Raw genomic sequence first — 57,671 nt, forward strand, 5'->3', positions numbered from 1 at the left:
GCCGCCAAGGCCGCACCGGCTCCGGCCGCCAAGGCCGCACCGGCACCCGCAGCACCCCCCGCTCCGGCGCCGAAGGCACCGGCGGCTGCTGCGCCGTCCGCGCCCGCTGCTCGCGCGGCGACGCCCACCCCCGCCCCGGCGCAGCCGCGCCGTGACGGTGGCCAGGGCGGCCCCGGCTCGTCGGGGCCGCGTCCGGCTCCCCGTCCGGGGCAGCCGCGACCCGGCAACAACCCGTTCGCCTCGAGCCAGGGCATGGGCCAGAGCCGTGGCCCGCGTCCCAGCGACGCCGGCCCGCGCCCGGGCAACAACCCGTTCAGCTCGAGCCAGGGTATGCCGCGTCCGCAGCAGCGCCCGGGCGGCCCGCGCCCCGCGGGTCCCGGCGGCGCTCCGCGACCCGGTGGCCCCGGTGCCGGCCGACCCGGTGCGCCCGGTGGCGCGCCGCGTCCCGGCGGTCCCCGTCCGAGCCCCGGCATGATGCCGGAGCGCAGCACGGTCGGCCGTCCCGGCCAGCGTCCTGCTCCGGGCCGTGGTGGTCCCGGCGGCGCCGGTGGCGGCCGCGGCGGCTTCGGTGGCGGCCCTGGTGGCGGTCGCGGCGGCGGCGGTGGCCGTGGCGGTTTCGGTGGCGGCCCGCGTGGTGGCGGTCCCGGTGGCCGTGGCGGCACGCAGGGTGCCTTCGGCCGCGGTGGCGGCCGTCCCGTGCGTGGACGCAAGTCCAAGCGCGCGAAGCGCCAGGAGTTCGAGCAGATGCAGGCGCCGTCGATCGGTGGCGTCACCGTCCCGCGCGGCGACGGCTCGACCGTCATTCGCGTGCGTCGCGGGTCGTCGCTGACCGACTTCGCGGACAAGATCAACGCCAACCCGGCATCGCTGGTCACCGTGCTGTTCCACCTCGGTGAGATGGCCACGGCGACGCAGTCGCTCGACGAGGACACCTTCAAGCTTCTCGGCGCCGAGCTCGGCTACGACGTCCAGGTCGTCTCGCCCGAGGAGGAGGAGCGCGAGCTCTTCGAGTCGTTCAACATCGACCTCGACGCGAGCATCGAGTCCGAGGACGAAGAGGACCTCGAGGCGCGTCCGCCGGTCGTGACCGTCATGGGCCACGTCGACCACGGCAAGACGCGACTGCTCGACGCGATCCGCAACGCCGACGTGGCTGCAGGCGAGGCGGGTGGCATCACCCAGCACATCGGTGCCTACCAGGTCCGCAAGGAGCACGAGGGCATCGAGCGGGCGATCACCTTCATCGACACCCCGGGTCACGAGGCGTTCACCGCCATGCGTGCCCGTGGTGCCAAGGTGACCGACATCGCGATCCTCGTCATCGCCGCCGACGACGGTGTCATGCCGCAGACCATCGAGGCGCTCAACCACGCCCAGGCTGCGGACGTGCCGATCGTCGTCGCCGTCAACAAGATCGACGTCGAGGGCGCCAACCCCGCGAAGATCCGCCAGCAGCTCACCGAGTACAACCTCGTGGCCGAGGAGTACGGCGGCGACACGATGTTCGTCGACGTCTCGGCCAAACAGGGCATCAACATCGACGGCCTGCTCGAGGCGGTCCTGCTGACGGCCGACGCGGCGCTCGACCTGCGCGCCAACCCCGACCGTGACGCCAAGGGTGTCGCGATCGAGGCCAACCTCGACCGTGGCCGCGGTGCCACCGCGACCGTGCTCGTGCAGACGGGCACGCTCCAGGTGGGCGACGCGATCGTCACCGGCTCGGCCTACGGCCGTGTCCGGGCGATGCTCGACGAGCACGGCCAGCATGTCGACGAGGCGGGCCCGTCCCGTCCCGTCCAGGTGCTCGGCCTGTCGTCCGTGCCTCGCGCCGGCGACACGTTCGTGGTCGCGCCCGATGACCGCACGGCTCGCCAGATCGCCGAGAAGCGTGAGGCGGCCGACCGTCAGGCCTCGCTGGCCAAGGCCCGCAAGCGGATCTCCCTGGAGGACCTCAACGAGGCGCTCGCGGCCGGCAAGGTCGAGACCCTCAACCTCATCCTCAAGGGTGACGTGTCGGGTTCGGTCGAAGCCCTCGAGGATGCACTGCTCAAGATCGACGTCGGCGACGAGGTCGACCTGCGCATCATCGACCGCGGTGTCGGCGCCATCACGATGAACAACATCAACCTCGCGATGGCCTCCAACGCGATCATCATCGGCTACAACGTGCGAGCCGAGGGTCAGAACGCCGACTACGCCGAGCGCGAGGGTGTCGAGATCCGCTACTACTCGGTGATCTACCAGGCCATCGAGGAGGTCGAGGCGGCTCTCAAGGGCATGCTCAAGCCCGAGTACGAAGAGGTCGAGCTCGGCACGGCCGAGATCCGCGAGATCTTCCGCTCGAGCAAGTTCGGCAACATCGCAGGGTCGATCGTCCGCAGCGGCGAGATCAAGCGTGGCTCGAAAGCTCGGATCACCCGCAACGGCGTGGTCGTCTCCGAGAACGTCGAGATCGCCGGCCTGCGCCGGTTCAAGGACGACGTCACCGAGGTCCGCGAGGGCTACGAGTGTGGTATCAACCTCGGGTCGTTCAACGACCTGCAGCTCGGTGACCTCATCGCCACCTACGAGATGCGTGAGAAGCCGCGGGCCTGAGGCCCCGACGCACAGCGCGTCTCAACCGACGGCGCCGGCTCCCGGTCAGGGAGCCGGCGCCGTCCGCCCGTTAGGGTTGAAGAGCTCGAGCTGCCCGCCGTGGCATGCCCGGGCGCCCGTCACCATCAGGAAGAGGTAGCCATGGCTGACCCCGCCCGCGCCCGCAAGATCGCCGACCGGATCAAGGTCATCGTCGCCGAGTACCTCGAGTTCCGGCTGAAGGACGAGCGTCTCGGTTTCGTCACCATCACCGACTGCCGCGTCACCGGGGACCTCCAGCACGCCACCGTGTTCTACACCGTGTTCGGCTCCGACGAGGAGCGGCAGGCCACCGCCGACGTGCTGGAGCTCAACAAGGGCCGGATCCGCTCCGCGGTCGGCAAGGGCATCGGCATCCGGCTCACGCCGTCGCTGGAGTTCATCGCCGACGCGATCCCCGAGGGCGCGGCGCACCTCGAGGACGTCATGGCCAAGGCTCGGGCCCGCGACGCGGAGCTCGCCCGAGCCTCCGCAGGCGCGACCCATGCCGGCGATGCCGACCCGTACCGCAAGCCGGCCGACCACGACGAGTCCGACCTGCTCGACGGGGACCCCGACGACCTCGACGTGCGATGAGCGACGAGCTCGGGGGCCTGCTCGTCGTCGACAAGCCAGCAGGGTGGACCAGCCACGACGTCGTCGCACGCGCACGCCGGCTGTGCGGCACGCGCCGCGTCGGCCACGCCGGCACGCTCGACCCGATGGCGACTGGGGTGCTCGTCCTCGGCGTCGACCGCGGCACCAAGCTGCTCACCTTCCTCGTCGGCTGTGACAAGTCGTATGCCGCGACCATCCGACTCGGCATGGCGACCCTCACCGACGACGCCGAGGGCGAGACCGTCGAGGCGCTCGGCGTCGACGACATCCCCGCACTCGAGGCGGCGCTGCCGGCGGCCGTGGCCCGCCTCACCGGCGAGATCCAGCAGGTGCCGAGCGCGGTGAGTGCCATCAAGATCGACGGTGTGCGCAGCTACGCCCGGGTGCGCCAGGGTGACGCCGTCGAGCTGGCCGCGCGGCCGGTGACCGTCAGCCGCTTCGCCGTCCTGTCGGTGCGTCCGCGCCAGGCCACCGTCGAGGTCGGTCCGGAGCTCGATGTCGTCGACGTCGATGTCGAGGTGGACGTCTCGTCCGGCACCTACGTCCGGGCACTCGCCCGCGACCTCGGTGCGGCGCTCGGCGTCGGAGGCCATCTCACGGCTCTGCGGCGCACCCGCGTCGGGACGTTCGGCCTCGACTCGGCGGTGACCCTCGACGCGCTCGCGGCCACGGTCGAGCGGGACGGTCGAGACGGCATACCGCTCATCCCCATCGCGCAGGCTGCTCGCGCTCAGCTGCCCGTCCACGAAGTCTCCGTCGAGGAGGCCGTGCGGCTCGGGCACGGACAGCGCATCGCGAGCACCATCGGCGGGGCCGCCGCGGTCGCCGCGATCGACCCGGGCGGTCGCCTCGTCGCGGTGCTCGACGAGACCACCCCGATGGCCCGTTCCAAGGTGGTCTTCGCCACCTCCGACGGCTCGCGCTGACGGGCGTGCGCGGCGGTTCCGGAGCGGCCACTACAGTGGTCGCCGTGCACCGCTGGTACGGACTCGACGACATCCCGGGCGACCTCGGGCCCACCGTCGTCACCCTCGGAAACTTCGACGGGGTCCACCGAGGCCATCGCGAGGTGCTCACGCGCGTCGTCCGCGAGGCCGCGGACCGGGGCGCGACGCCTGTGGCGGTGACGTTCGAGCCGCATCCCATCGCCGTGCTCTACCCGGACCGCGCGCCGGCCGCCGTCATGTCGCTCCAGCAGCGGCTCGACGCGCTCGAGGTCGTCGGCCTCGGGGCGGTCCTCGTGCTCGAGTTCACGCACGAGTTCGCCCAGCAGACGCCCGAGGAGTTCGTCAAGGCCACCTTCGTCGACGCCCTCGGCGCCGCGGCCGTCGTCGTCGGCAAGGACACGCGGTTCGGCGTGCGCAACTCCGGTGACGTCGAGACCCTTCGCGACCTCGGCACCCGCCACGGCTTCGATGTCGTCGCCCTCGACGACATCGGGGAGGGCGAGGCGCACGGCGCCCGCTGGAGCTCGACCCAGCTGCGAGCCGAGCTGCTCGCGGGCAATGTCACCCACGCCTCGCAGATCCTCGGGCGCCCACACCGTGTCACCGGCACCGTCGTGCACGGCGACCACCGCGGGCGCGAGCTCGGCTTCCCGACCGCGAACCTCTCCCAGGACCACGAGGGCCTCGTGCCCGCTGACGGCGTGTATGCCGGCTGGCTCGTCCGTCTCGACCTCGACCCGGGTGCCCACGACCGGACGCTGCCCGCTGCGGTCTCCGTCGGCACGAACCCGACCTTCGACGGGCACCAGCGGCGCGTGGAGGCCTACGTCCTCGACCGCACCGACCTCGAGCTCTACGGCGAGCGCGTCGCCGTCGAGTTCGTCTCGCACCTGCGTCCGACCCTGAGGTTCGACTCGGTCGACGCGCTCATCGGCCAGATGACGCAGGACGTGGACCGGTGCCGGGCGATCCTGTCCGCGATCGTCCCGTCGTAGCCGCGAGCCGGCCCCGCGGCTGGCAGTGGCACCGCAACACACCCGGAAACCGGCAGCGCGCCATGGTTGCAACACGGTCTGATTGACGCTCCGGCGCAGAGCGCCGGCTCCACCCGGGTGTGTTGCGCGGACGTCCACGCCGGCACGCACGTCACGGTGCGGTGTCGAACGCCTCCCAACGCGTGACTGGACCGCGCTAACTTGACATCATCCCGCCATGGCGGGTGCCCGCAGACGCCGATGACGGGCTCCGCAGCGACGAAGGAGTCCCCATGCCCCTGCAGTCCCTTGCCGACCAGGATGTCAGGCAGGACGTCCTCGACCACCGGGCCTCGAGCGTGGGTGCGCTCTTCCGGTCCCGGGTCGAGGCGACCCCCGACAAGCCGGCATACCTCTACTTCAAGGACGGCGGCAGTGAGCTGACGACACTGACGTGGCGGCAGACGCACGACATCGTCACGGAGTGGGCTGCCGGGCTGGTCAGCCTCGGCGTCGAGCTGGAGGACCGCGTCGCGATCGCGTCGACGACCAGGGTCGAGTGGATCCTGGCCGACCTCGCCATCATCTGCGCGGGCGGCGCGACCACGACGGTGTACCCGACGACGATCGCCGAGGACGTGGCGTACATCCTGTCCGACTCCGGCAGCGGGATCGTCTTCGCCGAGGACGACGAGCAGGTCGCCAAGCTCGAGCACGTCCGCTCGGAGATCCCGGGGGTGCGCCAGGTCATCACGATGACCGGGTCGGGCAGCGAGGACGGCTGGGTCATCACGACCGACGAGCTCGCGGCCAAGGGTCGCGAGCTGCTGGCTCAGACCCCGGACGCCGTCGACAGCCGCATCGACCAGCTCGGGCCCGAGCACCTCGCGGTGGTCATCTACACCTCCGGCACCACCGGCCGGCCCAAGGGCGTGCGCCTCGTCCAGGACAGCGTCGTCTACGAGGGCGCCGTCATCGACGCGATCGGGACGCTGACCAAGGACGACCTGCAGTTCCTCTGGCTGCCGCTGTCCCATGTCTTCGGCAAGATGCTCGTCGCGACCGGCCTTCAGATCGGCTTCCCCACCGCCGTGGACGGCCGGGTCGACAAGATCGTCGAGAACATGGCGGTCATCCGGCCGACCTTCATGGCCGGACCTCCGCGCATCTTCGAGAAGGCTCACGGCCGGATCATGCTGATGTTCGCAGGCGAGCAGGGCGTGAAGAAGAAGCTCATCGACTGGGCGCTCGGCGTCGGCGGTCAGATGCGCGACGTCCGGACCCGTGGCGAGCAGCCGTCGACAGTGCTGTCGGTGCAGCACCAGCTCGCGACGAGGCTCGTGCTGTCCAAGGTGCAGGAGCGGTTCGGCGGGAGGGTTCGGTTCATGATCAGCGGCTCGGCACCGCTCAACGCCGACGTCGCGCGCTGGTTCGGCGCCGTGGGCCTGCTCGTCCTCGAGGGCTACGGCCTCACCGAGAGCTCGTCGGGCACGACGGTGAACAAGCCCGAGTCGGGGGCGTACCTCTACGGCTCCGTCGGCTGGCCGCTGCCCGGCACGGAGGTGAAGATCGCGCAGGAGGACGGCGAGATCCTCATCAAGGGTCCGGGCGTGATGCGCGGCTACCACAACAACGCCGAAGCCACGGCGCAGGTGCTCACCGACGACGGATGGTTCCACACCGGCGACATCGGCCGCGTCGACGAGCGGGGCTTCCTCTACGTCACGGACCGCAAGAAGGACGTCTTCAAGACCTCGGGCGGCAAGTTCATCGCGCCGGCCGAGATCGAGGCGAAGTTCAAGGGCCTGTGCCCCTTCGTGAGCCAGTTCCTCGTGCACGGCGCCGGCCACAACTACGCCACAGCCCTGGTCACGCTCGACCCCGACGCGATGACCGCATGGGCCGCGAAGGCGGGTCTGGCGGGCACGTCGTACGCCGAGATCGTGACCTCCGACCAGGCCCGGGCTCTCGTGCAGGGCTACGTCGACCAGCTCAACGACGGGCTCAACCGCTGGGAGACGATCAAGAAGTTCACCATCCTCGACAAGGACCTGACCATCGAGGAGGGGGACCTGACGCCGAGCATGAAGCTGCGGCGCAAGGCGGTCACCGAGAAGCACCAGGTCGAGCTCGAGGCGATGTACTCCGACTGAGTTCTTTGGCTCGCTCCGCTCGCTGGTGCACGCTGGCGCTCGCTTCGCTCGTCAGTCCAGGCGTGACGCGCGCCGAACTCGGGGACCCTTATCATGGTCCGATGCCCGGAGAGTCCCTGTTCAACGCCCTCGAGCCCCTGCTGGAGCGGGTCAACAAGCCCATCCAGTACGTCGGTGGTGAGCTCAACTCCACGGTCAAGGACTGGCACGTCGGCGGCTTCGGCCCCGGCGGGGAGGAGCTGACCACCCGCTGGGCGCTGATGTACCCCGACGCCTACGAGGTCGGCGTGCCCAACCAGGGCGTCATGATCCTCTATGAGGTCATCAACGAGCGGGCAGACGCCCTCGCCGAGCGGACGTATGCCGTGTGGCCCGACATGGAGGCGCAGCTGAGGTCGGCGGCCCTTCCACAGTTCACCGTGGACGGTCATCGCTCGGTGCGCGACTTCGACGTCTTCGGCGTGTCGTTCTCGACCGAGCTGGGCTACACCAACCTGCTGACCGCGCTCGACCTGGCGGGCATCCCCCTGCACGCCGCCGACCGCGCCGAAGATGACCCGCTCGTCATGGCGGGCGGCCACGCGGCGTTCAACCCAGAGCCGATCGCGCAGTTCATCGACTGCGCCGTGGTCGGCGACGGCGAGCAGGCGGTGCTCGCCGTGACGGACATCGTGGGGGAGTGGAAGGCGGCGGGCCGTCCCGGTGGGCGGCGCGAGCTGCTGCTGCGCCTGGCTCGCACCGGTGGCGTGTACGTCCCCGCGTTCTACGACGTGTCCTACCTGCCCGACGGCCGCATCAAGCGCGTCGCTCCGGCGACGAACGCTCACGGGGTGCCCTGGCGCGTGTCGAAGCACACGGTCATGGACCTCGACGCCTGGCCCTACCCGAAGCAGCCGCTCGTGCCTCTGGCGGAGTCGGTGCACGAGCGGATGTCGGTCGAGATCTTCCGTGGCTGCACCCGGGGGTGCCGGTTCTGCCAGGCGGGCATGATCACCCGTCCGGTGCGTGAGCGGTCGATCACCGGCATCGGCGAGATGGTCGAGCGTGGCCTCGCCGCGACCGGGTTCGAGGAGGTCGGCCTGCTCTCCCTCAGCTCGGCCGACCACAGCGAGATCGCGGACATCACCAAGGGCCTCGCGGACCGCTACGAGGGCACCCAGACCGGGCTGTCACTGCCGTCCACCCGGGTCGACGCCTTCAACATCGACCTCGCCAACGAGCTGACCCGCAACGGCCGGCGGTCCGGGCTCACGTTCGCCCCGGAGGGCGGCTCCGAGCGCATCCGCAAGGTCATCAACAAGATGGTCAGCGAGGACGACCTCATCAAGACTGTCGCCGCGGCGTACGGTGCCGGCTGGCGGCAGGTCAAGCTCTACTTCATGTGCGGCCTGCCCACCGAGACCGACGATGACGTGCTGCAGATCGCCGAGCTCGCCAAGAAGGTCATCGAGACGGGACGCCAGGTGTCCGGCCGCCGCGACATCCGCTGCACCGTGTCGATCGGCGGGTTCGTGCCCAAGCCGCACACGCCCTTCCAGTGGGCGGCTCAGCTCGGCGCCGAGGACACCGACGCGCGGCTCCTCAAGCTGCGCGAGGCGATCCGCGCCGACCGGCGCTACGGCTCGTCGATCGGCTTCCGTTACCACGACGGCCAGCCCGGCATCGTCGAGGGGCTGCTCTCTCGCGGCGACCGCCGGGTGGGCCGCGTCATCGAGCAGGTCTGGCGCGACGGCGGCCGCTTCGACGGCTGGTCGGAGCACTTCTCCTACGACCGCTGGATGCGGGCCGCTGAGACCGCCCTTGCCGACGAGCCGGTCGACGTGGCGTGGTACACCACGCGGGAGCGGGCCCAGTCCGAGGTGCTGCCCTGGGACCACCTCGACTCGGGCCTGGACAAGGACTGGCTGTGGGAGGACTGGCAGGACGCCATCGACGAGACCGAGGTCGACGACTGCCGGTGGACGCCGTGCTTCGACTGTGGCGTGTGTCCCCAGATGAGCACTGAGATCGAGATCGGCCCGACGGGCAAGAAGCTGCTCCCGCTCACGGTGCTGGGCTCAGGGCGCCAGGAGCTGCTCGAGCACGCCCACTGAGCTGTCGGCTCGTCCATCCGTCGTAAGGACATACGTATGCCGCCCGGCCGGGTAGGAAGGCCGAGCGGCATACGGGTATGGGCGTCGCTCAGCAGGCACTGCCTGCGGCGGGGCCGGTGCTGCTGTAGCTGCGGCAGAGGACCAGCTGGCCGTTCTGCGTGACGACCAGCTGTGCGCCGGTCGCCTCGAGGCTGGTGAGCACGACGGTCCACTGGGTGTTGCCGACGCCGCCGCACCCGACCTGCTGGGCGGTCGGGGTCGGAGGAGCGGTGATGGTCGCGGTGATCGGCGGCACCGTCGCGCGGCCGTTCTTGTCCGTCGCGAGCTGGACGAGCGGCGAGACGCCGGCCTGAGCCTGGACCGGGTTCTGGCCGGGGACGACCTTGCCCGAGGGGTTCTGGCAGTTGTAGTTGGCCTGGCCGGTCGCGGTGACCTGCCCGAAGGCCGGGATGTTGCCGAGTCCGCTGAAGTTGCCGCCCGAGACGGTCACGGACGGGCCGTTGAAGGCGGCAGTGGGCTGCGACTTGACGTTGACGGCCGCCGATGCCGAGTTGGCGCCGAGCACGATCGCGGCGATACACGCGACGATCGCGATGAGGAGGGACCTGGTGCCCTTCATGTGCTTCCTACTTTCCTGGATGGTGCTGTCCCGACCCCCGACTCGGGTCCGCCGTGCGTGGTCGGATCGACCGCGTCGACGGCTCAGAGGCGTGACGCGTCCCCCTCGATACGCGCCGCGCAGAAGTGGCGGCAAATGCCGGAAAGGTGAGCGGCCAACCCGGGGCAATCGCGGCGGACTGCCTCGGATCGACCATTCGCCCTAGGTGGTTCCGTTGGTTTCGTGCCCGAGGTGGTGGTCCGGTCCAGCCGTGCTGGGGCGGACCACCACCTCGCGGCGTTGAGGGAGGTCAGGTCACGGACTGGTGATCGTGCCTCCGTTGTCGATCGAGAGCGTGAAGTTCTCGTCGCCACACACTCCGGTGATGCCGAGATGCGTGGCGTCACCGCTGTAGCTGACGAGCCACCTGTACTTCGATGCGTTCGCGCTGAGGATCGAGAACGAGTTGTTGTTGGTCACCGCAGAGCTTGCGGCGTTGAGTGGGACGCCGGACTCGGTGTACACGGCTGCAGCGCCGCCCGGGTCGCACGTCGCGTTGTTCGGGCCGAAGAGCTTGAACGTGACGGTGCCCGTCGGGTCGCCGCCCGCCGATGCGGTCACGTGGATCGAGTCCTGCGGACGCAGCGACTGCGCCGTGGTCGCCGAGGCCGGGGCCTTGTTGACCGTGCTGGACTCGTTGTTGTCACCGCAGTGGCCCGAGATCGGGTCGTTGTTGGCGTCGCCGCTGTAGCTCGCGATCCAGTAGTACGTCCCCACAGCCGTCGGCTTGTAGTCCTTCGACGTGTAGGCGCCGTTGCCGCTCACCGTCACGGTGTCCGTGAAGACCGCGGGCAGGGTGCACGTGGCGTTGTCGAACAGCTTGAACGTGATCGTCCCGGTCGGGTTGAAGCCGCCCGACAGGGTCGCGGTGTCGTGGATGTTCGAGTCGATGATCACCGAGTCGGTTGCGACCGTGACGATGGCCGGGCTGGCCTTGTTCACGACGCTCGCCTCGTTGGCGTCTCGGCAGCTGCCGGAAGCCGCGGCATTGTTCCCGTCACCGCTGTAGCTCGCGACCCAGTAGTACGTGCCGGCCGCAGTCGTCGTGTAGCTGGCGCTTGTCGGGTACGTCCCGTTGCCGTTCACGGACACGGTGTTGGTGAACACCTGGTTCGTGCACTGGTCGTCGCTGTAGAGCCGGAAGGTGATCGTCCCGGTCGGGCCGACTCCGCCGGACAGCGTCGCCGAGTCGCTGATCGCGGCACCGACGGTCACCGGACCGGACGCGTGCGTCACGATCGCCGGGCCGGCCTGGATCACGGTGCTGACCTCGTTCAGGTCGCCACAGTGACCGGTTGCCGGCTCGTTCTTGGCGTCGCCTCCGTAGGAAGCGATCCAGTAGTACGTGCCGGTGTTGGCGGGCGTGTAGGTGACTGGCCCGTAGTCCCCGTTGCCGGAGACCGGCCTCGAGTCGGTGAAGATCTCGGAGCCGGCGGTGCACGCGTCAGTCGGGTACAGCTTGAACGTGATCGTGCCCGACGCGTCGGTGGTCGCGCCCGAGAGGGTCGCGGTGTCACTGATCGCCTGGCCGACCGTGACCGAGTCGGTCGCGTGCGTGACGATGCTCGGCGAGAACTTCTTCACGCCGAAGCACTCGCCGGTGCTGGAGTCTCCGGAGCCCGAGTAGTTGGGCGTGTCAGGCGTGTAGACGGCCCGGAAGCACCACGTGCCGACGATGTTGGCGACGACGGCATCCGAGTCAGCGGTGGACGTGGGGCTTACCCCAGGCGTCAGCGTCTTGTTGCTGCCGGCTGGGGTGCCTCCGCTGCTGCAGTCGCCGCCGTTGTTGGCGACCTGCGTGGGGTTGCAGACGAAGAAGTCGACCGTCCCCGTGGGCGAGCCACCGAATGCCGTTCCGGTCACGACCGCGTGGTCCGTGACGCTGGTGCCGACCGGCACCGGAGCGGTGATCGGGGTGCCGCCTGCCCGTGGAGTCGTGACCGTCGTGGTCGACGCCGGCCCGATCGTGACGTCCTCAGCGCCCACGGTGCAGTTCGCGTTGTGCGAGGCGCCCGTGGTGTTCGGCGAGTCACCGGTGTACGACGCCTTCCAGTGGTAGGTCCCAGCAGTCGTCGGCGTGTACGACGCTGGGCCGTAGTTCGACTTGTCGCCGCTCACGGTGACCGACTGGGTTGCCGCAGTGATCTGGCTTCCACAGCCGCTGGCGGACGGGCCGAACAGCGTGAACGTGATCGTTCCGGCTGCCGCCGTCCGGCTGGCCGGGGCGGGGGCCGTGATCTCGATGATGGCGGGAGTCGGCTGCGGGGCCGTGCCGGTCAGCGAGGCGGTGTCGGTGATCGGGCTGCCGAGAACGACGTTCGCGCCGGCGGTCGTCGTGAGGACCGGCGTGACCGGGTTCACGGTGAAGCACTCCGACGCGCGCGAGTCACTCGACCCACCGATGCCGGTGGCGGGATCGCCGCTGAAGGTCGCCCTCCAGCAGTACCGTCCGGCCGCGGTCACCCAGGCGCTCGGTGACACGACGGTGACGGGATAGGCAGCCCCGCTCAGAGGGGTGCTACCGATGCTCGTTCCGCCCGAGCCGCAGAGCCCCGGCGAGTCCACCTTGCACAGGGAGAACGCGACAGAGCCGCCCGGAGTGGCCGTGCCGCCGGTGATGTCGACGACGGCCGAGTCCTTGACCTGGACGACACCAGCTGTCGTGATGGACACGCCACCTGCAGGCACGGTCGTCGTCCCGTCAGCGAGCTTCGGGGTCGTGACTGTGGTTGAGGTGCAGCTGCCGAGGGTGACGCCACTCGTCAGGATGGTGTCCTTGTAGTCAGCCGTGTCCGAGTTGCCGGTCACGGTGCTCGGGATGATGTTCGCGAACGACAGGCACGAGTGGACGCCGCCGTTGATCGTCTGCGTGATGTTGATCGCGGCCTCGCCACGGAAACCATCCGCGCTGTATGCCGCCTTGCCATACGTTGTCGGGATCTGCACCGCCGGACCGAGGGTCAGGTTCGACCCGGAGCCACTCCAGACCCGAAGGAACAGGTCCTTGCTGCTGCCTGACTGGTCCCACAGGATCAGGAAGTCGCCGGACGCACGGTTCTTCCACGGGTTACACGTGGAGATGAGGGTCGCGTCTGACACGCTTCCGTCGAACTTGCAGGCTGTGGGCGCAGCGTTCTTCATGAACTCGAACGAGATGAACCCGCTGCCGTTGTTCGCGTCCCGTTCCCACGCGAAGTAGATCCAGTCGTCCTGGGTGGTGTCCTTGCCGCTGTTGAGCCAGGCCTGGCGGAGGTCCACCTGAGAATTCGGGTTCGTCGTGTCGAGCATCGGCAGCGCGGCGTTGTGGATGACGCCGATCTTCGTCGTGTTCGAGTTCTTCGGCCCGAGCTCCTTGACGTTGCCGAAGAGGTCAGGAAGGTTGATCTGGTTGAGCGAGTTGTCGGGCACGTTCCCGTCGATGTTCATGTTCGTCGGTGGGGTGGTGCTTGCCACGGCGACCGGTGCCGCCAGGATGGCGGCCGGCAGCGCAAGTGCTCCGATGACGGCAAGCACTCGTGCGCGCTTCCGGCGACGCGTCGTCAGGACCTTTCGCGGTTCTGGCCGCCCTGGTGGCGCGCTGAGTGGTCGGTTCATGAGTTCTCCAAGGTGTGGCGGAGGAACCCGCTCCCTTTCGGCGCGGGTGAGCGCTCACGACCGCGCGGTCGCATGGTGCATCCCCATGACCCCCGAGATCCCCACTCACCACAGGCGCCGCACCCACGGCTGCCCGTTTTCATGATTACCCGCCTAAGACGGTATGCAGGGTCGCGCGGATACGCGGCGAAACGCGCGAAGGCGCCCGTTATGAGCGACAAGTCCCGGGACAATTACCGAAATGCATCGCAATCCTGCGGTAAGGCCGGAATAGTGCTCTCCGAGCACCCGTCGGGCGCTGCATGTGCCGCCCACGTCGCGCTCCGCACGATAAGCGGCTCTGGCGGGGTTATGAGGCGTTTCGCTCGCATCGTGACGATGTGACCGGCCGGGTCGGCGCAGACCCCGCAGATCGCGTCAAACGCCCTGGGGCGCAACGGATCAGGACATCTCAAGCCAAAGATGTATATATGCCTATCAATGGCGATAGAAACATATCTGTCGGTCATTGGAGAAATGAGGCAAGACGGTCCGATTGAACAGCCGGAAAGTGTGTGAGTATTTCGGATTCTCCTGAGGGATGCAAGCCCCTTGCCTAATATCGAGGAAGGGTGTCGTCCGCCGGTCCCGGGTAGGTCTTTTCAAGACCGTGTCAGCGGGTGGCCTGTCAGGGTCCGGCTGGGCGCACGCCTTGTGGCGGCGGCGACGCCGTGGGGTGACGTGGGGCAGGCGAGGCGTGCCACCACACTGCATCAGGTCTCGGGGACTGACTGGCGATGATGCGCGGCGTTGGGGGGTGGCGCGATCGCGAAACATCTGGCTCGGTTCCCCAAAGGGGCAAGCAGATATGGGTACTCCCAAGAAGAGTCCGCGAAGGCGGACGCTCAAATCCATCACAGCCGCGATCGCGGTCGGTGCGGCCATGTTCCTCGCGGGCAACGTGCCGCCGGCTTTCGCAGTCCACGACAACACGTTCCAGCTCGACGGCGACGTCCTCGCCTCCACGACGACCACCGTCGGGGGCACCACGCAGACGGTCGACTGGGACAGCATCTTCACCGCGGCGGGCGCCAACAAGAACCCACTTCCGACGGGCTTCACGGCGGCGGTCTTCGACAACGACTTCACCACGAACGCCAACGGGTCGTTCAACACCAGCGACGCGACGACGTTCACGCAGGGCAGCAAGGACACCCTGCCGATCAGCGGCTGGTCGTGCACGTTCTCCTCGAACGTCAACAGCAAGATCGACGTGATGAACTCCTACACGACGGCCTACACCGCGCCGAACGGCGACCAGATCCTCTACTTCGCCCTCGAGCGCAATGCCAACACCGGTGACGCCAACGTCGCGTTCTGGTTCCTCCAGGACAAGAACGTCGGCTGTAACGACAACGGCGGGACCGCCGCGTTCACGGGCCAGCACGTCGACGGTGACCTGCTCATCGTCTCCGCCTTCACCAACGGTGGTGTCGTGAGCAACATCGACGCCTACCGGTGGAACGGCGGGGCCAACGGATCGCTGAACCCGACTCCGGTGGCTTCGGCCCACGGCGCCGACTGCAAGACCACCGGTGCCGGTGACAACGCGTGCGCGACCGTCAACACCGGGACGATCACCACGCCGTGGAGCACCTCGAACAAGCAGGACGGCGTCGGGCACTCGCTGCGCTCTACCGAGTTCTTCGAGGGCGGCCTGAACCTCACCAAGACGGGTCTCGGCGGCAAGTGCTTCAACACGTTCATGGCTGACACCCGGTCGTCGCAGTCGCTGACGGCGACGCTGTTCGACTTCTCGCTCGGCACCCTGGGTGAGTGCACGTCGAGCATCGTCACGACTCCGAGCATCAGCGCGCCGGTCACCATCCCGGCTTCGGGCACGATCTCGGGAGTCACTGACAGTGCGCTGCTCAAGGTCGATGGGATCTCTACGTTCAATGGGACGATCACGTGGAGCATCTGTGGTCCACTTGGTCTCGCCACCACGTCGAACTGCTTCAGTGGCGGCAGCCAGGTCGGATCGCCTACTACAGTCACGGCACAAGGCACGTACGTCTCGCCGCCGATCCAGGTCACCTCGGCAGGGCGCTACTGCTGGCGTGCCGAATTCTCCGGCGACGTGAATGCGGGCGTGCCGGGCTCAGCCGATCCGGGCATCGACCCCGCCACCGGCCTGCCGAGCACCAGCACGTCTGAGTGCTTCGTGGTGAACCCGCGTCAGACGACCCTCTCCACACAGGCGGGGGCCAGCCCGGTCGACTTCGGTCAGCCGGTGACTGACACGGCGACGCTCGGCAACACGGCCAACCGTCCGGGGTCCGGGGGAATCGGCTCCGATGGCTCCATCAACCCGACGACCCCAGGCGGCCCCGCCGGCGGCAAGATCACGTTCACCCTGTTCAAGGCGGACTGCTCGACGCTGGCAACGGGGACGGGAACCAACCCGCAGGACTTCACGGCTATCAGCGGTGACGGCACCTACGGTCCGGTCAGCTTCACTCCGGACGCACCGGGGACGTACCACTGGGTCGCGGTGTACAGCGGCGACAGCCCCAACACCCTGAAGTCGGACCACAACCTCACCTGCAACGACACCAATGAGGACGTGGTTGTCCGCCAGATCCCGACCGCGATCTCCACTGCGCAGCGGGCGTACCCGAACGACTCGGCGACCATCTCGTCGACCATCGCGGGTAACAACCTGCCGGGCACGGGCACTGTGGTGTTCAGCCTGTACAACAGCCTGGCCAACTGCCAGGCCGGTGGTACCACGGGCCGGCTCTACACGGAGACCCAGAACAATGTCGGCGGTCAGAACTCGGTGACGGTCAGCACGTCCAACACCAACGTGGCGGTCAACACCAACACGACGGTGTTCTGGAAGGTCACCTACGCACCTGGCGACCAGGCCCACACCGGCCGGCAGAGCAACTGCACGGAGAACACCGTGTTCGCGTTCAACAACGACAGCGGTCCGGGCACGCTCTTCCCGTGACCCGCGTCGCGTGACGAACTGATGCACTGACAGCGAGGGCCCCGGTCACCGACCGGGGCCCTCGTTTGCGTCGTGCGTCAAACCGGATAGCCCACGTGGGCCAGCGCCTGGCGCACCAGGACGCCATGCGATCCGGACATCTCGCCCGTGCGGGAGATGACGGCAGCTTCCTCGGGCGTCACCCAGGAGAGGTCGAGGGCGTCCTGCTGCGGGCGGCAGTCGCCCATCACCGCGACGACGAAGGCGAGCGAGACTGCGTGCTGCCGCGGGTCATGGAACGGCGTCACACCTGGCGTCGGGAAGAACTCTGCGACAGTGAACGGCTGTGGTGACAAGGGGATTCGCGGTAGTGCGACGGGTCCGAGGTCGTTCTCGATGTGCCGGGCCAGGGCGTCGCGGATCTTCTCGGTGTAGAGGACGCGGCCGCCGACGACCTCCTGGCCGATGCCGCCGTCGCTGTCGGCCCGCAGGAGCAGCCCGATGTGCGTCACGACGCCCTTGTCGTCGACCCGGACCGGGATCGCGTGCACGTAGAGGATGGGCAGCCGGTCGCGTGCGCTCTCGAGGTCGTCGCGGCTCAGCCATGCACTCGACGTCTCCGTTTCGCTCATGGCCCTCATCCTGCCAAACCCGGCGACATCCGCCGGCGCTCTGGGGCACCGTCCAGGTCAGGGCGGGGCAAGGTGTGGACCGAAGGGTCAGGGCCGCGCCGACCGCAGCCACGACCAGAGCACCGCGCCGGTGCGTTCCAGCTGTCCGCGGTCGACGACCGAGGGCACGTCCCGCGAGGAGTGGTAAGCGGCATACGGCACGCTCCCGAGCCGGGCCGCCGGGATGCCGACGGCCTCGAAGGACACGTGGTCGCTGGCTCGATTGGTGCACGAGCGGGTCGCGACGGGACCCGCTGCGCCCCGGATGGCCTGTGCCAGAGCGGGAGTGCCCCGCCCGCCGGAGCACACCGGCACCCGAGCGGTCCGCACCCCGACCCGGTCGAGCGCCACCATGCCGCGAGTCGCGCGGCGCTCCTCCGGGTCGAGGGTCGAGACGTAGTGGCGGGAGCCGAAGGCATAGAGCGTGCCATTTCCGCCCCGGGCCTCCTCGGCGCCGAAGGCGACGAACCGCACCGGAAGGGCAGCTGGCTGCTCTCGAGCCATGCGTGCCACCTCGGCCATGACCATGAGCCCCGACGCGTTGTCCTCGGCGCCGGGCGACTGGGGCACCGTGTCGAGGTGGGCACCCACCACCACGTGCGGTCGTCTGGAGTCGAACCCCGGCGGGTCGGCGAGGAGGTTGACCGCAGTACCGGCGGGCACGCGCACACCCCATGACACGCCGGCAGGCACCCGGAACTGCTGGAGCGTCACGTGGTACCCGGCAGCCCGCAGCCGCGCCGCCACGTATGCCGCTGCCTCGTCGTGGGCACGGCTCGCCGCGTCGCGAGGCCCGAGGCTCGCCAGGTCCCGGATGCCGGCGACGACGTGGTCCGCGTCGAAGGGTGCCGCGACCTGCGCCGTGCGCGACGGCGTCGGATGTGACGGACCGCCGGGCGGTGAAGGCGGCGCGGTCGATCTCGGGAGTGGCAAGGAGGACGGGCCGGCGTTGCTCGTCGCCCGCGACGGTGACGCGGCCTGGGCCGAGCTCTGCGGGGGCGCTGGGTCGAGCGACTGCGTGCAGCCCACGACAGCGACGACCATGGCCAGCGCGGCAGACACCGCGGTCACCAAGCGACCCGTCCGAGCCCTCCGAGCCATCACCCACGCTAACCCGGCCGTCCCACCGAACAGTCGAGTGAGCTTCCCGTCACACCCGTCACTGGGAGCAGTGGGGCGGGTGAGACCGGTGGGACCTGGCGCTCACTCGACCAGAAGGGTCGTGCGGGGCTAGTGGGCCGGGTGGGGCTGGTAAGGCCAGTGGGGCTGGATGCTCGCTCGACCACTGGGGTTCGTGCGGGGGCGGTGGTGGGGCTGGTGGGACGGGGCGCTCACTCGACCGGCCGGGTGGGGCTGGTGAAGCCAGTGGGGATGGGCGCTCACTCGACTGGGGGTTGGGGTGCGGCGAAGACCTTGCCGGGGTTCATGACACCGAGCGGGTCGAAGACCGCCTTGAGGCGGCGCTGGCGGGCCACCTCGGCGGTTCCGAGCTCGAGCTCGAGCCAGGGCACCTTGACGGTGCCGATGCCGTGCTCACCGGTGATCGTCCCGCCGAGCGAGAGGCCGAGCCGGATGACGTCGTCGAACGCCGCCCAAGCGCGGGCCGATGCGCCAGGGTCGTCTCGTGGGTAGACGATCGACGGGTGCAGGTTGCCGTCACCGCCATGACCGCTCACCGGAATGAGCACTGAGCGACGCTCAGCCACAGACTGAACGCCGCGGACGAACTCAGCCAGCCTTGCGATCGGCACGCACACGTCCTCGGCCAGCCGGGCGCCCATCGCCTCGAAGGCGGTGCTCATGACGCGCCGCCCGGCGAGCAGCGCGTCCGACTCCTGCGCGTCGTCCGCGACCGCGATCTCGATGGCCCCCGCAGCCCCGAGGAGAGCCGCATACCGGGCGACGTCCTCGGCCACATGTTCAGGGCGGTCCGACTGGACGAGCAGCACAGCCTCGCAGTCAGCGGGAAAGCCGAAGTCGCCGAAGGACTGGATCGCGTGCACGCTCGTGCGGTCGATGATCTCGAGGAGACACGGCCGATGGCGGTCGCTACGCAGTGCCACGATGCCGGCCACCGCCGCGTCGAGCGAGTCGAACACGGCGAGTGCCGTCAGCGCGGGGTCGGGTGCCGGCTCGAGCCGGACCACCACCGAGGTGACCACCCCGAGCGTGCCCTCCGACCCGACGAACAGCCCCGTCAGGTCATAGCCGGCCACACCCTTGACGGTGCGATGGCCGGTGCGCATCACCTCCCCGCCGGGCAGCACGACCTGCAGCGCCTTGACCCAGTCGGAGGTCACGCCGTACTTCACGCAGCACAGGCCGCCTGCGTTGGTCGCGACGTTGCCACCGATCGTGCACGTCTCGGTCGAGGCCGGATCGGGGCCGTAGAAGAGGCCCAGGTCGGCGGCCGCCCGCTTGAGGTCGGCGTTGACGACGCCGGGGCCGACAACGGCATACCCCTCGAGTGGGTCGATGTCGTGGATGGTGTCGAGGGCCTCGACGTTGAGCACGATGCAGCCCTCTGAGGCGGCCGCCCCGCCGGCGCGGGAGGTGCGGGCCCCCTGGGGAACGACAGGGGTGCGCGTGCGCTGCGCGTGCTCGAGGACGTCGACGACGTCGCCCAGGTCGCGCGCCCGCACGACGGCGAAGTCCGTCGGGGGAGGCGTCACCGCCGCGGTCGCGTCGACGGCATAGGTCCGCTTGACGTCGGCATCGACCACCTCGCGTCGCGCGGCGCGCTCGGGCAGGAGGGGCACACCGTCAGGCTAGACTGGGGCGCACAGGCGTTCGAGCCGTCATCAGCGGCGAGCCTCCGGAAGAACGGCACCCACGCCTCGGCTGGGTGGGTGCTCACTAGAACCGGACGGGTGGGCCCGTCACAGCCTTCGGCAAGAGTGGTCGTATGCCGGCCGGCGGGCTTCCGTCGACAGGGTGCGGCAAGCGGGGTGGCACCGCGGCGGAGCTCAGGGGCGACGTCGTCCCTGTGACAACGGAACACGTCCACGTCCCGCCAGCTGCCAGGAGACCACGACCCATGGCCTACCCGAAGGTCACCACCGACCCGTCCGCCACCGGTGCAGGTGCCGGTGTCCCGTCGAACCCTCGCTTCCCCGAGATCGAGGAGCGGGTCCTGGCGTACTGGGACCAGGACGGCACCTTCATGGCGTCCGTCGAGGGCCGCGACCCCGGCGTCGACGGCGACAACGAGTTCGTCTTCTACGACGGGCCGCCCTTCGCCAACGGCCTGCCGCACTACGGCCACCTGCTCACCGGCTATGTCAAGGACATCGTCCCCCGCTACCAGACGATGCGCGGCCGCCGCGTCGAGCGCCGGTTCGGCTGGGACACCCACGGCCTGCCCGCCGAGCTCGAGGCGCAGCGCCAGCTCGGCCTCAAGACCAAGCAGGACATCATCGACCTCGGCATCGACACCTTCAACGAGGCCTGCCGCAGCTCAGTGCTGAAGTACACCGGGGAGTGGCGCGAGTACGTCACGCGGCAGGCCCGCTGGGTCGACTTCGACAACGACTACAAGACCCTCGAGCCGGGGTACATGGAGTCGGTCATCTGGGCCTTCAAGACCCTGTACGACAAGGGCCTGGTCTACGAAGGCTTCCGCGTGCTGCCCTACTGCTGGAACGACCAGACGCCGCTGTCCAACCACGAGCTGCGCATGGACGACGACGTCTACAAGATGCGGCAGGACCCCGCCGTCACGGTCGGCCTGCGACTCGAGACCGGTGAGCTGGCGCTCGTCTGGACGACCACCCCGTGGACCCTGCCCGCCAACCTCGCGATCATGGTCCACCCCGACATCGACTACGTCGTCGTCGAGTCGGACCACACCGGCACGCTCGAGCGGTACATCGTGGCCGACGCCCGCCTCGCGGCCTACCAGCGAGAGTTCGGCCAGGACGCAGGCGACCGGATCGTCCAGCGGCTCAAGGGATCCGAGCTCATAGGGCGCTCCTACACGCCACCCTTCTCGTACTACGAAGGTCACGAGCACGCCCACCGCGTGGTCGAGGCCGACTTCGTCACGACGACCGACGGCACGGGCCTCGTGCACAGCGCCGGCGCCTTCGGTGAGGAGGACAAGCTCGTCACCGACCGCGAGGGCATCGCGCCCGTCGTGCCGGTCAACGCCGAGGGCCGCTTCACCTTCCCGGTCGTCGACTACGAAGGCATGCACGTCTTCGACGCCAACCTCCACATCATCGACCACCTCAAGGCCGCCACCCGGGGCGAAGGCGACCAAGGCTCGGTCACGACCGGCACCGTGCTGCTGCGCCGGGAGACCTACGACCACAGCTACCCGCACTGCTGGCGCTGCCGGCAGCCGCTGATCTACATGGCGGTGTCGAGCTGGTTCGTGGAGGTCACCAAGATCAAGGAGCGGATGCTCGAGCTCAACCAGGAGATCGAGTGGACGCCGGCGCACATCAAGGACGGACAGTTCGGCAAGTGGCTGGCCAACGCGCGTGACTGGTCGATCTCGCGAAACCGCTTCTGGGGCAGCCCGATCCCGGTGTGGAGGTCGGACAACCCCGAGTTCCCGCGGATCGACGTGTACGGCTCCTTCGAGGAGCTCGAGCGCGACTTCGGCGTCCCCGTGACCGACCTGCACCGGCCGTTCATCGACTCGCTGACGCGTCCGAACCCTGACGACCCGAGCGGCCGCTCGACCATGCGCCGCGTCGAGGACGTGCTCGACGTGTGGTTCGACTCCGGCTCGATGAGCTTCGCCCAGGTGCACTACCCGTTCGAGAACGCTGCCTGGTTCGAGCATCACTTCCCGGGCGACTTCATCGTCGAGTACATCGGGCAGACCCGCGGCTGGTTCTACACCATGCACATCCTCGCGACCGCTCTGTTCGACCGGCCGGCGTTCAAGAGCTGCGTCAGCCACGGCATCGTCCTCGGGTCCGACGGCCAGAAGATGAGCAAGTCGCTGCGCAACTATCCCGACGTCACCGAGGTCTTCGACCGTGATGGCGCCGACGCGATGCGCTGGTTCCTCATGAGCAGCCCGATCCTGCGCGGTGGCAACCTCATCGTCACCGAGCAGGGCATCCGGGACGGCGTGCGCCAGGTGATGATCCCGCTGTGGAACGCCTGGTCCTTCTTCGCGCTCTACGCCAACACCGCGCGCGGGGGCCAGGGCTACGACGCCAAGCACTCGACCTCGTCGACCGACGTCCTCGACCGCTACCTGCTCGCCAAGCTCGGCGAGTTCGTCGCGGACATGCAGGAGCAGCTGGACAGCTACGAGATCGCCGCCGCCTGCGACACGATGCGCGGCTTCCTCGACGTGCTGACCAACTGGTACATCCGGCGCTCTCGCGACCGCTTCTGGGGCGGCGAGAGTGAGGAGTCGCTCGCGGCCTACGACACGCTGTGGACCGCCCTGGAGACCGTGACCCGCGCGATCGCGCCGCTGCTCCCGCTCGTCACGGAGGAGATCTGGCGGGGGCTCACCGGCGAGCGCTCGGTGCACCTGACCGACTACCCCCGGGCCGAGGACCTACCGGCCGACCACGAGCTGGTCGCGGCCATGGACCGCGCCCGCGAGGTGTGCTCGGTCGCATCCAGCCTGCGCAAGGCCCGTGCCCTGCGCGCCCGACTGCCTCTCGCCGAGCTCACCGTCGTCGTCCGTGACGCGGCGGCGCTCGAGCAGTTCCGGTCGATCATCCAGGACGAGCTGAACGTCAAGACCCTGACGCTCGTCGACCTCGCCACCGCGAGCGAGGCTGACTTCGGTGTGGCCCAGCGCCTCACCGTCAATGCCCGGGCCGCCGGTCCGCGCCTCGGCAAGGACGTCCAGCAGGCGATCAAGGGGAGCAAGTCGGGCGACTGGTCGGTCGGTCCGGACGGCGTCGTCACCGCCGGTGGGCTCGAGCTCGTCGAGGGCGAGTACGTCGTCGAGACGGTCGTCGCTGGTGACGCCGACGGGTCGGTCGCGACGGCGATGCTGCCCTCGGGCGGCTTCGTCGTGCTCGACACGCACGTGACCCCGGAGCTCTCGACCGAGGGCGTCGCACGCGACCTGGTCCGCGCCGTCCAGCAGGCCCGGCGCGACACCGGGCTGCACGTGAGCGACCGGATCAGCCTCACCATCTCGGGCGACCCGCAGGTCTTCGAGGCGACCGTCACGCACCGCGAGCTGATCGTCGCCGAGACCCTCGCCAGCCAGTTCGCGTCGGCCGGCCCGGACCACCCGCTGCCGGACGGCTCGGGCACCGATGTGGTCGTCGGCGACAACCACGCGGCGCGCATCGTGGTGGTGAAGCGATGAGTGACGCTCTCGTCGTCCGCCTCGCCACGGGCAACGACCTCGCCGGGGTGCTGTCGGTGGGGCATCGCACCTGGCTGGCCACCTACGAGCCGATCACCGGTCCGGAGTACGTCGCGATGGGCCTGGCCAAGTGGTGGACCAGCGACGTCGTCACGGACTCGATCCGCAAGGGACGCACCCTTGTCGCCGTGGCCGACGACGAGGTCATCGGCGTCGCGACGTTCGGCCCCCAGGGCGGCGACTTCGTCCTCTGGAAGCTGTACGTCCTTCCCGACCACCATGGCCATGGCATCGGGTCCCGGCTGATGGAGGCAGTCGTCGAGCGCGCCCGCGAGGCTGGGCACTCACGGATCGTCCTGTCCCACATCGAGGGCAACCTGCAGGCCGCCGGGTTCTACGCCCGCCACGGGTTCGTGGAGACTCACCGGGAGTCAGGTGGATCGGGACTGCCGGTCAGTGTGTGGATGAGCCGTGATCTCGGCGGCGAGGCAGACGCCCCAGGCGCCCGCGAGCTGGCCGGCGCGGAGCCGGTCGAGGACCCGGCGTGAGCGGCCGTCCCGACGCCGCCCAGCAGGAGGCGGCTCGCAACCTCGAGGAGCTCAAGCGGATGCGCGAGATCGAGGAGGAGATCCTCGCCCGCGCCCCTGAGAACGACATCGGCCCTTCGCTCGAACGCATCCAGTCCGTTATGGACCTCGCCGGAGACCCCCAGCGCGCCTACCCCGTCATCCACCTCACCGGCACGAACGGCAAGACCTCGACGAGCCGGATGATCGACGCGATCCTGCGCGAGATGGGTCTTTCCACCGGGCGATTCACCTCGCCGCATCTGCACGACCTCCGCGAGCGGATCACGTTGTCCGGCAAGCCGATCCCGCGGGCGAAGTTCATCGCAGCCTACGACGACGTAGCACCACTCGTAGAGCTCGTCGACGCGCGGTCGCTCGAGACCGGTGGACGTCGGATGAACTTCTTCGAGGTCCTCGTCGCGGTCGCCTATGCCGCCTTCGCGGACGCGCCGGTCGACGTGGCCATCGTCGAGGTGGGGCTGGGCGGCTCGTGGGACGCGACGAACGTCGTCGACGCCCAGGTCGCGGTCGTCACCCCGGTCGACCTCGACCACACCCACCTGCTCGGCGACGACGTCGTGTCGATCGCGGAGGAGAAGAGCGGCATCATCAAGCCAGGCTCCGTGACCGTCTCCGGAGTCCAGGACGAGGATGTCGCCCGCGTCCTCATCGAGCGCGTTGAAGAGGTCGGCGGGCGAATCGTCTTCGAGGGCAACGACTTCGGCGTGCTCGCCCGGGAGGTCGCCATCGGCGGCCAGCAGGTCGCCCTTCGTGGGCTCGCTGGGGAGTATGCCGACCTCTTCCTCCCGCTGCACGGTGCCCACCAGGCCAGCAACCTCGCGACGGCGGTTGCCGCGGTCGAGTCGTTCGTCGGGGGAGGAGAGCAGGCCATCGACGCCGAGGTGCTCGCCGCCGCCTGCGCCTCGATGACCTCACCGGGCCGGCTCGAGATCGTCCGGCGGTCGCCGACGGTTCTCGTCGACGCGGCGCACAACCCGCACGGGGCCCGCTCGCTCGTGGCCGCGCTCGAGGAGGCCTTCGCCTTCACCAGGCTCGTCGGCCTGGTCGGGATCGTCGCCGACAAGGACGCCGCCGGGATGCTGGAGGTGCTCGAGCCTGCTCTCGACCACGTCGTCGTCTCCCGCAGCTCGTCGCCGCGGGCTATGAGCCCTGAGGAGCTCGGCCGTCTCGCGGTCGACATCTTCGGGGAGTCGCGGGTGACCGTCGTGCCCAACCTGCCTGACGCGCTCGAGCAGGCCGTGACGCTGGCCGAGTCGGAGGGCATGGGCGGTGGCGTCATCGCCACGGGCTCGGTCATCACCGCGGGCGAGGTGCGCATGCTGCTCGGCGTCACCGACGTCTGAGCCTGTCCGGCTCGCCTCTAGGCTGGGACCCATGCACCCGCTGGTGAAACTCGTCCTCATCCTCGCGGTCATCCTCGTCATCGTGGTGATCTGGGGTCGCGTCGTCGGACGTCGCGACCCCGAGCGGACCCTCGTCGGGTTGACCGACGAGGTCCGCGCCAAGGTCAGCCGCGAGATCAGTGCGGGCCACAAGATCAACGCGATCAAGATCTACCGTGAGGCGACGGGCGCGCCGCTCGCCGACGCGAAGAAGGCCGTCGACGCGTGGTTCGTGCCCGGGCGCGGGCCGGGTGTGCGCGACGCGGCGGCCTCCTTCTCCGACGGGCGCCTCACCGACGAGGGCCGGGCAAGGATCTCCGAGCTGATCCTCGCGGGTCGCCGTGAGGACGCCATGTCGCTCTATGCCGAGGCCACTGGCGCCAGCAGCTCCGAGGCGCAGGCCATCATCCGCACCTGGGACACCTCCCAGCACTACTGAGCAGCAAGGACACGACAGACTCATGCGCCGCATCAGGTTCTACGGCCAGACCGGCAAGTTCACGTGGCGGATGCTCGCCACGGTGCTTGCCGGCGAGTCGATCTGCGTCCTGCTCGGGGCGCTCGTCGCCCGGGGCATCTCGGCGGCGGCCGACGACGCGGGTCGGAGCACGGCATACCTCGTCGTGGGCCTCGGCCTCGCGGTCCTCGCGATCATCGCCGCCGGAACGATGCGGCGGCCCTGGGGGCTCACCCTGGGCTGGGTCGTCCAGGCGCTCGTGCTCCTCAGCGCCTTCATCGTGCCGATGATGCTCGTGGTCGGCCTGTTCTTCCTCGCCCTGTGGGTGACCTGCCTGCTCCAGGGCGGCAAGATCGACGCCGAGGTCGCCCGGCGTGAGGCCGCGCAGAGCGCCCCGGAAGCCTGATCGGCCGGAGCGCGCCAGGCGGGTCAGCCGGCCGCCGGCGGGCCGATAAGGTGACCGCGTGACCACCGAACGCTCACTCGTCCTCGTCAAGCCCGACGGATTCCAGCGCGGCCTCACCGGAGAGGTCCTGCGCCGCATCGAGGCCAAGGGGTATGTCCTCGTGAGCCTCTCCGTGCTCACGCCGGACCGCGACATGCTCGCGGCGCACTATGCCGAGCACGAGGGCAAGCCCTTCTACGGCCCGCTCGTCGACTTCATGAGCTCGGGTCCGGTCGCCGCCGTGGTCATCGAGGGCCACGACTGCGTCAAGGGCTTCCGGGCGCTCGCGGGAGCGACGAACCCCACCGAGGCGCTCCCCGGCACGATCCGCGGCGACTTCGGCCGCGACTGGGGCCTCGCGGTGCAGCAGAACATCGTGCACGGCTCCGACTCGCCGGGGTCCGCGGCACGCGAGATCGCCATCTGGTTCCCCGATCTGGAGGGCTAGCGGGGGCACAATCACGCGGCCGAAGTGTGCCGTGGTCGTCGTCGTGAGCCAGGGCGGCAGCGGATCGAAGGGGGCCGCGCCTGCAGTCCGACGGATCTTCGATGCCATCCTGACTCTGGGCCTCTGAACGACCTGAGGCATTGATGGCGCTGGGGCTCTGAGGCTTCGAGGCTTCGAGGCTTCGAGGCTTCGAGGCTCAGAACGGCCGACTGGGAGAGGGCACGAGGCGTGGACGACTACCTGAGGAGTGACGCCCCGGTTGTGGACGCGCTCGACCGCGCCTGGGACCGAAGCAGGCTCAGCGTCCGGACCCGGTTCCAGCGGCTCTGGTCGCGCAACTTCCAGCTCGTCCAGTGTGCCGTGGCAGCCGGTGTGGCCTGGTGGCTGGCCGCCGACGTCATCGGCCACAAGACGCCGTTCTTCGCCCCGATCGTGGCTGTCGTCTGCCTCGGGATGTCGTACGGCCAACGGCTGCGAAGAGTCTTCGAGGTGGCCGTCGGCGTGGCGGTCGGTGTGTTCACCGCCGACCTCTTCGTCCACGTCGCCGGGACCGGCCCCTGGCAGATCGCGCTCGTCGTTCTCGTCTCCATGAGCCTGGCGACTCTCCTCGACGGCGGTCCGGTGCTCGTCACGCAGGCGGCCGTGCAGAGCATCGTCATCGCGGCACTGGCACCCAGCCCGGGCCAGGCATTCACGCGGTGGACCGACGCGCTGCTGGGCGGCGCTGTGGCGCTGGTCGCGGCGACCGTCGTGCCGCAGGCGCCGCTGCGTCGCCCGCGCGTCGTGGCCTCGGAGGTGACACGCAAGATCAGCGAGCTGCTGCGCCGAGCCGCAGCGAGCGCACAGGACGGCGACGTCGAGGCGGCCGCGGAGGTGCTCGCGTCAGCCCGCGGCACGGAGTCCCTTCTGCGCGAGCTTCGTTCGGCCGCGGACGAGGGGCTCTCGGTCATCGCGTCGTCGCCGTTCTCGCGGCAGCACGCCGCTGGCGTGCGAAGGATGGTCGACCTCGTGGAGCCGCTCGACCGGGCGATGCGCAGCGTTCGGGTGCTGGTGCGCCGGGTCACCGTGGCGGTCGGGCGTGGGGAGGAGCTGCCCGAGGGGTACGACCGGCTCATCCTCGAGCTCGCGGATGCGACGGACGTCATGGGTCGGGCGCTCGCCGAGAATGCCTCACCGGAGGTCGGCCGGCCCGCGCTGCTGCGGGTGGCGACCGCGACGGGGGAGGTGCCGCGGACCGACAGCCTGGCCACGGAGACCGTCCTGGCCCAGATCCGGTCGGCGGTCGTCGACCTGCTCCAGGTGGCCGGCATGGACGTCGACGCCGCGGTCGCTGCGCTGCCACCCGAGCGACCACGCAGCTGAGGACGCCCTGGCGAGCCCGCCTCGCCGACGCACTTCTCGGGGGCGTCCTGGCGTGACCGGAGGGCCGGGTCCACGCTGACCCGGCCCTCCGGCATACCCGATGTGGTGCTCGACAGCCCGTCAGGCGGAGGGCGTCGTCTCGTGCACCATCACCGGCATCTTCTGCACTCGGGGGTCGCCCGCGTCGGCGAAGTAGTCGGCCGGGATCGTCTCGTCCTTGCCGGCGGGCGCCTTGACCGCACGGAGGATGAGCGTGAGCACGGCCGCGACGACGATGTTGATGACGAAGGCGGTGACCGCGATGTAGCCCATCTGGTCGATGCCCGGGATGTTGGCCGTCGATCCTGCGAAGTGGGCGGTCGTCAGGTTCGACACGTTGTAGGCCGCGACCGTGCCGTAGATCATGCCGACGGCCCAGCCGGCGAGCAGGGCCCAGCGGTGGAACCACTTGGTGTAGAGGTAGAAGACCACCGACGGGAACGTCTGGAGGATCCAGATGCCACCGAGGAGCTGGAAGTTGATCGCGTTCTGCTTGTCGAGGACGAGGACGAACAGCAGCGCGAACGCCTTGACCACGAGCGAGGTCACCTTGCTGACCTTGGCCTCCTGCGCGACGGTCGCCTGCGGTTTCAGCCAGGCCTTGTAGATGTTGCGCGTGAAGGTGTTCGCCGCGGCGATCGACATGATCGCGGCGGGCACGAGGGCGCCGATCGCGATCGCTGCGTAGGCGACTCCCGCGAACCACGACGGGAAGAAGTCCTCGAACAGCTGCGGCACGACCAGCTGCGGGTTCGGCTTGCCGTCGAGCCCGATCGGCTTGGTCCCTGCGGCGATGGCGACCCACCCGAGCAGGGCCAGCAGGCCGAGCAGGAAGGAGTATGCCGGCAGGATCGAAGCGTTCTTGCGGATCGTGTTGCGGCTCTTGGCGGACAGGCTCGCCGTCACCGAGTGCGGGTACATGAACAGCGCCATCGCGGAGCCGAGGGCCAGCGTCGCGTAGGCCCAGTACTGCCCGCTGGCCGGGATGAAGACGCCGGGCTTGCCGGTGGCGGCGGTCGGCTTGGCCATCTTCTCCTGGGCGGCGTCGAAGACGTGCGTCCACCCCCCGACCTTGCTGGGCAGGTAGATGATCGCCACGAGGATGACGATGTAGATGAGGATGTCCTTGACGAACGCGATGATCGCCGGCGCACGCAGGCCCGAGGTGTAGGTGTAGAGCGCGAGCACGAGGAACGCGACGAAGAGCGGAAGGTCCCTGGCGAACCAGTTGCCGCCGCTGCCCACACCGACCACCTCGAGGACCGCCTGGATGCCGACGAGCTGGAGCGCGATGTAGGGCATCGTCGCGATGAACCCCGTGATCGCAACGGCGAGCGACAGGCCACGCGACCCCGAACGGCCGTGCACGAAGTCGGCGGGCGTGACGTAACCGTGGCGGTGCGAGACTGACCACAGCCGCGACATGAAGATGAAGATGATCGGGTAGAGGATGATCGTGTAGGGCACGGCGAAGAAGCCGCTCACTGCGCCGGCGGAGAACATCGCGGCGGGCACCGCGATGAACGTGTATGCCGTGTAGAGGTCGCCTCCGAGCAGGAACCACGTGATCCAGGTGCCGAACGAGCGGCCGCCGAGACCCCATTCCTCGAGACTCTCCATGCTGGCCGGGCGTCGCCATCGGGCCGCCCAGAAGCCGGCACACGCGACGACGACGAAGAAGAAGACGAGGACGGTGAGGGCCACCCAGTCGATGCCGGTGTTCATCGGTCCTCACCTCCGAGCCCGGTCGGGTCGTCGTCGAGGTACGTGTCGCCCTCGGGGTTCATCGGCCGGTGTGGCCGCGCCTTGAGCACCAGGCGGTAGGCGCTGTAGGTGAACGCCGCGGTGATGAAGACCCAGAGGAACTGGTACCAGATGAAGAAGGGGAACCCCCCGAGGCGCGGCTCGTCCTTGGCGTAGGTGCTGACGAGCAGGAGCGCGATGATCGGGATGGCCAGGAGCACGCCGGCGATGGCCAGGAGGCCCTTGTTCGCTGGTGGCGCGTCGTGGCGATGCGGAGCTGTACTCACGCAATGACCTCCATTGGTCGAGCTGGACTGATCCAGCCGTGCGTCGCGGAAACTTACTCTCACAAAGCGGGAAAATGGGGCGAGCGGCCCAGCGAGTTCGACGCCGGTTCGCACCGTCTGGACATACCCGATCTGCACGCGTGTCACGCGTGCGTGGGCGTGGTCTCGGCGGCCGCTCGCGCCCAGATAGGCTGTCGCCCATGGCTGATTTCGATGTCGTTGTGCTCGGTGCCGGTCCCGGTGGCTACGTCGCGGCGATCCGCGCGGCGCAGCTCGGCAAGAAGGTCGCCGTGGTCGAGAAGCAGTACTGGGGCGGCGTGTGCCTGAACATCGGATGCATCCCGAGCAAGGCGCTGCTGCGCAACGCCGAGATCGCCCACATCATCACGCAGGAGAAGAAGACCTTCGGCATCGAGGGCGACGCGACGATGTCGTACGCCACGACCCACTCGCGCAGCCGCAGCGTCGCCGACGCCAGCGCCAAGGGCGTCCACTACCTCATGAAGAAGAACAAGATCGAGGAGATCGACGGATGGGGCACCATCACCTCGCCGACCTCCCTGAGCGTGGCTCTCAACGACGGCTCGACGCGTGACGTCTCGTTCGACAACCTCATCATCGCGACCGGCTCTGTGACGCGGATGCTGCCCGGCGTGAAGGTGAGCACCAACGTCGTCACCTACGAGGAGCAGATCCTCGACCCGAACCTCCCGGGCTCGGTCATCATCGCCGGGTCGGGTGCGATCGGCGTCGAGTTCGCCTATGTCATGAAGAACTTCGGGGTCGACGTGACCATCGTCGAGTTCCTCGACCGCATGGTTCCGACCGAGGACGCCGATGTGTCCAAGGAGCTCTTCCGGCAGTACCGCAAGCTCGGCGTCAACGTCCTGCTCAGCACCAAGGTCGAGGGTGTGGAGGACACCGGCTCCGGCGTGCGCGTGACCGTCAGCCCCGCCGCCGGTGGCGACCAACAGGTGCTCGAGGCCGACCGGCTGCTGTCCGCCATCGGCTTCGCCCCGCGCGTCGACGGCTTCGGGCTGGAGAACAGCGGCGTCGGCCTCACCGAGCGCGGCGCGATCGCGGTCGACGCCCGTGGACGCACCAACGTGCCGGGCATCTACGCCATCGGAGACGTCACCGGCAAGCTCATGCTCGCGCACACGGCCGAGGCGATGGGCGTGGTCGCTGCCGAGACCATCGCGGACGCCGAGACGATGGAGATCAACTTTGACATGATCCCGCGGGCGACCTTCTGCCAGCCCCAGATCGCGTCGTTCGGGTACTCCGAGGAGCAGGCCAAGGAGCTGGGCTACGACGTCAAGACCGCGAGCTTCCCCTTCTCCGCCAACGGAAAGGCGCGCGGCATGGCCGAGGGCGTCGGCTTCGTCAAGATCGTCGCCGACGCGACGCACAACGAGCTCCTCGGCGCGCACATGATCGGCCCCGAGGTGACCGAGCTGCTGCCCGCGCTGACGCTCGCCCAGCAGTGGGACCTCACCGCCGACGAGGTTGCGCGCAACATCTTCGCGCACCCCACGCTCAGCGAGGCGATGAAGGAAGCCATCGAGGGCATCGCAGGTCACATGATCAACCTCTGACCGGTAGGAAACCGGACCGGTACCGGTCGCCGGTCAGGTCGCCACGCCGGTCGCCACGCCGGTCGCTACGCCGGTCGCCACGCCGGTCGCCACGCCGGTCGCTACGCCGGTCGCCGGGCGGCCCCGGACACGAGGAAGCCCCTCGCGCGTCGCGCGAGGGGCTTGCTCGTCAGGCGAGGATCGAGCCCTGACCGGAGCGCATCAGTACCAGTGCTTCCGGCCCCCGACGGCACGCCCGGTGGCGCCGAGGAGGAACAGGACCGCGCCGATCACCACGAGGATGATGCCGATGGTGGTGAGGATGCCGATGTTGGCCAGCCATCCGATCAGCAGCAGGATGATGCCGAGAATGATCATGGTGTTGTTTGGCTCCTTCGATGGAATTTCCCTGAGCAATGGGGGCATACCCCGCCGAACCCATGAGTTAACGAGCGACCGGGACCGAGTGCACCGGCATACGCGTGGGCGTGTGGGACATTCCGGGCGTACGCGCGGGCCGCGACGCGACCGCAGGCCGGCGCGACGGGGAGCTGGCGAGGCACGGACCCCCGTGCTCGTCGATTAGGGCGGCAGACACGCCGCTGTTAGTCTTGGGGGTGCCGTCGATCGGCCGCGGACCATACAGCGCCCAGGTGGACATGCCCTGGAGCACCGCGCAACGATTCAAGAAGGAGTCGGTCATCCATGCCGTTGGAAACTGACGTGAAGAAGCAGATCATCGCCGAGTACGCCACGACCGAGGGCGACACCGGCTCCCCGGAGGTCCAGATCGCCCTGCTCACGCAGCGCATCCGTGACCTCACCGAGCACGCTCGGGCCCACAAGCACGACCACCACAGCCGGCGCGGCCTGCTGCTGCTGGTCGGTCGCCGCAAGCGCATGCTGCGCTACCTCGAGGCGACGGACATCGAGCGCTACCGCTCGCTGATCAAGCGACTCGGCCTGCGTCGATGAACACGTGACGAAAGGCGGTCCCCGCGAGACGCGGCGACCGCCTTTCGTCATAGGTGCGGCACCACGGCCGAGCCGCTGGCGCACCGGGGCCATCTGGCCCAGAAGAGAAACCACGCACACAACGACGATGTGTGTGGGCACAAGAGAGAAAAGAAAGCGAGGGCCCACATGGAGGGTCCAGACATCACCTTCGCCGAGGCCGTCATCGACAATGGCAGCTACGGCACCCGAACGGTCCGCTTCGAGACCGGACGCCTGGCCAGGCAGGCCGGCGGCGCCGTCACGGCCTACCTCGACGACGACACGATGCTGCTGTCGACCACGTCGGCCGGCAAGACGCCGAAGGACCAGTTCGACTTCTTCCCCCTCACGGTCGACGTCGAGGAGCGGATGTACGCCATCGGCAAGATCCCCGGCTCGTTCTTCCGCCGCGAGGGGCGCCCGTCGACCGAGGCGATCCTCACCTGCCGCCTCATCGACCGCCCGCTGCGCCCCACCTTCAAGAAGGGCCTGCGCAACGAGGTTCAGGTCATCATCTCGGTGTTCTCCCTGAACCCCGACCACCAGTACGACGTGCTGGCCATCAACGCCGCGAGCGCCTCGACGCAGATCTCGGGCCTGCCGTTCTCCGGCCCCATCGGCGGTGTGCGCGTCTCGCTCATCGACGGCCAGTGGGTCGCCTTCCCGAACTTCTCCGACATCGAGAAGTCCGTCTTCGACATGGTGGTGGCCGGCCGCGTGGTCGGTGACGACGTCGCGATCATGATGGTCGAGGCGGAGTCGACCGAGTCGACGTGGGACCTCGTGAAGAGCCAGGGCAAGCAGGCGCCGACCGAGGAGGTCGTGGCCGAGGGCCTCGAGGCGAGCAAGAAGTTCATCCGCGTCCTGTGCGACGCGCAGGCTGAGCTCGCCGCCAGTGCGGCCAAGCCCGTCGAGGAGTTCCCGATCTTCCTCGACTACGAGGACGACGCGTATGCCGCCGTCGAGGGCGCCGTCTCGCAGGAGACCGCCGCGGCCCTGACGATCGCGGGCAAGCAGGAGCGCGAGGACCGCCTCGACGCCATCAAGGAGTCCATGAAGGCTCAGCTCGCCGAGCAGTTCGAGGGACGCGAGAAGGAGCTGTCGGCGGCGTTCCGGTCGGTTCAGAAGAAGCTGGTGCGCCAGCGCATCCTGCGCGACAAGGTCCGCATCGACGGCCGTGGCCTCGCCGACATCCGCGCCCTGGGCGCCGAGGTCGAGGTGCTGCCGCGGGTGCACGGCTCGGCGATCTTCGAGCGCGGCGAGACCCAGATCATGGGTGTGACGACGCTGAACATGCTCAAGATGGAGCAGCAGCTCGACACGCTGTCCCCGGTGACGCGCAAGCGCTACATGCACAACTACAACTTCCCGCCCTACAGCACCGGTGAGACCGGCCGCGTGGGGTCGCCGAAGCGTCGCGAGATCGGCCACGGTGCGCTCGCTGAGCGTGCCCTGATGCCGGTGCTGCCGACGCGCGAGGAGTTCCCCTACGCGATCCGCCAGGTGTCCGAGGCTCTCGGCTCCAACGGCTCGACGTCGATGGGCTCGGTCTGCGCCTCGACCCTGTCGCTGCTCAACGCCGGTGTGCCGCTGCGCGCCCCGGTCGCCGGCATCGCCATGGGTCTGGTCTCCGACGAGGTCGACGGCCAGACCCAGTACGCCGCCCTCACCGACATCCTCGGTGCGGAGGATGCCTTCGGTGACATGGACTTCAAGGTCGCCGGCACCCGCGAGTTCGTCACGGCGATCCAGCTGGACACCAAGCTCGACGGCATCCCGGCGTCGGTCCTGGCCGGTGCGCTGACCCAGGCCCGCGACGCTCGTCTGCACATCCTCGACGTCATGGCCGAGGCCATCGACGTCCCGGACGAGATGAGCCCGTACGCCCCGCGCATCATCACGGTCAAGGTCCCCGTCGACAAGATCGGTGAGGTCATCGGCCCGAAGGGCAAGATGATCAACCAGATCCAGGACGACACGGGCGCCGACATCTCGATCGAGGACGACGGCACCGTGTTCATCGGCGCGACCGACGGTCCGTCGGCCGAGGCGGCCCGCGCAGCGATCAACGCCATCGCGAACCCGCAGATGCCCGAGGTCGGCGAGCGCTTCCTCGGCACGGTCGTCAAGACGACGACCTTCGGTGCGTTCGTCTCGCTCCTGCCGGGCAAGGACGGCCTGCTGCACATCTCCGAGGTGCGCAAGCTCGTGGGCGGCAAGCGGATCGACAGCGTCGACGACGTCGTCAAGGTCGGCCAGAAGGTTCAGGTCGAGCTCAAGGAGATCGACCCGCGCGGCAAGCTCAGCCTCGCGGCCGTCCTCCCGGAGGGCGACGCGGCCGGCACCGACGGCGCGTCCGGTGAGAAGTCCGAGGCGCCGGTCGAGGCCTGACCGACGCACTCAGGTCGAGTGGTCACTTCGCAACGAAGTGACCACTCGACCTTTTTGTCGACTCAGTCGTGGCGTGGTCCGTACCTACCTGCGAAGCGCGGGTCGGTCTCCCACCACAGGCCGCTCGCCTCGGCCCCGGCCCCGGCAGCGGCCTCGGCCCCGGCATCGGCAGCGGCCCCGGCAGCGGCCTCGGCCCCGGCATCGGACTCGGGCGCTGGGGTCGTGGTCGTGCGGGCGCTCTGCGCGGCCGTTCTTCGGGCCGCCTCGATGTCGAGCAGGGCGTCGACCTCACGCGCCTCTCGGTCGTCGCTGCGGGTCCACTGCACGAACGTCACGGCGATGACCGGCAGCCCGACCGACTCGGCGACGGCAAGGAGCGCGCCCCCGCCCAGATGGGTGTCCTGAAGCGGGTCGGACGCGCCGGCGAACCCGGCATACCCCTTGGCCACCACGACACCCGAGGTCATGATGAGGATGCCTGGGATGGCGTCGAACAGCCCGTCGGCGAAGGCCAGGAACGTCCGGACCCCGGGGCCGGCCCAGGCAGGTAGCAGCTCGTCGGTCATGAGCGGCAGCACGAAGAGCAGCCCGGTGACGAGCAGGGCCACGTCGAGACCCGCCTCGACGAGCCGGGACCGGGTCGAGTCGACGAACACCGGGGTGTAGAAGACGGCGAGCAGGGTCCCGACGGCCAGGACCGTGCTGACGACCGGGAACATCAGCACGCGAGCGACGCCTCCCTCGAGGGCGCGTACGAGCCAGTGCGGATGGTCCGGGTGCAGGCGGCGCAGCAGCGTGACCGGGTCGCCGAGCGCGAGGCCAACGGGCGTCAGGGCTGCGAGCGTGGCCACCTGAAGGGCGCCGACCCAGAAGAGGTCGCCGCGGTACACGGCCAGGGGGCCGCAGACGGCATACGCCAGCGTGCCGACCCCGAAGCCGAGGTACAGCGCGACCCGCCAGGCGGGCCAGTGCAGGCCGCTGCGGTGCGCGCGCCAGACTTGCCACAGGTACCAGCCGGCGGCCAGGCCGACGAGTGCCAGGCCCAGCGGGTCGGCCGTCCACGACGTGACGAGGTCAGTCGGCTCGAACGGCATGGGGCCGATCGTGCCGCCGGTGCCTGGGTGTCCGATGAGAGTGCGCCGAACGCGTCGGCCCGGCTGTCGGACCCAGCCGGATGCGGCTCAGCGGGTGTTGCCCGTGTGTCCGAGCGAGAACCGCCCCGGCTGGGGCCACACGAGCAGGCCGTGCGGTCCGGCCGCGGTGTGGATGCGGTGCAGGAGGCGGCCGGTCCTCGTGTCGATGACGTAGACCTCGGAGCTGTACCGCCCGCTCAGCCACAGCTGCGACCCGTCGGCCGTGACGCCGCCCATGTCGGGCGTGGCGTGGCCGGGGAGGCGCCAGAGGGCGACGGGCCGGTTGGACCTCGCGTCGAAGACGGTGATCGTCCCGGCGTCGCGGTTGCTGACGAAGACCCGTCTGGCGTCGCGGCTCGGGTAGATCCCGTGCGCCCCGAGGCCGGTGTGCACGAAGTGGTCGACGGTGAACGTCGACGCGTCGATGAACCACACGCCGTTGCGCAGCATGTCCGCCACCATGAACCAGCGACCGTCGGGTGTCAGCCGGACATCCTGCGGCATGGAGGACGCGCCGCGGACGAGTCCGGCTCGGGGGCCGCTCATCGAGCCCATCCCCGGCGGGGTCGCGCCCGGCGTCTTCACGGCGTTGAGGTCGATGACCTTCCGGACGTGCGTCGCCTGGGCGTCGGCGACGAGGAGGCGCCCGCTGAACTCGCAGCTGGCGACGAACGTGGTCAGGTCGGCGGTGAAGTCCGCATGGTTGACGCCGGCGCACATCGGCACCTTCAGCGAGCGGACGCGCTTCATCGTGCGCGGGTCGAGGGCGTTGATGGCCCGGTCGCGCGAGGCCATCGCGAGGGCGTACCTGCCGTCGGGGGTGAAGTAGAGGTTGTAGGGGTCGGCGACGGCCACCGGGCGCCCGACCCGGCCGGTGCGCGGGTCGATGGGCGTCAGGGCGTTGCCCTTGTCGGAGTTGACCCACAGCCGGGTGAAGTCCCACGAAGGCACGACGTGTTCGGGAGAGGCCGGGACGCGATAGGTCGCCACGACCCGGTAGGTCCGGGGGTCGATGACCTGCACCGTGCCGGACAGCTGGTTCGGCACGTAGACGAGGTGGCGGGCGTGCCGGGCCGCACCGGTGAGGTCGTTCGCGCCGTCGTGCGCGTAGGGCAGCGTGCCCGGTGTGGGGCTGTATGCCGTCCCGGGGCCTGTCGTGGTCGGCGTGCCCGTGGCGGCGGAGGGCGTCGCGGTCGGCCCGGCCGCCGGCCCGGCGACCGGAGCGCTCGGCGTGCAGGCCGCGAGGGCCGTGCTGGTCACGAGCACGGCAGCCACTACCCCGAGCCGGACCAAGGTCCTCACAGTCGGATCCTGCCCGGTCGCACTGGGAGTGCGCTACGTGAAGGCTGGTGATCTCGCGGGAGAGTGCACGGGAGACCTCACGGAGGCCTCATGGGAGACCTCACGCGAGACCTCACGCGAGATCGGAGCGCGAGGCCGCGTCAGAAGATCGCGTTGACGATGTTCCAGCCGGTGCTGACGCGCGAGCGGGCGGACCATCCGCCGGTCCCCGTCCGCGGGTAGAGCCAGAGGTTGCCGGCTCCATCACGCGCCAGGACGTCGGGCACGCGGTCACCGGTGAAGTCGCCGGGGGCCATGATCGCCGTCATCCCGTTCCAGCCCGATCCGATCGCCGTCGACGTCGCGATCCGGCCCGCGCCGTTGCCGGTGTGCAGCCAAAGCCGTCCGGTCGACCGCTCCCGGGCGATCAGGTCCGCCCGCCCGTCACCGTTGACGTCGCCGGCGCCGAGCACGATGTCGTAGCGGTTCCAGCCGGTCGCGATCCGCACCCGCGGCAGGAAGCCTCCGGTGCCGTTGCCCGGGTAGAGGTAGAGGTCGCCGTTCGAGGCGACGCGCGCGACGATGTCCGCCCGGCCGTCGCCGTCGAAGTCGCCCACGCCGACGATGGCGTTCATGACCTGCCAGCCGGTGCCGGCCCGCACCCGCGGCAGGATCCAGCCGCCCTTGCCGTTGCCGCGGTACAGCCACAGGTCCCCGGTCGAGGTCTGTCGGGCCAGCAGGTCGAGGGCCCCGTCGCCGCTGAAGTCGCCGACCGTGTCGATCGCGCTGAAGCCACCCCAGCCGGTGCTGACCTGGGTGCCGAGCGAGAGACTGCCTGCGCCGTTTCCGGCATACAGCTTGAGCACACCGGAGGACGTCCACCGCGCGAGGACGTCGTTCTTCCAGTCCCCGTTGAAGTCGCCGGTCGACCCGGACAGCGACGATGGCGGCATCGCCAGCGAGGTGAAGGCGTACGTCCCACACGTACGGTCGTAGTCGCGGTTGCTGTCCCACCACTGCGAGAGGTAGACGCGGCCGCCGGAGAAGCTTGCCTGGGTGCACTTGTCCAGCGCCTCGTTCGGGTAGTCGAGCGTCCCCGCCGTTGCCCACACGGGCACGCCGGGCAGCCGCCAGCTCCCCGTGATCGCCTGCCATCCGGACGCATTCGAGTAGAGGCCGTAGGAGTATCCCGAGTCGCGCAGACCGCGCATGAGCCCCTCGATCACATAGCGGTTCTCGACGCGCTGCGCCCACGTGGACGACGGCCACGGCTGCGCGGGACGGGGCTCGACGTCGACCCACACGACCGGAGGCTTCCAGCCGATCCGGCTCAGGGTCGAGGCTGCATACCTGGCCTCGGCGTAGCCGACGTTCGACAGGCGGCCCGCGCGCGTCGTCGACGACCACGGCCCCTGGCTCCCGTAGGTGTTGAGCTGGGCGCTCGTCGGGAAGCCGGCCATCGTGTAGGCCTGCGCCGGCTTGGACCGGTCGCGGACCCACGTCACCTGACCGGCGACGCACGGGTTCTCGGTGAAGGGGAGGCCGTTGGTCAGGCCGATGACCACGAACTGCGTGTCCGCAGGTGGCATCGGCGGGCCTGCACGCCCGGCGAGCGCGTCGCACTGGGGCCACGAGATGTCGTGACCGAACATCACCGCCGCGCGCGCCGTGGGCGCCGTCACCACCCCGAGCGAGAGCAGGAACGCGGACACGACTGCGAGCACGACCAGCCGGACTCGGCTCCGGTCGGCGACACCGCGAACGAGTGCGGACATGTGGATCACCCCTTGGTTCCAGTGTGCGTCCGGCGGGCCCGAGGCGCAGTTCCTCCCGTCACATTGACGCCCCGCGTCCGTATGCCGTTGACGACAGCCGCCGGCGAGACGCGCTGGCTACGCTGTGGCGGGTGACTGAGACCAGCGGTGCCGCGACGCGAGAGACGAAGGTGGCCGTCATCGGCGCGAACGGCCGGATGGGGTCGGAGGCGGTCAAGGCCGTCGAGGCGGCGGACGGGCTCCGGCTCGTCGCGGCGTTCGGGTCGAGCGATGACCTCGGCGACCTCGGTGGTGCCGACGTCGCTGTCGAGCTCACCGTCCCCGCCGCCTCGCCGGGCAACGTCGCCCACTGCGTCGAGCGGGGGGTGCATGTCGTGGTCGGGACGACCGGATGGGACGAGACCAGGCTCGAGGCGCTGCGCGGTCAGCTCGCCGCTGCGCCGCCCGCCAGTACGGGCAGCGGAGTCGGCGTCCTCATCGCCCCGAACTTCGCGATCGGCGCTCTGCTCATGATGTCGTTCGCGGCCAAGGCCGCCCCGTTCTTCGAGTCGGTCGAGGTCATCGAGCTCCACCACCCCGCCAAGGTCGACGCGCCGTCCGGCACGGCGGCACGCACAGCTGCGATGGTGGCGGCCGCCCGGTCCACCGCCGGGTCGGCGCCGCTCCCGGACGCCACCACTCACGACCCGGCAGGGGCGCGGGGAGCGAAGGTGGACGGCATACCCGTGCACTCGGTGCGGCTGCGGGGGCTCACCGCTCACCAGGAGGTGCTGCTCGGCAACCCGGGGGAGCAGCTGACGATCCGGCACGACTCGTTCGACCGTGCGTCCTTCATGCCCGGAGTCGTTGCGGCGGTCCGAGCCGTGGCTGACCACCCCGGCCTCACGGTCGGGCTCGAGCACTACCTCGGCATCGCCTGAGGACCCTGCGTTCGATGTGTCTGCGCGGCGCATCCGACGCGGAGGTACATCGACCCGCGCTGGTGACGACGTGAGGTCAGGCCCAGCCGAGGGCCCGCAACCCCGCCGCAGTCACCGCGCCGAGCACGACGACCACGATGAAGGGCGCACGGAGCAGCAGCGCGACGACGGCCACGAGCACCGCCGCAGCGCGAGCGTCGAGGACGAACGACCCGTCGGGCGACGTGAAGGCCTGGGTCGCGACGAGGGCGGCGAGCAGGGCAACCGGCAGCGCCGCTGTCACCCGCTTGATGCGTGGCTCGGCAAGAATGTGCGCCGGCACGAGGTGGCCGGCCAGCTTGATGCCGAAGGCGATCGCGGCCGCGACGAGGATCGCGACCCACAAGGTCATGACGCACCACCCGCCGCCGGGCGCGGCTCGCGAGGCGTGCGCAGGGCGAGCAGCGCGGCCCCGGCCGCAGCCACCACGGGTATGCCGGGCGGCACCGAGGGCGCCAGCAGCACCGCGACGACGGCGCCCACCGCCGCGATCGCGACCGCGTCGCGGTCCTTCAGCCGCGGCCAGAGCAGTGCGGTGAATGCCGCACACGCGGCGGCGTCGAGGCCGTAGGTGCGCGGGTCGCCGATCGCGTTGCCGATCAGGGCGCCCGCGAGGGTGGCGAGGTTCCACAGCAGGAAGACCGTCAGACCGGTGAGCCAGAAGCCCAGACGCGAGGCGCGCGTGTCGTCCTGGGACACGGCGACAGCGGTCGACTCGTCGATGGTCAGGTGCGCCGCAGCGACCTTGCCGGGGCCACGCGCCCGCAGCAGCTGCGTGAGCTCGAGGGCGTAGAGGCCGTTGCGGATCCCGAGCATCGAGGAGGCGGCGATGGCGGCGGGTGCGGCGTGCAGGCCGTTCGCGACGATGCCGACGAAAGCGAACTGCGACCCGCCCGTGAACATCAGCAGGGACAAGGCCATCGCCTGCCACACGGACAGGCCCGCGGTGACGGCCAGTGCCCCGAAGCTGATGCCGTACGCACCGGTTGCAACGCCGACCGAGAGGCTCTGCCGCACAACCGAGCGACGAACGTCCGGGTTGAGCGGGGGATCGATGGTCTCGGCGGTCATCGCGCCTCCGCGGGCCCGACGGCGGCGCTGAGCCGCACCTCCAGGGCGGTTGCGCCGCCTTCGGACACGACCCGTTCGCGATGGGCTCCGTCGGCCTGCAGCCCGGCCGCGGTGAGGAACCGCCTGGTGTCGGGCGAGTCTGCGACGACCCACACCGTCAGCGTCTCGTGTCCGCGCGCCCGCGCTGTGTCGACCACCGCGTTGAGCAGGCGCGAGCCGTGTCCCTGCCTGCGGGCCTCGGGATGCACCGCGAGGACGAGCAGCTCGGCGACCGCCTGCCCGTCGGGGTCGGAGGACGGGCCGACAGCCGCAAGTCCCACGACCTGCTCGCCCGCGCACGCCACGAGCAGCACGTGGTCGGGGGAGGGCGGGCTCGCCAGCGAGTCGCGCCAGGCGGTGGCGAAGGCGCGCGGCTCGAACTGCGCCACGACGTCCTCGGGGAGCAGCCCGGCATACGCCTCGCGCCAGACGACCGCCTGCACAAGGCCCACCGCGGGAGCGTCCGAGACGCGGGCGACCCGGACGCTCGCGTCCGCCACCGGACCCGGCTCGCCCGACCCGTGGTCGTGCCCGTGGTCGTGCCCGTGGTCGTGCCCGTGGTCGTGCCCGTGGTCGTGCGGGTCGGTGGGCGGCTGTCCCGTGGCGTCTGGTCCGGTCACCCAGGCATCCTCTCAGCCGCCTCTCGGGGCACGGAGGGGCCACTTTGTGGGTGGTGGCGTCCTTCTCGCATACTGGACACATGTATGGCAACGACGTCATCGACCCCAACGAGCCGCTCAACGCTGCCGAGACGGACGCCTACGACGAGGCCCTGACGCACGACCAACGGCGCGCCGAGGCCGAGGGAGACTTCGAGGCTCTCCTCGCAGCTGACCAGCGGATCGAGCCGCGCGACGTCATGCCGGACACGTACCGCGAGACCCTGATCCGCCAGATCGCCCAGCACGCACACTCCGAGATCATCGGCATGCAGCCCGAGGGCAACTGGATCAGCCGTGCCCCCTCACTGCGCCGCAAGGCCATTCTCATCGCGAAGGTGCAGGACGAGGCCGGCCACGGGCTCTACCTCTACTCGGCGGCTGAGACCCTCGGCATCGACCGGCAGGAGCTGCTCGACCGGTTGCACAGCGGCAAGCAGAAGTACTCCTCGATCTTCAACTACCCGACGCTGACCTGGGCCGACTGCGGCGCCATCGGCTGGCTCGTCGACGGCGCGGCGATCATGAACCAGGTCCCGCTCTGCCGGTGCTCCTACGGCCCGTACGCCCGCGCGATGATCCGGGTCTGCAAGGAGGAGTCGTTCCATCAGCGTCAGGGATTCGAGATCCTCTGGACACTCATGCGTGGCACGCCGGAGCAGCAGGCCATGGCCCAGGACGCCGCGAACCGCTGGTGGTGGCCGGCGCTGGCGATGTTCGGCCCGCCCGACACCGGTGAGGCGGCCAAGGGCGGCCACACCGAGCAGTCGATGGCCTGGGGCATCAAGCGGTTCAGCAACGACGACCTGCGCCAGAAGTTCGTCGATATGACCGTGCCCCAGGCGGAGAAGCTCGGCGTGACCCTGCCCGACCCCGACATCCGGTGGAACGAGGAGCGCGGCCACTACGACTTCGGCGAGATCGACTGGGACGAGTTCTGGCGGGTGCTGCGAGGCGACGGGCCGTGCAACGCCGAGCGGATCGCCCATCGCCGCAAGGCTCACGACGACGGCGCCTGGGTCCGCGAGGCCGCCAACGCCTATGCCGCCAAGCATGCTGTCAAGGTCAAGGAGAGTGCCGCGTGAGCGGAGACGTCAACGGAGCGGCCACCTCGCCGTCGAGCACCGAGCGCAGCTGGCCTCTCTGGGAGGTCTTCGTGCGAGGCAAGCGGGGCCTGTCCCACGTTCACGTGGGGTCGCTGCACGCCCCGGACGCCCCGCTGGCACTGCGCAACGCGCGGGATGTCTACACCCGCCGGCAGGAGGGCGTGTCGATCTGGGTCGTCAAGGCCGACGACATTACGGCGAGCAGCCCGACCGAGAAGGACTCCTTCTTCGACCCGGCCGCGGACAAGGTCTACCGCCACCCGACCTTCTACGACGTGCCCGAGGACGTCGAGTACCTATGAGCGAGCTTGCGACACAAAGGGGCTCGGCGGAATACCTGCTCGGGCTCGCCGATGACGCCGTCGTCTACGCCCAGCGGCTCGCCGAGTGGCTGACCAACGCCCCCCAGATCGAGGAGGACATGGCCCTCGGCAACATCTCCCTCGACCTGCTGGGGCAGGCGCGCGCGCTCTACCCGTACATCGGGACGATCGACGGCACCGGCCGCCACGAGGACGACTACGCGATGCAGCGCGACGAGCGCCAGTGGCGCAACGTCCACCTCGTCGAGCAGGAGCGAGGTGACTTCGCGCAGGAAATGGCTCGGCTGCTGTGGTTCTCCGCATGGCAGGTCGAGCTGCACTCGGCGCTGGCCGGCTCTGCGGACGAGATGGTCGTCGGGGTGGCGGGCAAGGCCCTCAAGGAGGTGCGCTACCACCTCGACCACGCCTCGCTGTGGGTGGTTCGCCTCGGCGACGGCACGGACGAGTCGCACCGTCGCATGCAGGCGGCGCTCGAGTGGGTGCTGCCCTACCTCGCCGAGCTGTTCGAGGATGACCCGGCCTCGGTCGCGGCCGCCGAGGCCGGCGTTGGCGTCCTGCCCTCGGCTCTGCACGATGCTGCCGTCGCACGGGTCGCCCAGGTCGTCGAGCAGGCGACGCTGACGCTGCCCACCGAGTCGAAATGGCGCTCACGCGGCGGTCGGGACGGCGTCCACTCACGGCCGATGGGGTCCCTCCTTGCCGAGATGCAGCACATCGCGCGCTCCCATCCCGGGGCCACCTGGTGAGCCCGGTGGCCACCAGCCCAGCGTCCAGTGCGCGGTCGAGCACGGCTGTGGCAGAAGCGATCTCGCGCATCCCGGACCCAGAGGTCCCGGTCGTCTCGATCGCCGACCTGGGCATCCTGCGGTCGGTCGAGGTGGACGACGACACGCGCACCGTCGTAGCGACGATCACCCCGACCTACAGCGGGTGCCCCGCCATGGAGGCGATCGCGTCGCGTGTCGTCTTCGAGGGGGAACAGCAGGGGTATGCCGTCCGCGTCGTCACGCAGCTCGCCCCCGCGTGGACGACCGACTGGATGACCGAGGAGGGCAAGCAGGCGCTGCACCGGTTCGGCATCGCGCCGCCCGGCGCCGTCGAGGCCGGGAGGCCGCGCGGCCCGGTGCCGGTCACCCTCACCACACACGTCGTGACCTGCCCGCACTGCGGCTCGGACGACACCACCGAGATCGCCCATTTCGGCTCGACGGCCTGCAAGGCGCTGCGGCGCTGTAACGCCTGTCTCGAGCCGTTCGACGAGTTCAAGGCCATCTGAATGACCGACGTGACCACTTCACCCGCCCCCGCACGCCATCGGGCTCGCTTCCACCCGCTCAGGGTGGCCTCGGTCGAGAGGCTCACCGACGACGCGGTGGCGGTGACCTTCGAAGTGCCCGAGGACCTGCGCGACGAGTACGTCTTCCTGCCGGGCCAGCACCTGACGGTGCGAGCACCCATCGCGGGCGAGGACGTCCGCCAGTCGTACTCGATCTGCCAGTCCCGCAACGCCGTCGGCATGGACGGGCTGCGACGTGTCGCGGTGGCTCGTGTGCCCGAGGGCCGCATGTCGACGTGGATGAACGACATCGTCGCGGCCGGCGACGTCGTCGAGGTGATGACCCCGCTCGGGTCGTTCACGTGCCCGACGCAACCGGACGGCATACGTCATCACGTGGCCGTCGCCGCCGGCTCGGGGATCACGCCCGTCCTGTCCCTTCTGACGACCGTCCTGGAGGAGGAGCCCGGCTCACGCGCAACGCTCCTCTTCGGCAACCGCCGCACGAGCACGATCATGTTCCTGGAGGAGCTCGAGGACCTCAAGAACCGCTTCCCGGGCCGCTTCCACCTCATCAACGTCCTGTCCCGCGAGGCCCAGGACGTCGAGCTCTTCCACGGACGCCTCGACGCGGAGCGGCTCACCGAGATCTTCGGCAGGCTCGTGCCGGTCGAGTCGGTCGACGAGTGGTATCTGTGCGGTCCGTTCGGCATGGTCACGGGAGCCGAGAGCCTGCTCCAGGACAACGGCGTCGACCCGCACCACATTCACCACGAGATCTTCCACGTCGACGACGGGACAGAGCCCAAGCGCAAGGTCGTCGTCGACGCGGGCGCGCCGCCGGCGGCGACCGTGACTGTCAACCTCGACGGGCGCACGACGGTGATCCCGATGCCGTCGAAGGACGAGTCGATCCTCGACGCCACCCTGCGGATGCGGCCCGACGCGCCGTTCTCGTGCACCAACGGCGTGTGCGGCACCTGCCGGGCGCGCCTCGTCGTCGGGGAGGTCCGGATGGACCGCAACTACGCCTTGGAGCCCGACGAGGTCGCCGCCGGAGTGGTCCTCGCCTGCCAGAGCCACCCGGTGACCGACGAAGTAAGCCTCGACTACGACGCCTGACCGCCGCGCATCGGCGAGGAAGATCGCAAGGTCGTTGCGCGTTCAACGGTCGTGGACAACGTCGATGTGGTGGTGGTCGGAGCGGGCCAGGCCGGACTCTCGGTGGCGCATCACCTCGCACGGCTCGGGATCGGGCCGTTCGTCGTCCTCGACGCGAACGAGCGGCCGGGCGGTGCCTGGCAGCATCGCTGGGACAGCCTGACGATGCACGACGTGCACGGCGTCGCCGACCTCCCGGGTATGCCGTTCACCAATGTCGACCCCGCAGCGCGGGCCAGCGTCGCGGTGCCCGCCTACTTCGCCGCCTACGAGGAGCGTTTCGACCTGCCCGTCGTCCGCCCCGTGCGTGTGACGTCCGTCAGGGCGGTCGACGACGACCCGGACGGACCGCTGCGTGTCGAGACGACCGACGGCACCTGGATCACCCAGTCGCTCGTCAACGCATCGGGCACCTGGGAGACCCCGTTCGTGCCGTACTACCCGGGGGCGGAGACGTTCCGCGGGAGGCAGCTGCACACGGTCGAATACGCAGGGCCGGAGAGCCTTGCGGGCCAACGCGTCATCGTCGTCGGCGGAGGCGCGTCCGCCGTGCAGATCCTCGGCGAGCTGGCACCGGTGGCGCACACGACCTGGGTCACTCGACGCGAACCAGTCTGGCGCACAGGGCAGTTCAACGAGAACGCCGGCAGGGAGGCGGTTGCGCTGGTCGAGGACCGTGTCGCCCGTGGCCTTCCGCCGCGGAGCGTCGTCAGCGTCACCGGACTGATGCTGCGACCCCAGGAGCAGCGCGCGGCGAGGCTGGGCGCCTACGACCGCCGCCCGATGTTCTCGCGCATCGAGCCCGACGGCGTGCGCTGGGCCGATGGCACCTTCGAGGCCGCTGACGCCATCCTCTGGGCGACGGGGTTCCGGGCGACGCTGGGGCACCTGGCTCCGCTGCGCCTGCGTAACCGGATGGGCGGCATACAGCTGCGCGCTCCGTTCGACCAGCACACCTTCACGAGCGCCGTCCGGGACCGTCGCGTCCACTTCGTGGGCTACGGTCCGTCGGCCTCGACCATCGGCGCGAACCGGGCCGGGCGCGTCGCGGCCCGAGCGGTGGCCCAGCAGCTCGACGCCAACACCACCGCCGCCTGAGGCGTCACGCGGCGGGGCGCCCGTGTGCGCTGATCGGGGCTATCGCCCACAAGCACGCACACAGGGCCCCGGCCGAAGCACGGCCCTGTGGATCGTCGGGCAGGCCCATCACGGCGGGTGCCCACCATGGTGCGATGACGCAGGGGCGGCGGAGCGGTTCGGTAGACCGGCTCCTGCGCGCCCGCATCGCGGGGCAGTCGGGTCTCGTCACTCGGCGACAGGCTCTGTCGGGCGGCTTCACCGACGAGCAAATCCGATGGAAGGTCGCCTCGAGTCGCTGGGTCACACTGCACCCCGGTGTCTATCTGACCACGCCGGGGCGCGACGACTGGGAGATGCATGCCGTGGCTGCCCTTCTCGCAGTCGGGACGCCCGCGGCTCTGTGTGGGCGCAGCGCCGCCTTTGCATGGGGGCTGCTACCGGACCCTGGGTCACTGATCGAGCTCGTGGTTCCGGCCGGTCGCCGTCGATCGGCCCTTCCAGGGGTGCGGACGACTCGCAGCCGGGCCATGGTCCAGCGGACCGATCCTCACGTCTGGCCCCATCGCACCACGGTCGAGCACACCATCCTCGACCTGTCGGTCGGCAAGGGTCTCGATGGGGTTGTCGCGCTGATCGCCAAGGCGAGTCAGCTCGGTCTCACGGACGAACGGAGGATGGCGACGGCGCTCCGCGCACGCCCGAACCAGACCCATCACGCCCTGCTCGCGGAGTGCCTTGCGGACATCGGGGAGGGCGTGGAGAGCGTCGCGGAGCTTCGCTATGTGCGTGATGTGGAACGTGCTCACGGGCTACCAGTCGGGCTCCGACAGGGACCCGGCAGGTCGTCAACCGTGAGGGACTCGGTCTACGAGGAGCCGATGGTCGTCGTCGAGGTGGACGGGCGGCGCGGTCACGACGGATGGCGCGGTCGGCAGCGCGATGGTCGTCGCGACCGCGGTGCCGCGGCGGACGGCTGGCTGACCGTCAGAGTGTTCTGGATCGACGTCGCCGGAACTCCATGCCGGCTCGCGGTGGAGATGGGCCAGGTCCTTCGCGCCAGAGGCTGGCAGGGGGCCGTCCGGCCATGCCGCCGGGCTGGCTGCGAGGCTCGGCCGGCAGTATGACCCTAGCGCCAGACCGCAGGCCGCTCGTGTGCGCTGATCGGGGCGGGCACCACGAATGGTGCACACGGCGGGGCTCCGATGAGGTGTCGTCGCGCCGGGTTACGCTGCCTGCGTGCGGCAGTACCTCGACCTCCTCGACACCGTCCTGACCCACGGCCAGGAGAAGTCCGACCGGACCGGCACCGGCACGCTCAGCGTCTTCGGCCACCAGATGCGCTTCGACCTCGCCGACGGCTTCCCGGCACTGACCACGAAGAAGCTGCACCTGCGGTCGATCATCGGCGAGCTGCTGTGGTTCCTGCGCGGCGACACCAACGTGCGGTGGCTGCAGGAGCGAGGCATCACCATCTGGGACGAGTGGGCCGACAAGGACGGTGAGCTCGGCCCGATCTACGGCTACCAGTGGCGCTCCTGGCCGACGCCCGACGGGCGCCGGGTCGACCAGATCGCCAAGGTCATCGAGCAGATCCGCACCAACCCCGACAGCCGGCGGCTCGTCGTCTCGGCCTGGAACGTCGCGGATGTCGACGACATGGCCCTGCCGCCGTGCCACACGCTGTTCCAGTTCTACGTCTCTCCGGCCGGCAGCGACGGCCGGCGACGTCTGTCCTGCCAGCTCTACCAGCGCAGCGCCGACATCTTCCTCGGCGTGCCCTTCAACATCGCGTCGTACGCCCTGCTCACCCAGATGGTCGCCCACCTGACCGACCTCGAGCCGGGCGAGTTCGTGCACACCCTCGGCGACGCGCACCTCTACCTCAACCACCTCGACCAGGCGCGGCTCCAGCTCACGCGCACCCCGCACTCGCTGCCGACCATGCGCATCAACCCGGACCGCCGCAGCATTGACGAGTTCGACGTCGATGACTTCGAGCTCGTCGGCTACGTCGCCGAGCCGGGCATCAGGGCACCGATCGCGGTCTGACCCGGCGCCGCGCCCTGCAGGTCGTGCCACCCCGGCCCTGGCTGTGCCAGCCTGTGGACATGACCAATGTGACGATGATCGCCGCGGTCGCCAGCAACGGCGTCATCGGAGACGGGCTCACCATGCCGTGGCACATCTCCGAGGACCTCAAGTACTTCAAGCGCACCACCATGGGCCATCCGATGGTGATGGGCCGGCGCACGTTCGATGCGATGGGAGTCCTCCCCGGCCGCAGAAGCATCGTCATCACCCGCCAGCCCGAGTGGCAGCACCCGGACGTCGAGACGGCGCACTCGCTCGCCGAGGCGCTCGCACTGGCCGGCCCCGCGGACGAGGTGTACGTCGTCGGCGGGGGTGAGATCTACCGGGAGGCGATGCCGTATGCCGCTCGGCTGCTCATCACCGAGGTCGCACAGTCACCGGAGGGTTCGGTCACCTTCCCGGCGATCGACGCCGACGACTGGGCAGAGACGTCGAGGCAGGAGCGCGACGGCTTCGCGTGGGTGACCTACCAGCGGCGTTGAGGGCGGCCGGCCACGGCACCGGAGGCGGGCCGATGTACCCGACGGCAGGGCACTACTCGGACCCCCGAGCGAGTCGTGCCTTGCTTCGTCTGTGCGGTCGCATCCCGGCCGAACCGGACATCTCGTCACTCGGCGGGTGCACACGGTGCCCTCGGCCGTGGGCGCTAACCTTGGCCCCATGGCTGCCGCACCCGCGCTCGGACGTGTTCTCTCCGCGATGGTCACGCCGATGCGCCCCGACGGCACGGTCGACCTCGACGCCGCGGCGCACGTGGCCACCCACCTGGTCGACGCCGGCCACGACGGGCTCGTCATCTCAGGCACGACCGGCGAGTCGCCGACGACCACCGCTGCTGAGAAGGACGAGCTGCTGCGGGTGGTCATCGACGCCGTCGGGGACCGGGCCGTCGTCATCGCCGGCGCCGGGAGCAACGACACCGCCAAGAGCGTCGAGTCGGTCCGGGCCGCCGAGAAGGCCGGGGCCGACGCCGTCCTCGCCGTGACGCCGTACTACAACAAGCCTCCGCAAGCGGGACTCGTCGCGCACTTCCTGGCCCTCGCCGACGCGAGCGATCTCCCGGTCATGATCTACGACATCCCCGGCCGGGCCGGCATCGCGATCGCCCGCGAGACGTACCTGCGGATCGCCAAGCACGACCGCATCCGTGCGGTCAAGGACGCCCGTGGGGACCTGTGGCTGGCGAGCGAGCTGATGCAGGTCACCGGGCTGGACTGGTACTCCGGCGACGACGCGATGAACCTCGCGCACTTCGGCAACGGAGCGGTCGGCTTCGTCGGCGTGACCTCCCAGGTGGCCCCAGCGGCATACCGCCGGATGGCCGACGCGGTCCTCGACGGGCGCTGGGACGACGCTCGCGCAGTCCACCGGCACCTCGCCCCGCTCGTCCACGCCGTCATGAACGTCACTCAGGGGGCCATCATGGCCAAGGCGGGGCTGGCCCTGCAGGGTGTCATCGCCTCGCCCGCCGTGCGCCTCCCACTCGTGCCGGCCGACGACGAGCAGACCGCTCTCCTGCGCGACGCCCTCGGGACGGTCGCCGAATGACCTCGGTCGGCTCCCGCCGACGACACCACCGAACGACAGGACACCTGTGAGCCATCCTCACCCCGAGCTGACCCCGCCCCCCGCCCTTCCGGAGAACGGCCTGCGGGTCGTGGCCCTCGGGGGGCTCGGCGAGGTCGGCCGCAACATGGCCGTCCTCGAGACCAAGGGCCGCCTGCTGATCATCGACTGCGGCGTCCTCTTCCCGGAGGACCACCACCCCGGCGTCGACCTGATCCTCCCGGACTTCTCCTACATCCAGGACCGCCTCGACGACATCGAGGCGATCGTGCTCACGCACGGCCACGAGGACCACATCGGCGCGGTGCCGTACCTGCTCCGGCTCAAGCAGGACATCCCGCTCATCGGGTCGACGCTGACCCTGGCCCTCGTCGAGGCCAAGCTCAAGGAGCACCGGATCCGGCCCTTCAGCATGGCCGTGCGAGAAGGGCAGCGGGAGCGGCTCGGGGTCTTCGACCTCGAGTTCGTCGCGGTGAACCACTCGATCCCCGACGCTCTCGCCGTCTTCGTCCGCACCGACGCCGGCTCGCTGTTGCACACCGGTGACTTCAAGATGGACCAGCTGCCCCTCGACGGGCGGCTCACCGACCTGCGCGCCTTCGCGCGGCTCGGCGAGGAGGGCGTCGACCTGTTCCTCACGGACTCCACCAACGCCGACGTGCCGGGCTTCACCACCCCTGAGCTCGAGATCGCACCAGCCATCGACAAGGTGTTCCGGCACGCGGAGCGGCGCATCATCGTCGCCTGCTTCAGCAGCCACGTCCACCGCGTCCAGCAGGTTCTCGACGCGGCGGAGAAGGCCGGGCGAAAGGTCGCCATGGTCGGTCGCTCGATGGTCCGCAACATGGGCATCGCAGCAGACCTCGGATACCTCCACGTGCCCGAGGACATCCTCGTGGACCTCAAGCGGATCGACGCGCTCGACGACGACCAGGTGGTGCTCATCTGCACCGGCTCCCAGGGCGAGCCGATGGCCGCGCTGTCCCGGATGGCCAACCGCGACCACCGCATCAACGTCGGCCCCGGAGACACCGTGCTGCTCGCAAGCAGCCTGATCCCCGGCAACGAGAACGCCGTCTACCGCGTCATCAACGGCCTGATGCGCCTTGGAGCCCACGTCGTGCACAAGGGCAACGCCAAGGTGCACGTCTCCGGCCACGCGAGCGCCGGTGAGCTCCTCTACGCCTACAACATCGTCAAGCCCCGCAACGTGATGCCCGTCCACGGCGAGTGGCGCCACATGTTCGCCAACGCGCAGCTGGCCAAGAGCACCGGTGTCGCGGACGACCACGTCGTGCTCGCCGAGGACGGCGTCGTCGTCGACCTCGTCGACGGGCACGCCGCGGTCGTCGGCGTCGTCGACTGCGGCTACATCTACGTCGACGGCACCAACATCGGAGGCACCGACGAGGCCCTGCTCAAGGACCGCCGGATCCTGCGCGACGAGGGCTTCATCACCTGCATCGTCGTGCTCGATGCCGCAACCGGGAAGATCGCATCCGGCCCGGAGATCACGGCGCGCGGCTTCGTCGAGGACGAGGAGATCTTCCAGCAGGTCATCCCCAAGGTGGAGCGCGCCGTGGAGGAGGCGGTCGCCAACGGCGTCCGCGACGACCACCAGCTCCAGCAGGTCATCCGGCGAGCCGTCGGGTCCTGGGTCGGCGGCAAGATCCGCCGGCGGCCCATGATCATCCCGGTCGTGCTCCAGGCCTGAGATGACCGCCACGTACGCCGCTGCGGCACCCGTCGACGAGGGGGAGCCCGACGCGTCCGACGAGCGCGCTCGGCTCCCACGCTGGTGGCTGGACGTGGCCATCGCTGTCGCGCTCGTCCTCCTTGTCGCGATGGGCGCGCTGCGCTGGCTGGACTCGACGGCATACCTCGTGGTGGTCATCCAGTCCGGCGCCCCGTTCGTGGTCGTCGGGCTCATCCTGCTGACAGCCGCGACCCTGCTGCTGCGGCGGTGGTGGATGGTGGTGCCGGTCGTCGCGGCGCTCACGGTCGCGATGGCGATGGCCGTGCCGACGTACCGGTCCCATGCGTCGCCCAAGGCGGACCGCGACCTCACGGTCATGGCAGCGAACCTGCGCTTCGGGCAGGCGAACCCGCTGCAGCTGATGGACGCCGTGCGCTACCACAGCGTCGACGTGCTCGTGCTCACGGAGGCCACGCCGGACGCCATCCAGGGTCTCGACGACGACGGCGCGACCGCTTACTTCACGCAGCGGGTCGGAACGCCTCGGGCGGACACCTACACCGGCACGATGATCCTCTCGCGCTACCCGCTGAGCCTGCGCAGCGCCGGGACCGACCCTGCCGTCGAGGCGACGCCGAGCGCGCAGCCCGAGGTCGACGTGACTGTCGCCGAAGGCCGGGTGCGCCTCAAGGTGGCGCACCCGATGGCTCCGCTGCGCGGCGCGACGGACCAGTGGCACGCCGGCCTGCAGCGCCTCGACGCCTGGAAGGACGCGCAGCAGGGCAGCGAGCCGGTGCTCATCGCCGGTGACTTCAACGCGGCCTTCGGCCATCCGGTCTTCCGTGACCTCGCGACCGGGCTGATGGACGCCCAGCGGGAGGCTGGTCAGGGCTGGGTGCGCACCTGGCCCTACTCCGACAGCCGTATGCCGCCCTACGTCCAGATCGACCACGTGCTGAGCCGGGGGCTCACCCTCGTCGACGCCGGTGAGATTGCGTACAACCGGGCCGACCACGCGGCCGTGTGGGCGAGCTACGCCCTCCGGAAAGCCGGCTGACCGCCGCCGGGGGGCCGCGCCGTCCCGAACTGGTCGAGTGAGCGCGTCGTCCCACGCCTCCCACGTTGCCGAGGACGCGCTGGTCCGCGCCTCACCAGGGCCGGTCGACCTCGATGTCGCGCGGGTCGTCGCCGTCGAGCACCCAGCCCGCCTCGGTGTGCGACCAGGACGAGACCGGGCCCTGCTCGACCAGCCGGCGGACCGCCGTGACGAGGCGCTCGACGCCCTCCGCCGTGCTGCCCAGCCCGATGCTGGCGCGGACGGCGGTAGCCGGCTGCTCGCCCCAGGGGTCGTCGAGGAGCTCATCGACGAGCAGGTGCGCGCAGAACTTGCCGTCACGCACACCGATCCCGTGCTCGACGGAGAGCACCTGCGACACGAGGGAGGAGTCGAAGCCGTCGACGGTGAAGGCCACGACGCCGACCCGGTCGTGCTCATCATCGAAGATGTGGAGCACCTCGACGCCGGGCACGTCCTCCAGGCCGTCCCGCAGGCGTGACAGGAGCTGCTCCTCGTGAGCCTCGATCGCGGCTCGGTGTTGGCGGATCGTCGCGCACGCCGCGGCGAGGGCGATGGCACCGATGACGTTCGGGCTGCCGCCCTCATGGCGGGCCGGGCCGACCGCCCACGTCGTGCCCTCCTCGGTGACGGCACGGGTGGCGCCCCCGCCGAACAGGTACGGCGTGCCGGCGTCGAGCCAGTCGGACCGGCCCGCGAGGACGCCGGCGCCGTAGGGGGCGTACGTCTTGTGGCCGGAGAACGCGACGTAGTCGGCATCCCAGGCGGCGAGGTCGATGGTGCGGTGCGCGGACAGCTGCGCGGCATCGACGGCGATGCGTGCCCCGTGGTCGTGGGCGAGCCGCGCGAACCGCTCGACGGGCCAGACCTCGCCGGTCACGTTGGACGCGGCCGCGATGACCACGAGCCGGTGACGCGATGGGTGCTCCGAGAGTGCCTCGTCGAGCAGCGCGTGGGCGTCCTCGACCGACTCCGGGACCGGAAGCCGGACCGTGCGGAAGCGGCCCCACGGAAGCAGCGTCGAGTGGTGCTCGGTCCCGAAGACGAACACGGTCGTGCGGCCCGGCAGGGCCCTGGACAGCACCGACCAGGAGTCCGTGGTCGTGCGGGTGAAGACGACGATGTCGTCCGCTCGGGCCCCGACGAACTCGGCCACCTCGGAGCGGGCCTGCTCGTACCACGCGCTCGTCAGGCGGGAGGCGAACCCGGCGCCGCGGTGGACGGAGGAGTACGTCTCCAGCGCCCGGTCGACCGCAGCCTTGACCTCGGTCAGGGCCGGGGTCGAGGCGGCGTGGTCGAGGTTGGCGTAGGTGACCTCGCCCCTCAGGGTGGGGACGCGCAGGCCGGCGCCGACGACGCTCGGCAGCGTGTTCGCCTCCGGCACGACGTGCAGGGCCCGCGTGCGCACGACCGGCGCCGGCGCGCCGCCACAGAGTGCGGTGGTAGGGAGAACGGACATGAGACTGCTCCTGGGTCTGAGGGACCCACCGGATGCAGGCCCGCGCTTGCCGGCCCTCGCATGTCACGAACACCACGAGGAACGGCCAGGTCGTCACCCGGAGCACCCCACCGCGGAGGAGGGTTGCTGGCCAGCGAGCCGGGGCTTGTCGCTGACACTCTTGACCTGGCACGACGATAGGGGGCCCGCCGGAGGCCTGTCCACCCGTCGGTCCGGAGGTGTCGCCATCTGAGACACCGTGCCGCCCCGCGTCGTGCTCTCCTGTCGAGCGCTCCTGTCGCGCCCTCCTGTCCCGCCCTCCTGTCGCCCTGTCCGTCGCGCGTCTGGCCGGCGGACTCCACCCTCACGTCCAGTGAGCAGCTCGTCCCTCTGGCCACTCTGGCCACTCGGTTCGACGGGGCTGCTGGGACTGAGCGCTCACTCGACCTGCGTTGAGGTCGGGGCGTGTGTGTGGTCGTGTGGCTGGTGGGACTGGGCGCTCACTCGACGAGAGGCGGGGGTGGGAAGGACGTCGCGCTCCACGGTCGCGTGGCCTCCCGCCGGGGTGAGGTCACCCCCCGACGTATGCCGCGAGGTGCTCGCCCGTGAGCGTGCCCTGCGACGCCACGAGCTCGGCGGGAGAACCCTCGAAGACGACCCGGCCGCCGTCGTGGCCAGCGCCCGGGCCGAGGTCGATGACCCAGTCGGCATGCGCCATGACGGCCTGGTGGTGCTCGATGACGATGACGGACTTGCCGGAGTCGACCAGCCGGTCGAGGAGCCCGAGCAGCTGCTCGACGTCGGCCAGGTGCAGACCGCTCGTCGGCTCGTCGAGCACGTAGACGTCGCCCTTCTCGGCCATCTGCGTCGCCAGCTTGAGCCGCTGACGCTCGCCGCCGGACAGCGTGGTGAGGGGCTGGCCGAGGCTGAGGTAACCCAGCCCGACGTCGTCCAACCGGCGCAGGATCTGGTGCGCCGGAGGGATCTTGGCCTCGCTGTCGGCGAAGAACTCGACGGCCTCGGCGACGGGCATGGCCAGGACCTCGCTGATGTCCTTGCCGCCGAAGGTGTACTCGAGCACCTGGGCCTGGAACCGCTTGCCTCCGCACTCCTCGCACACGACGGCGACTCCGGCCATCATCGCCAGGTCGGTGTAGATCACCCCGGCGCCGTTGCACGTCGGGCACGCGCCCTCGGAGTTGGCGCTGAACAGCGCCGGCTTGACCCCGTTGGCCTTGGCGAAGGCCTTCCGGATCGGCTCGAGCAGCCCGGTGTACGTGGCGGGATTGCTGCGGCGAGATCCGCGGATCGCTCCCTGGTCGACGACCACCACGCCGTCGCGGCCCGCAACCGAGCCGCGCACCAGCGAGCTCTTGCCGGAGCCCGCCACGCCGGTGATGACGACAAGCACGCCGAGCGGAAGGTCGACGTCGACGTCCCGCAGGTTGTGCGTGCTCGCGCCGCGCACCTCGAGGGCTCCGGACGAGGTCCGGACGGACGGCTTGAGCCTGGCGCGGTCGTCGAGGTGTCGCCCGGTGATCGTGTCGCTCCCGCGAAGCCCGTCGACGGTCCCCTCGAAGACCACCTCGCCGCCGGCCGTGCCCGCGCCGGGCCCGAGGTCGACGACGTGGTCGGCGATGGCGATGGCCTCGGGCTTGTGCTCCACCACGAGCACCGTGTTGCCCTTGTCGCGCAGCTGCAGCAGCAGGCCGTTCATGCGCTGGATGTCATGGGGGTGCAGGCCGATCGTCGGCTCGTCGAAGACATACGTGACGTCGGTGAGCGAGGACCCCAGGTGCCGGATCATCTTGGTGCGCTGGGCTTCTCCGCCGGACAGCGTGCCCGACGAACGATCGAGGCTGAGGTAGCCCAGACCCATCTCGACGAACGACTCGAGGGCGTCACGAAGCGCGGTCAGCAGCGGGGCCACTGACGGCTCCTGCAGTGCGCGCACCCAGTCGGCGAGGTCGCTGATCTGCATGGCGCACGCGTCGGCGATGCTGATGCCCGCGATCTTCGAGGACCGGGCCGCCTTGCTCAGGCGGGTTCCCTCGCACTCGGGACAGGTCGTGAAGGTCACCGCCCGCTCGACGAAGGCGCGGATGTGCGGCTGGAGCGAGTCGACGTCCTTGGACAGCATCGACTTCTGGATCTTCGGGACGAGCCCCTCGTAGGTGAGGTTGATCCCCTCGACCTTGATCTTGGTCGGCTCCTTGTAGAGCAGGTCGTGCAGCTCCCTCTTGGTGTACTTGCGGATCGGCTTGTCCGGGTCGAAGAAGCCGCTGCCGCGGAAGATGCGGCCGTACCAGCCGTCCATGCTGTAGCCCGGGATCGTCAGGGCGCCCTCGTTGAGCGACCTGGACTCGTCGTAGAGCGCGGTCAGGTCGAAGTCCGTCACGTTGCCCATGCCCTCGCAGCGGGGACACATGCCGCCGGTGATGCTGAAGCTGCGCCGCTCCTTCGTCGTCGAGCCGCCCCGCTCGATGGTGACCGCTCCGGCCCCGGAGATCGAGGCGACGTTGAACGAGTAGGCCTGCGGCGACCCGATGTGGGGCTTTCCGAGACGGCTGAACAGGATCCGGAGCATGGCGTTCGCGTCGGTGACGGTTCCGACGGTGGAGCGAGGGTTGGA

The 57,671-nt window shown here is 69.8% G+C and carries 46 protein-coding genes and 1 riboswitch (1 of these 47 running past the window's edge); of the genes, 30 read left to right on the plus strand and 16 right to left on the minus strand.

Annotated features, from left to right (window positions below):
• The 6 genes from infB to ACYVLP_RS10790 all read left to right on the plus strand — a co-directional run.
• The coding region (gene infB, locus ACYVLP_RS10765; protein ID WP_460627340.1) for a translation initiation factor IF-2 at positions 1 to 2,595 on the plus strand (2,595 nt) is incomplete at its 5' end.
• Positions 2,596 to 2,736: 141 nt separating this feature from the next.
• Positions 2,737 to 3,210, plus strand: coding sequence for a 30S ribosome-binding factor RbfA (gene rbfA, locus ACYVLP_RS10770; protein ID WP_460627341.1), 474 nt, complete (start codon positions 2,737 to 2,739; stop codon positions 3,208 to 3,210).
• Positions 3,207 to 4,157, plus strand: a complete 951-nt coding sequence (truB, locus tag ACYVLP_RS10775) for a tRNA pseudouridine(55) synthase TruB (protein WP_460627342.1) — start codon at positions 3,207 to 3,209, stop codon at positions 4,155 to 4,157. Before rbfA ends, truB begins: the two co-directional genes overlap by 4 nt.
• Before the next feature lie 44 nt (positions 4,158 to 4,201).
• On the plus strand, positions 4,202 to 5,173 hold the full coding sequence (locus ACYVLP_RS10780) for a bifunctional riboflavin kinase/FAD synthetase (RefSeq protein WP_460627343.1): 972 nt from the start codon (positions 4,202 to 4,204) through the stop codon (positions 5,171 to 5,173).
• Between the two features lie 272 nt (positions 5,174 to 5,445).
• Positions 5,446 to 7,305 (plus strand): AMP-dependent synthetase/ligase, encoded by a 1,860-nt coding sequence (locus ACYVLP_RS10785; RefSeq protein WP_460627344.1) that lies wholly within the window; start codon positions 5,446 to 5,448, stop codon positions 7,303 to 7,305.
• A gap of 101 nt (positions 7,306 to 7,406) precedes the next feature.
• Positions 7,407 to 9,398: a TIGR03960 family B12-binding radical SAM protein gene (locus ACYVLP_RS10790; RefSeq protein ID WP_460627345.1), complete on the plus strand. Its 1,992-nt coding sequence runs from the start codon at positions 7,407 to 7,409 to the stop codon at positions 9,396 to 9,398.
• A gap of 88 nt (positions 9,399 to 9,486) precedes the next feature.
• Here the strand turns inward: ACYVLP_RS10790 and ACYVLP_RS10795 are convergent, their stop codons facing one another.
• Together ACYVLP_RS10795 and ACYVLP_RS10800 are read right to left on the minus strand one after the other, a co-directional pair.
• Complete coding sequence (locus ACYVLP_RS10795) at positions 9,487 to 10,017, minus strand: hypothetical protein (protein WP_460627346.1); 531 nt, start codon at positions 10,015 to 10,017, stop codon at positions 9,487 to 9,489.
• 294 nt (positions 10,018 to 10,311) lie between these two features.
• Positions 10,312 to 13,650 carry a beta strand repeat-containing protein gene (locus tag ACYVLP_RS10800; protein WP_460627347.1) on the minus strand — a complete coding sequence of 1,113 codons (3,339 nt, stop codon included), beginning with the start codon at positions 13,648 to 13,650 and terminating at the stop codon, positions 10,312 to 10,314.
• Between the two features lie 847 nt (positions 13,651 to 14,497).
• Between ACYVLP_RS10800 and ACYVLP_RS10805 the strand changes: the two genes are divergently transcribed.
• Positions 14,498 to 16,645 (plus strand): hypothetical protein, encoded by a 2,148-nt coding sequence (locus ACYVLP_RS10805; RefSeq protein ID WP_460627348.1) that lies wholly within the window; start codon positions 14,498 to 14,500, stop codon positions 16,643 to 16,645.
• Positions 16,646 to 16,722: 77 nt separating this feature from the next.
• Here the strand turns inward: ACYVLP_RS10805 and ACYVLP_RS10810 are convergent, their stop codons facing one another.
• From ACYVLP_RS10810 to ACYVLP_RS10820, 3 genes are all read right to left on the minus strand, one after another.
• Complete coding sequence (locus tag ACYVLP_RS10810; RefSeq protein WP_460627349.1) at positions 16,723 to 17,256, minus strand: NUDIX hydrolase family protein; 534 nt, start codon at positions 17,254 to 17,256, stop codon at positions 16,723 to 16,725.
• 87 nt (positions 17,257 to 17,343) lie between these two features.
• On the minus strand, positions 17,344 to 18,366 hold the full coding sequence (locus tag ACYVLP_RS10815; RefSeq protein ID WP_460627350.1) for a M28 family metallopeptidase: 1,023 nt from the start codon (positions 18,364 to 18,366) through the stop codon (positions 17,344 to 17,346).
• A 308-nt stretch (positions 18,367 to 18,674) separates the two neighbouring features.
• Positions 18,675 to 20,054 (minus strand): FAD-binding oxidoreductase, encoded by a 1,380-nt coding sequence (locus ACYVLP_RS10820; RefSeq protein WP_460627351.1) that lies wholly within the window; start codon positions 20,052 to 20,054, stop codon positions 18,675 to 18,677.
• A 278-nt stretch (positions 20,055 to 20,332) separates the two neighbouring features.
• Here ACYVLP_RS10820 and ileS point away from each other — a divergent pair, with 278 nt between their 5' ends.
• The 7 genes from ileS to ACYVLP_RS10855 all read left to right on the plus strand — a co-directional run bounded on the left by ileS (position 20,333) and on the right by ACYVLP_RS10855 (position 28,277).
• Positions 20,333 to 23,593 (plus strand): isoleucine--tRNA ligase, encoded by a 3,261-nt coding sequence (gene ileS, locus ACYVLP_RS10825; protein WP_460627352.1) that lies wholly within the window; start codon positions 20,333 to 20,335, stop codon positions 23,591 to 23,593.
• Positions 23,590 to 24,141 (plus strand): GNAT family N-acetyltransferase, encoded by a 552-nt coding sequence (locus ACYVLP_RS10830; protein ID WP_460627353.1) that lies wholly within the window; start codon positions 23,590 to 23,592, stop codon positions 24,139 to 24,141. The genes ileS and ACYVLP_RS10830 overlap by 4 nt, the downstream gene beginning before the upstream one ends.
• A complete protein-coding gene (locus ACYVLP_RS10835) occupies positions 24,138 to 25,526 on the plus strand; it encodes a bifunctional folylpolyglutamate synthase/dihydrofolate synthase (RefSeq protein WP_460627354.1) in 1,389 nt (462 codons plus the stop codon). The genes ACYVLP_RS10830 and ACYVLP_RS10835 overlap by 4 nt, the downstream gene beginning before the upstream one ends.
• A gap of 31 nt (positions 25,527 to 25,557) precedes the next feature.
• Positions 25,558 to 26,004 (plus strand): hypothetical protein, encoded by a 447-nt coding sequence (locus ACYVLP_RS10840; RefSeq protein ID WP_460627355.1) that lies wholly within the window; start codon positions 25,558 to 25,560, stop codon positions 26,002 to 26,004.
• Positions 26,005 to 26,026: 22 nt separating this feature from the next.
• Entirely contained in the window at positions 26,027 to 26,428 is a 402-nt protein-coding gene (locus ACYVLP_RS10845; RefSeq protein WP_460627356.1) for a DUF4233 domain-containing protein, read from the plus strand.
• Between the two features lie 58 nt (positions 26,429 to 26,486).
• Positions 26,487 to 26,915 (plus strand): nucleoside-diphosphate kinase, encoded by a 429-nt coding sequence (gene ndk / locus ACYVLP_RS10850; RefSeq protein ID WP_460627357.1) that lies wholly within the window; start codon positions 26,487 to 26,489, stop codon positions 26,913 to 26,915.
• 228 nt (positions 26,916 to 27,143) lie between these two features.
• Positions 27,144 to 28,277, plus strand: coding sequence for an FUSC family protein (locus tag ACYVLP_RS10855; RefSeq protein WP_460627358.1), 1,134 nt, complete (start codon positions 27,144 to 27,146; stop codon positions 28,275 to 28,277).
• 120 nt (positions 28,278 to 28,397) lie between these two features.
• On the opposite strand, the gene mctP is transcribed toward ACYVLP_RS10855, so the two are convergent.
• Positions 28,398 to 30,041, minus strand: coding sequence for a monocarboxylate uptake permease MctP (gene mctP, locus ACYVLP_RS10860; RefSeq protein ID WP_460627359.1), 1,644 nt, complete (start codon positions 30,039 to 30,041; stop codon positions 28,398 to 28,400).
• Positions 30,038 to 30,346 carry a DUF3311 domain-containing protein gene (locus ACYVLP_RS10865; RefSeq protein WP_460627360.1) on the minus strand — a complete coding sequence of 103 codons (309 nt, stop codon included), beginning with the start codon at positions 30,344 to 30,346 and terminating at the stop codon, positions 30,038 to 30,040. Before ACYVLP_RS10865 ends, mctP begins: the two co-directional genes overlap by 4 nt.
• Before the next feature lie 200 nt (positions 30,347 to 30,546).
• On the opposite strand from ACYVLP_RS10865, the gene lpdA reads away from it, so the two are divergent.
• Positions 30,547 to 31,944, plus strand: coding sequence for a dihydrolipoyl dehydrogenase (lpdA, locus tag ACYVLP_RS10870; protein ID WP_460627361.1), 1,398 nt, complete (start codon positions 30,547 to 30,549; stop codon positions 31,942 to 31,944).
• Positions 31,945 to 32,145: 201 nt separating this feature from the next.
• Here the strand turns inward: lpdA and ACYVLP_RS10875 are convergent, their stop codons facing one another.
• On the minus strand, positions 32,146 to 32,301 hold the full coding sequence (locus ACYVLP_RS10875) for a DUF6131 family protein (RefSeq protein WP_452271111.1): 156 nt from the start codon (positions 32,299 to 32,301) through the stop codon (positions 32,146 to 32,148).
• A 327-nt stretch (positions 32,302 to 32,628) separates the two neighbouring features.
• Between ACYVLP_RS10875 and rpsO the strand changes: the two genes are divergently transcribed.
• Together rpsO and ACYVLP_RS10885 are read left to right on the plus strand one after the other, a co-directional pair.
• Entirely contained in the window at positions 32,629 to 32,898 is a 270-nt protein-coding gene (gene rpsO / locus ACYVLP_RS10880; protein WP_452271110.1) for a 30S ribosomal protein S15, read from the plus strand.
• A gap of 168 nt (positions 32,899 to 33,066) precedes the next feature.
• Positions 33,067 to 35,310: a polyribonucleotide nucleotidyltransferase gene (locus ACYVLP_RS10885; RefSeq protein ID WP_460627362.1), complete on the plus strand. Its 2,244-nt coding sequence runs from the start codon at positions 33,067 to 33,069 to the stop codon at positions 35,308 to 35,310.
• Between the two features lie 62 nt (positions 35,311 to 35,372).
• Here the strand turns inward: ACYVLP_RS10885 and ACYVLP_RS10890 are convergent, their stop codons facing one another.
• From ACYVLP_RS10890 to ACYVLP_RS10900, 3 genes are all read right to left on the minus strand, one after another.
• Positions 35,373 to 36,404 (minus strand): cytochrome c oxidase assembly protein, encoded by a 1,032-nt coding sequence (locus tag ACYVLP_RS10890; RefSeq protein ID WP_460627363.1) that lies wholly within the window; start codon positions 36,402 to 36,404, stop codon positions 35,373 to 35,375.
• A gap of 87 nt (positions 36,405 to 36,491) precedes the next feature.
• A complete protein-coding gene (locus ACYVLP_RS10895) occupies positions 36,492 to 37,745 on the minus strand; it encodes a YVTN family beta-propeller repeat protein (RefSeq protein WP_460627364.1) in 1,254 nt (417 codons plus the stop codon).
• A gap of 140 nt (positions 37,746 to 37,885) precedes the next feature.
• A complete protein-coding gene (locus ACYVLP_RS10900) occupies positions 37,886 to 39,499 on the minus strand; it encodes an FG-GAP-like repeat-containing protein (RefSeq protein WP_460627365.1) in 1,614 nt (537 codons plus the stop codon).
• Positions 39,500 to 39,630: 131 nt separating this feature from the next.
• Between ACYVLP_RS10900 and dapB the strand changes: the two genes are divergently transcribed.
• The gene (gene dapB / locus ACYVLP_RS10905) at positions 39,631 to 40,419 is read left to right on the plus strand and encodes a 4-hydroxy-tetrahydrodipicolinate reductase (protein ID WP_460627366.1); all 789 of its coding nucleotides are present in this window, start codon (positions 39,631 to 39,633) and stop codon (positions 40,417 to 40,419) included.
• Positions 40,420 to 40,495: 76 nt separating this feature from the next.
• Here dapB and ACYVLP_RS10910 read toward each other — a convergent pair whose 3' ends face one another.
• From ACYVLP_RS10910 to ACYVLP_RS10920, 3 genes are read right to left on the minus strand one after another with little or no spacing between them, the layout of a single operon-like run.
• Positions 40,496 to 40,810 carry an AzlD domain-containing protein gene (locus ACYVLP_RS10910; protein WP_460627367.1) on the minus strand — a complete coding sequence of 105 codons (315 nt, stop codon included), beginning with the start codon at positions 40,808 to 40,810 and terminating at the stop codon, positions 40,496 to 40,498.
• The gene (locus ACYVLP_RS10915) at positions 40,807 to 41,529 is read right to left on the minus strand and encodes an AzlC family ABC transporter permease (protein ID WP_460627368.1); all 723 of its coding nucleotides are present in this window, start codon (positions 41,527 to 41,529) and stop codon (positions 40,807 to 40,809) included. The genes ACYVLP_RS10910 and ACYVLP_RS10915 overlap by 4 nt, the downstream gene beginning before the upstream one ends.
• The gene (locus ACYVLP_RS10920; protein WP_460627369.1) at positions 41,526 to 42,188 is read right to left on the minus strand and encodes a GNAT family N-acetyltransferase; all 663 of its coding nucleotides are present in this window, start codon (positions 42,186 to 42,188) and stop codon (positions 41,526 to 41,528) included. Before ACYVLP_RS10920 ends, ACYVLP_RS10915 begins: the two co-directional genes overlap by 4 nt.
• Before the next feature lie 80 nt (positions 42,189 to 42,268).
• Between ACYVLP_RS10920 and paaA the strand changes: the two genes are divergently transcribed.
• The 12 genes from paaA to ACYVLP_RS10980 all read left to right on the plus strand — a co-directional run bounded on the left by paaA (position 42,269) and on the right by ACYVLP_RS10980 (position 53,583).
• The gene (gene paaA / locus ACYVLP_RS10925; protein ID WP_460627370.1) at positions 42,269 to 43,312 is read left to right on the plus strand and encodes a 1,2-phenylacetyl-CoA epoxidase subunit PaaA; all 1,044 of its coding nucleotides are present in this window, start codon (positions 42,269 to 42,271) and stop codon (positions 43,310 to 43,312) included.
• Positions 43,309 to 43,635, plus strand: a complete 327-nt coding sequence (gene paaB / locus ACYVLP_RS10930) for a 1,2-phenylacetyl-CoA epoxidase subunit PaaB (RefSeq protein ID WP_460627371.1) — start codon at positions 43,309 to 43,311, stop codon at positions 43,633 to 43,635. The genes paaA and paaB overlap by 4 nt, the downstream gene beginning before the upstream one ends.
• Complete coding sequence (gene paaC / locus ACYVLP_RS10935; protein ID WP_460627372.1) at positions 43,632 to 44,402, plus strand: 1,2-phenylacetyl-CoA epoxidase subunit PaaC; 771 nt, start codon at positions 43,632 to 43,634, stop codon at positions 44,400 to 44,402. The genes paaB and paaC overlap by 4 nt, the downstream gene beginning before the upstream one ends.
• A 47-nt stretch (positions 44,403 to 44,449) precedes the next feature.
• Positions 44,450 to 44,932 carry a 1,2-phenylacetyl-CoA epoxidase subunit PaaD gene (gene paaD, locus ACYVLP_RS10940; protein WP_460627373.1) on the plus strand — a complete coding sequence of 161 codons (483 nt, stop codon included), beginning with the start codon at positions 44,450 to 44,452 and terminating at the stop codon, positions 44,930 to 44,932.
• On the plus strand, positions 44,933 to 46,054 hold the full coding sequence (gene paaE, locus ACYVLP_RS10945) for a 1,2-phenylacetyl-CoA epoxidase subunit PaaE (protein WP_460627374.1): 1,122 nt from the start codon (positions 44,933 to 44,935) through the stop codon (positions 46,052 to 46,054).
• A gap of 51 nt (positions 46,055 to 46,105) precedes the next feature.
• Positions 46,106 to 47,191 (plus strand): FAD-dependent oxidoreductase, encoded by a 1,086-nt coding sequence (locus ACYVLP_RS10950; RefSeq protein ID WP_460627375.1) that lies wholly within the window; start codon positions 46,106 to 46,108, stop codon positions 47,189 to 47,191.
• Between the two features lie 134 nt (positions 47,192 to 47,325).
• Positions 47,326 to 48,297, plus strand: a complete 972-nt coding sequence (locus tag ACYVLP_RS10955) for a hypothetical protein (protein ID WP_460627376.1) — start codon at positions 47,326 to 47,328, stop codon at positions 48,295 to 48,297.
• 112 nt (positions 48,298 to 48,409) lie between these two features.
• On the plus strand, positions 48,410 to 49,222 hold the full coding sequence (locus ACYVLP_RS10960; protein WP_460627377.1) for a thymidylate synthase: 813 nt from the start codon (positions 48,410 to 48,412) through the stop codon (positions 49,220 to 49,222).
• A gap of 59 nt (positions 49,223 to 49,281) precedes the next feature.
• A complete protein-coding gene (locus tag ACYVLP_RS10965; protein WP_460627378.1) occupies positions 49,282 to 49,746 on the plus strand; it encodes a dihydrofolate reductase in 465 nt (154 codons plus the stop codon).
• A 178-nt stretch (positions 49,747 to 49,924) separates the two neighbouring features.
• The gene (gene dapA / locus ACYVLP_RS10970; RefSeq protein WP_460627379.1) at positions 49,925 to 50,812 is read left to right on the plus strand and encodes a 4-hydroxy-tetrahydrodipicolinate synthase; all 888 of its coding nucleotides are present in this window, start codon (positions 49,925 to 49,927) and stop codon (positions 50,810 to 50,812) included.
• Between the two features lie 46 nt (positions 50,813 to 50,858).
• Entirely contained in the window at positions 50,859 to 52,544 is a 1,686-nt protein-coding gene (locus ACYVLP_RS10975; RefSeq protein WP_460627380.1) for a ribonuclease J, read from the plus strand.
• A 1-nt stretch (position 52,545) separates the two neighbouring features.
• Positions 52,546 to 53,583 (plus strand): endonuclease/exonuclease/phosphatase family protein, encoded by a 1,038-nt coding sequence (locus tag ACYVLP_RS10980; RefSeq protein WP_460627381.1) that lies wholly within the window; start codon positions 52,546 to 52,548, stop codon positions 53,581 to 53,583.
• 91 nt (positions 53,584 to 53,674) lie between these two features.
• Here ACYVLP_RS10980 and ACYVLP_RS10985 read toward each other — a convergent pair whose 3' ends face one another.
• Together ACYVLP_RS10985 and ACYVLP_RS10990 are read right to left on the minus strand one after the other, a co-directional pair.
• On the minus strand, positions 53,675 to 55,060 hold the full coding sequence (locus ACYVLP_RS10985) for an aminotransferase class V-fold PLP-dependent enzyme (RefSeq protein ID WP_460627382.1): 1,386 nt from the start codon (positions 55,058 to 55,060) through the stop codon (positions 53,675 to 53,677).
• 37 nt (positions 55,061 to 55,097) lie between these two features.
• Positions 55,098 to 55,226, minus strand: a riboswitch (SAM riboswitch).
• Between the two features lie 384 nt (positions 55,227 to 55,610).
• Positions 55,611 to 57,671 carry the 3' portion of an ATP-binding cassette domain-containing protein gene (locus tag ACYVLP_RS10990; RefSeq protein ID WP_460627383.1) on the minus strand. It continues 408 nt past the right edge of the window, so the window shows 2,061 of its 2,469 coding nt (coding positions 409-2,469); the start codon falls outside the window, past its right edge; its stop codon occupies positions 55,611 to 55,613.

It is taken from the genome of Intrasporangium mesophilum (assembly GCF_054783095.1).

Coding starts and splice junctions, on each gene's coding strand:
- rbfA (WP_460627341.1), top strand. CDS start 2,737: ATGGCTGACCCCGCCCGCGCCCGCAAGATCGCCGACCGGATCAAGGTC.
- truB (WP_460627342.1), top strand. CDS start 3,207: ATGAGCGACGAGCTCGGGGGCCTGCTCGTCGTCGACAAGCCAGCAGGG.
- ACYVLP_RS10785 (WP_460627344.1), top strand. CDS start 5,446: ATGCCCCTGCAGTCCCTTGCCGACCAGGATGTCAGGCAGGACGTCCTC.
- ACYVLP_RS10790 (WP_460627345.1), top strand. CDS start 7,407: ATGCCCGGAGAGTCCCTGTTCAACGCCCTCGAGCCCCTGCTGGAGCGG.
- ACYVLP_RS10795 (WP_460627346.1), bottom strand. CDS start 10,017: ATGAAGGGCACCAGGTCCCTCCTCATCGCGATCGTCGCGTGTATCGCC.
- ACYVLP_RS10800 (WP_460627347.1), bottom strand. CDS start 13,650: ATGAACCGACCACTCAGCGCGCCACCAGGGCGGCCAGAACCGCGAAAG.
- ACYVLP_RS10805 (WP_460627348.1), top strand. CDS start 14,498: ATGGGTACTCCCAAGAAGAGTCCGCGAAGGCGGACGCTCAAATCCATC.
- ACYVLP_RS10810 (WP_460627349.1), bottom strand. CDS start 17,256: ATGAGCGAAACGGAGACGTCGAGTGCATGGCTGAGCCGCGACGACCTC.
- ileS (WP_460627352.1), top strand. CDS start 20,333: ATGGCCTACCCGAAGGTCACCACCGACCCGTCCGCCACCGGTGCAGGT.
- ACYVLP_RS10830 (WP_460627353.1), top strand. CDS start 23,590: ATGAGTGACGCTCTCGTCGTCCGCCTCGCCACGGGCAACGACCTCGCC.
- ACYVLP_RS10840 (WP_460627355.1), top strand. CDS start 25,558: ATGCACCCGCTGGTGAAACTCGTCCTCATCCTCGCGGTCATCCTCGTC.
- ACYVLP_RS10845 (WP_460627356.1), top strand. CDS start 26,027: ATGCGCCGCATCAGGTTCTACGGCCAGACCGGCAAGTTCACGTGGCGG.
- mctP (WP_460627359.1), bottom strand. CDS start 30,041: ATGAACACCGGCATCGACTGGGTGGCCCTCACCGTCCTCGTCTTCTTC.
- lpdA (WP_460627361.1), top strand. CDS start 30,547: ATGGCTGATTTCGATGTCGTTGTGCTCGGTGCCGGTCCCGGTGGCTAC.
- ACYVLP_RS10875 (WP_452271111.1), bottom strand. CDS start 32,301: ATGATCATTCTCGGCATCATCCTGCTGCTGATCGGATGGCTGGCCAAC.
- rpsO (WP_452271110.1), top strand. CDS start 32,629: ATGCCGTTGGAAACTGACGTGAAGAAGCAGATCATCGCCGAGTACGCC.
- ACYVLP_RS10885 (WP_460627362.1), top strand. CDS start 33,067: ATGGAGGGTCCAGACATCACCTTCGCCGAGGCCGTCATCGACAATGGC.
- ACYVLP_RS10890 (WP_460627363.1), bottom strand. CDS start 36,404: ATGCCGTTCGAGCCGACTGACCTCGTCACGTCGTGGACGGCCGACCCG.
- ACYVLP_RS10900 (WP_460627365.1), bottom strand. CDS start 39,499: ATGTCCGCACTCGTTCGCGGTGTCGCCGACCGGAGCCGAGTCCGGCTG.
- ACYVLP_RS10910 (WP_460627367.1), bottom strand. CDS start 40,810: ATGACCTTGTGGGTCGCGATCCTCGTCGCGGCCGCGATCGCCTTCGGC.
- ACYVLP_RS10915 (WP_460627368.1), bottom strand. CDS start 41,529: ATGACCGCCGAGACCATCGATCCCCCGCTCAACCCGGACGTTCGTCGC.
- paaA (WP_460627370.1), top strand. CDS start 42,269: ATGTATGGCAACGACGTCATCGACCCCAACGAGCCGCTCAACGCTGCC.
- paaC (WP_460627372.1), top strand. CDS start 43,632: ATGAGCGAGCTTGCGACACAAAGGGGCTCGGCGGAATACCTGCTCGGG.
- paaE (WP_460627374.1), top strand. CDS start 44,933: ATGACCGACGTGACCACTTCACCCGCCCCCGCACGCCATCGGGCTCGC.
- ACYVLP_RS10955 (WP_460627376.1), top strand. CDS start 47,326: ATGACGCAGGGGCGGCGGAGCGGTTCGGTAGACCGGCTCCTGCGCGCC.
- ACYVLP_RS10965 (WP_460627378.1), top strand. CDS start 49,282: ATGACCAATGTGACGATGATCGCCGCGGTCGCCAGCAACGGCGTCATC.
- dapA (WP_460627379.1), top strand. CDS start 49,925: ATGGCTGCCGCACCCGCGCTCGGACGTGTTCTCTCCGCGATGGTCACG.
- ACYVLP_RS10980 (WP_460627381.1), top strand. CDS start 52,546: ATGACCGCCACGTACGCCGCTGCGGCACCCGTCGACGAGGGGGAGCCC.
- ACYVLP_RS10985 (WP_460627382.1), bottom strand. CDS start 55,060: ATGTCCGTTCTCCCTACCACCGCACTCTGTGGCGGCGCGCCGGCGCCG.